The sequence below is a fragment of the Barnesiella sp. An22 genome, assembly GCF_002159975.1.
Lineage (GTDB): Bacteria > Bacteroidota > Bacteroidia > Bacteroidales > Barnesiellaceae > Barnesiella > Barnesiella merdigallinarum.
The window spans coordinates 1-48,558 of record NZ_NFJR01000017.1 but is presented as its reverse complement, the minus strand read 5'-3'; the positions used below and the strand labels follow the sequence as shown (position 1 = coordinate 48,558).

General features: G+C 46.8%; 42 protein-coding genes. 13 read left to right on the top strand and 29 right to left on the bottom strand.

The window, feature by feature from the left end:
- The 5 genes from B5F38_RS12625 to B5F38_RS12605 all read left to right on the top strand — a co-directional run.
- Positions 1-831 (top strand): DUF3575 domain-containing protein (locus tag B5F38_RS12625; protein ID WP_087409550.1); only part of this gene is annotated, 831 nt, incomplete at its 5' end.
- A 17-nt stretch (positions 832-848) separates the two neighbouring features.
- Entirely contained in the window at positions 849-1,736 is an 888-nt protein-coding gene (locus tag B5F38_RS12620; protein ID WP_087409551.1) for a FimB/Mfa2 family fimbrial subunit, read from the top strand.
- A 20-nt stretch (positions 1,737-1,756) separates the two neighbouring features.
- Positions 1,757-2,647 (top strand): fimbrillin family protein, encoded by an 891-nt coding sequence (locus tag B5F38_RS12615; RefSeq protein WP_087409549.1) that lies wholly within the window; start codon positions 1,757-1,759, stop codon positions 2,645-2,647.
- A gap of 27 nt (positions 2,648-2,674) precedes the next feature.
- Complete coding sequence (locus B5F38_RS12610; RefSeq protein ID WP_087409546.1) at positions 2,675-4,276, top strand: fimbrillin family protein; 1,602 nt, start codon at positions 2,675-2,677, stop codon at positions 4,274-4,276.
- A gap of 22 nt (positions 4,277-4,298) precedes the next feature.
- Entirely contained in the window at positions 4,299-6,116 is a 1,818-nt protein-coding gene (locus tag B5F38_RS12605; RefSeq protein ID WP_087409545.1) for a fimbrillin family protein, read from the top strand.
- Between the two features lie 646 nt (positions 6,117-6,762).
- Here B5F38_RS12605 and B5F38_RS12600 read toward each other — a convergent pair.
- Together B5F38_RS12600 and B5F38_RS12595 are read right to left on the bottom strand one after the other, a co-directional pair.
- Positions 6,763-7,413 (bottom strand): carbohydrate-binding family 9-like protein, encoded by a 651-nt coding sequence (locus tag B5F38_RS12600; RefSeq protein WP_087409544.1) that lies wholly within the window; start codon positions 7,411-7,413, stop codon positions 6,763-6,765.
- A 10-nt stretch (positions 7,414-7,423) separates the two neighbouring features.
- Complete coding sequence (locus B5F38_RS12595) at positions 7,424-8,068, bottom strand: LysE family transporter (RefSeq protein ID WP_087409543.1); 645 nt, start codon at positions 8,066-8,068, stop codon at positions 7,424-7,426.
- 302 nt (positions 8,069-8,370) lie between these two features.
- On the opposite strand from B5F38_RS12595, the gene B5F38_RS12590 reads away from it, so the two are divergent.
- Entirely contained in the window at positions 8,371-8,577 is a 207-nt protein-coding gene (locus B5F38_RS12590) for a hypothetical protein (protein ID WP_087409542.1), read from the top strand.
- A 233-nt stretch (positions 8,578-8,810) separates the two neighbouring features.
- Here B5F38_RS12590 and B5F38_RS12585 read toward each other — a convergent pair whose 3' ends face one another.
- Together B5F38_RS12585 and B5F38_RS12580 are read right to left on the bottom strand one after the other, a co-directional pair.
- Positions 8,811-10,013, bottom strand: coding sequence for an MFS transporter (locus B5F38_RS12585; RefSeq protein WP_087409548.1), 1,203 nt, complete (start codon positions 10,011-10,013; stop codon positions 8,811-8,813).
- Positions 10,014-10,028: 15 nt separating this feature from the next.
- Positions 10,029-10,355: a multidrug efflux SMR transporter gene (locus tag B5F38_RS12580; RefSeq protein WP_087409541.1), complete on the bottom strand. Its 327-nt coding sequence runs from the start codon at positions 10,353-10,355 to the stop codon at positions 10,029-10,031.
- A gap of 156 nt (positions 10,356-10,511) precedes the next feature.
- Here B5F38_RS12580 and B5F38_RS12575 point away from each other — a divergent pair, with 156 nt between their 5' ends.
- Positions 10,512-11,075 carry a Crp/Fnr family transcriptional regulator gene (locus B5F38_RS12575; protein ID WP_087409540.1) on the top strand — a complete coding sequence of 188 codons (564 nt, stop codon included), beginning with the start codon at positions 10,512-10,514 and terminating at the stop codon, positions 11,073-11,075.
- A gap of 74 nt (positions 11,076-11,149) precedes the next feature.
- On the opposite strand, the gene B5F38_RS12570 is transcribed toward B5F38_RS12575, so the two are convergent.
- Positions 11,150-11,731, bottom strand: a complete 582-nt coding sequence (locus B5F38_RS12570; protein WP_241147866.1) for a mobilization protein — start codon at positions 11,729-11,731, stop codon at positions 11,150-11,152.
- A gap of 490 nt (positions 11,732-12,221) precedes the next feature.
- Between B5F38_RS12570 and purL the strand changes: the two genes are divergently transcribed.
- The 5 genes from purL to B5F38_RS12545 all read left to right on the top strand — a co-directional run bounded on the left by purL (position 12,222) and on the right by B5F38_RS12545 (position 21,332).
- On the top strand, positions 12,222-15,914 hold the full coding sequence (gene purL, locus B5F38_RS12565) for a phosphoribosylformylglycinamidine synthase (protein ID WP_087409538.1): 3,693 nt from the start codon (positions 12,222-12,224) through the stop codon (positions 15,912-15,914).
- An 87-nt stretch (positions 15,915-16,001) separates the two neighbouring features.
- Positions 16,002-17,405, top strand: coding sequence for an amidophosphoribosyltransferase (locus B5F38_RS12560; protein ID WP_087409537.1), 1,404 nt, complete (start codon positions 16,002-16,004; stop codon positions 17,403-17,405).
- A 193-nt stretch (positions 17,406-17,598) separates the two neighbouring features.
- Complete coding sequence (locus tag B5F38_RS12555; protein WP_087409536.1) at positions 17,599-18,471, top strand: electron transfer flavoprotein subunit beta/FixA family protein; 873 nt, start codon at positions 17,599-17,601, stop codon at positions 18,469-18,471.
- A 34-nt stretch (positions 18,472-18,505) separates the two neighbouring features.
- The gene (locus B5F38_RS12550) at positions 18,506-19,525 is read left to right on the top strand and encodes an electron transfer flavoprotein subunit alpha/FixB family protein (RefSeq protein WP_087409535.1); all 1,020 of its coding nucleotides are present in this window, start codon (positions 18,506-18,508) and stop codon (positions 19,523-19,525) included.
- Between the two features lie 103 nt (positions 19,526-19,628).
- Positions 19,629-21,332: an acyl-CoA dehydrogenase family protein gene (locus B5F38_RS12545; RefSeq protein ID WP_087409534.1), complete on the top strand. Its 1,704-nt coding sequence runs from the start codon at positions 19,629-19,631 to the stop codon at positions 21,330-21,332.
- A gap of 165 nt (positions 21,333-21,497) precedes the next feature.
- On the opposite strand, the gene B5F38_RS12540 is transcribed toward B5F38_RS12545, so the two are convergent.
- From B5F38_RS12540 to B5F38_RS12430, 23 genes are all read right to left on the bottom strand, one after another.
- Positions 21,498-22,568 carry a DUF1972 domain-containing protein gene (locus tag B5F38_RS12540; protein WP_087409533.1) on the bottom strand — a complete coding sequence of 357 codons (1,071 nt, stop codon included), beginning with the start codon at positions 22,566-22,568 and terminating at the stop codon, positions 21,498-21,500.
- A 79-nt stretch (positions 22,569-22,647) separates the two neighbouring features.
- On the bottom strand, positions 22,648-23,736 hold the full coding sequence (locus tag B5F38_RS12535) for a glycosyltransferase family 4 protein (RefSeq protein WP_087409532.1): 1,089 nt from the start codon (positions 23,734-23,736) through the stop codon (positions 22,648-22,650).
- Positions 23,733-24,998, bottom strand: a complete 1,266-nt coding sequence (locus B5F38_RS12530) for a glycosyltransferase family 4 protein (protein ID WP_158096881.1) — start codon at positions 24,996-24,998, stop codon at positions 23,733-23,735. Before B5F38_RS12530 ends, B5F38_RS12535 begins: the two co-directional genes overlap by 4 nt.
- An 8-nt stretch (positions 24,999-25,006) precedes the next feature.
- Positions 25,007-26,224, bottom strand: coding sequence for a hypothetical protein (locus B5F38_RS12525; protein WP_087409530.1), 1,218 nt, complete (start codon positions 26,222-26,224; stop codon positions 25,007-25,009).
- Complete coding sequence (locus B5F38_RS12520; RefSeq protein WP_087409529.1) at positions 26,211-27,221, bottom strand: glycosyltransferase family 4 protein; 1,011 nt, start codon at positions 27,219-27,221, stop codon at positions 26,211-26,213. The genes B5F38_RS12525 and B5F38_RS12520 overlap by 14 nt, the downstream gene beginning before the upstream one ends.
- Positions 27,218-27,904, bottom strand: coding sequence for a hypothetical protein (locus B5F38_RS12515; RefSeq protein ID WP_087409528.1), 687 nt, complete (start codon positions 27,902-27,904; stop codon positions 27,218-27,220). Before B5F38_RS12515 ends, B5F38_RS12520 begins: the two co-directional genes overlap by 4 nt.
- Before the next feature lie 9 nt (positions 27,905-27,913).
- The gene (locus B5F38_RS12510; protein ID WP_087409527.1) at positions 27,914-28,906 is read right to left on the bottom strand and encodes an acyltransferase; all 993 of its coding nucleotides are present in this window, start codon (positions 28,904-28,906) and stop codon (positions 27,914-27,916) included.
- 25 nt (positions 28,907-28,931) lie between these two features.
- Positions 28,932-29,858: a glycosyltransferase family 2 protein gene (locus B5F38_RS12505; RefSeq protein WP_087409526.1), complete on the bottom strand. Its 927-nt coding sequence runs from the start codon at positions 29,856-29,858 to the stop codon at positions 28,932-28,934.
- Positions 29,858-30,985, bottom strand: a complete 1,128-nt coding sequence (locus B5F38_RS12500) for a Coenzyme F420 hydrogenase/dehydrogenase, beta subunit C-terminal domain (protein ID WP_087409525.1) — start codon at positions 30,983-30,985, stop codon at positions 29,858-29,860. The genes B5F38_RS12505 and B5F38_RS12500 overlap by 1 nt, the downstream gene beginning before the upstream one ends.
- Complete coding sequence (locus B5F38_RS12495; protein ID WP_087409524.1) at positions 30,986-32,092, bottom strand: polysaccharide pyruvyl transferase family protein; 1,107 nt, start codon at positions 32,090-32,092, stop codon at positions 30,986-30,988.
- Positions 32,089-33,198, bottom strand: a complete 1,110-nt coding sequence (locus B5F38_RS12490) for a glycosyltransferase family 1 protein (RefSeq protein WP_087409523.1) — start codon at positions 33,196-33,198, stop codon at positions 32,089-32,091. The genes B5F38_RS12495 and B5F38_RS12490 overlap by 4 nt, the downstream gene beginning before the upstream one ends.
- Positions 33,198-34,706: an oligosaccharide flippase family protein gene (locus B5F38_RS12485; protein WP_087409522.1), complete on the bottom strand. Its 1,509-nt coding sequence runs from the start codon at positions 34,704-34,706 to the stop codon at positions 33,198-33,200. The genes B5F38_RS12490 and B5F38_RS12485 overlap by 1 nt, the downstream gene beginning before the upstream one ends.
- Before the next feature lies 1 nt (position 34,707).
- Positions 34,708-35,853: a dTDP-glucose 4,6-dehydratase gene (locus tag B5F38_RS12480; RefSeq protein WP_087409521.1), complete on the bottom strand. Its 1,146-nt coding sequence runs from the start codon at positions 35,851-35,853 to the stop codon at positions 34,708-34,710.
- Entirely contained in the window at positions 35,850-36,722 is an 873-nt protein-coding gene (gene rfbD, locus B5F38_RS12475) for a dTDP-4-dehydrorhamnose reductase (RefSeq protein WP_087409520.1), read from the bottom strand. Before rfbD ends, B5F38_RS12480 begins: the two co-directional genes overlap by 4 nt.
- Before the next feature lies 1 nt (position 36,723).
- Complete coding sequence (rfbC, locus tag B5F38_RS12470) at positions 36,724-37,296, bottom strand: dTDP-4-dehydrorhamnose 3,5-epimerase (RefSeq protein ID WP_087409519.1); 573 nt, start codon at positions 37,294-37,296, stop codon at positions 36,724-36,726.
- Between the two features lie 3 nt (positions 37,297-37,299).
- Positions 37,300-38,205, bottom strand: a complete 906-nt coding sequence (gene rfbA, locus B5F38_RS12465) for a glucose-1-phosphate thymidylyltransferase RfbA (protein ID WP_087409518.1) — start codon at positions 38,203-38,205, stop codon at positions 37,300-37,302.
- 18 nt (positions 38,206-38,223) lie between these two features.
- Positions 38,224-38,880 carry a CpsB/CapC family capsule biosynthesis tyrosine phosphatase gene (locus B5F38_RS12460; RefSeq protein WP_087409517.1) on the bottom strand — a complete coding sequence of 219 codons (657 nt, stop codon included), beginning with the start codon at positions 38,878-38,880 and terminating at the stop codon, positions 38,224-38,226.
- Between the two features lie 66 nt (positions 38,881-38,946).
- Complete coding sequence (locus tag B5F38_RS12455) at positions 38,947-41,352, bottom strand: polysaccharide biosynthesis tyrosine autokinase (protein ID WP_087409516.1); 2,406 nt, start codon at positions 41,350-41,352, stop codon at positions 38,947-38,949.
- Between the two features lie 9 nt (positions 41,353-41,361).
- Complete coding sequence (locus tag B5F38_RS12450) at positions 41,362-42,153, bottom strand: polysaccharide biosynthesis/export family protein (protein WP_087409515.1); 792 nt, start codon at positions 42,151-42,153, stop codon at positions 41,362-41,364.
- Positions 42,154-42,157: 4 nt separating this feature from the next.
- Positions 42,158-43,288, bottom strand: coding sequence for an MraY family glycosyltransferase (locus B5F38_RS12445; protein WP_087409514.1), 1,131 nt, complete (start codon positions 43,286-43,288; stop codon positions 42,158-42,160).
- 50 nt (positions 43,289-43,338) lie between these two features.
- The gene (locus tag B5F38_RS12440) at positions 43,339-43,725 is read right to left on the bottom strand and encodes a hypothetical protein (protein WP_087409513.1); all 387 of its coding nucleotides are present in this window, start codon (positions 43,723-43,725) and stop codon (positions 43,339-43,341) included.
- Between the two features lie 39 nt (positions 43,726-43,764).
- On the bottom strand, positions 43,765-44,367 hold the full coding sequence (locus B5F38_RS12435; RefSeq protein WP_143240981.1) for a UpxY family transcription antiterminator: 603 nt from the start codon (positions 44,365-44,367) through the stop codon (positions 43,765-43,767).
- Between the two features lie 505 nt (positions 44,368-44,872).
- A complete protein-coding gene (locus tag B5F38_RS12430; protein WP_087409512.1) occupies positions 44,873-46,081 on the bottom strand; it encodes a site-specific integrase in 1,209 nt (402 codons plus the stop codon).
- 301 nt (positions 46,082-46,382) lie between these two features.
- On the opposite strand from B5F38_RS12430, the gene B5F38_RS12425 reads away from it, so the two are divergent.
- Positions 46,383-47,759 (top strand): aldehyde dehydrogenase, encoded by a 1,377-nt coding sequence (locus tag B5F38_RS12425; RefSeq protein ID WP_087409511.1) that lies wholly within the window; start codon positions 46,383-46,385, stop codon positions 47,757-47,759.
- A gap of 244 nt (positions 47,760-48,003) precedes the next feature.
- On the opposite strand, the gene B5F38_RS14300 is transcribed toward B5F38_RS12425, so the two are convergent.
- Positions 48,004-48,375, bottom strand: coding sequence for a hypothetical protein (locus B5F38_RS14300; RefSeq protein ID WP_143240980.1), 372 nt, complete (start codon positions 48,373-48,375; stop codon positions 48,004-48,006).
- Positions 48,376-48,558: the final 183 nt, after the last annotated feature.

The window sequence follows — 48,558 nt, the reverse complement described above, 5'->3', positions numbered from 1 at the left end:
CGGGTGAAGAGCGAACTCATCACTCGCGAGGGGCTCTCCGAAGCCTGCTTCACCACAAGCAACCACACCTCCGGCGGCGACTATGTAACGGTGCGAATCGCCATCCCCGCCCAGACATCCGAGGCCGGGCCGGAGCAACAGGCCGAGGCCGAGAAGCGTGCCGAACAGGCCCGGCTGGAGGCTGAACAACAACGGCTGGAGGCCGAGCAACAACGGGCCGAAGCTGAAGCACAGCGAGCCGAAGCCGAGCAGGCCCGACAAGCCGCCGAGCAGGCCCGCCAAGAAGCCGAACGGCAACGGGCCGAAGCCGAAGCACAGCGGGCCGAGGCCGGGCACCCGGAGCACGACCCCTACCACCTCGCCCTGCGGGCCAACCTGCTGCGCTGGGCTACCCTCACCCCCGACCTGGGTATCGAATGGCGCATCGCTCCCGCCTGGGGCCTGATGGTCAACGGCTCGTGGACCTCGTGGACCTGGGACAACAACGCCCGCCGCTATGCCCTCTGGGAGGTCTCGCCCGAGCTCCGCTGGTATCTGGGCAAGCAGAAGCGCGGCTACCTGGGCCTCCTCTACAAAGTCGGGCAGTTCAACTACAAGCTCTGCGGCACCGGCCGCCAGGGCGACCTCATGGGTGGCGGCATCACCGGCGGCTACCAGCTGCGGCTCAACCGGGCCCTGTCGCTCGACTTCAACCTCGGCTTGGGCTACCTCAATGCCGACTATGAGAAATACATCACCATCGACGGCGTACGGGTGCGTCGCGGCAACGAGACAAAGGAGTGGTGGGGCCCCATCAATGCCGGTGTCACGCTGGTTTGGAAAATCTTTTAACCGTGGAGGAATCGAATATGAAAGCAAGACACTATATAAATATGATGGGAATGGCAGCCGCCGTGCTGCTCTCTTCCTGCGTGAAGGACACGCTTTATGACACGCCGCATCCCGACTACGGGAAGATTGCGGTGACAGCCGACTGGTCGGCCCGCGGTGAGGGCATCGACATACCTGCCACATGGACGGTCAACATGGGCGACTATACGGGTACGGAGACTTCCGCCACCCATGCCCCCGACCATCTGTTTGCTCCGGGCAGCTACACCCTTGCGGTGTGGAACCCGGCTGAAGGAATCACGGTAAGCGGCACCACCGCCACCGTTGCCGCAGCCACGGGAAACCGGGCAGGCACGGATGCCTTTGTGAACAATGCTCCGGGATGGTTCTTCACCTATACGGAACAGGTGAGCATCGAGAAAGACAAGGACTATCCGCTGACCGCCGCGATGAAGCAGCAGGTGCGCGAGCTGACGCTTGTCGTCGAGCCGACGGGTGATGCCGCCGGACGCATCACGGAGATTATTGCCCATCTGACGGGTGCAGCCGGAACACTCGACTTCGCAACCGATACCTACGGAGCCGCTTCGAGCGTCGTACTGCCCTTCACCAAGATAACCGAAGGTGATGATGCCGGCAAGTGGAAAGCCACGGTGCGGCTGCTGGGTGTGACCGGCACGGAACAGTTGCTGACGGGCGAAATCCGCTATGCTGACGGCAACCCGACCCCCACCACGTTGAAAAGCGACCTTACGGAAGCTCTCAAGGAGTTCAACACCGGAAAGGGCGAATCGCTGACCCTCGGCGGAACGCTGGTTGAGACTCCCGAAGGCATGGAAGTGGACGGAGCCGGAATTACCGGCTGGGAAGAAGTGAAAGGTGATGATGTAAATGCCGATTTGTAACTAATAAAATGACAGATATAATGAAGACAAGATTTTTTGCACTTGCGGCGCTCGCCCTCGCACTGGCAGCCTGCAATAACGACAACGAGATTCTGAACAATGACGGTCCCGTGGCCGCCCGGTTTATCGCCGACATCGCCCCTGCCACCCGTGCCAGCGGAACCACATGGACTGGCGGAGACCGCATCGGCGTCACCGACATCGGTAACGATACCCGGTACGGCAACGTGCCTTTCATCCTGAAGAACGGGAAATTTGAGGCAGAAGAAAAGGTCATCTATATCGAAGATGTAAAGACCCATACTTTCCGCGCCTACTATCCGTACAACGCAGCGGGAGGCACCCTCGCAGCCACGACCGATGCCACGGCGCAGCAGAACCAGCCTGCCATCGACTTCCTCTTTGCCTCGGGAGCCACGGGAGACAAAAACAGCCCGGTGGTGAGCTTCACCGACAAAACCGACAAAGGCGGTGCAGACAACTCCTTCCACCACCGCATGAGCCGGATAACCCTTACCTTCGAGGCGGGCGACGGCGTGGATTTCAGTATGATCAAGCCTGAACGTTACACGCTGGACGGATTGATACTCACCGGTACGTTCAACACAGCCGACGGTATTGCCACCGCAGACGACGGGGCACAGACCGGAGAACTGACCATGAATCTGGCCGACGGCAACCTCACGTCATCGGTCATCCTCTTCCCGCAGACAGCTGCATCCCTGCCGTTGACTGTGAATTACAGAAGTCAGAATTATCATGCCACGCTCACCGTGCCCGAAGGCGCACTGCAGGCGGGAAACAACTATACCTATACCGTCAAGGTACGCAACAAAGGCCTTGAAGTCAGCGAAGCCACCATTGCAAAGTGGAACGATGTAGATGGCGGAGAAGTGGGTGCTGACCTGTAAGACATTACTAATTAAGAATGAAGAATTATGAGACATAGATTATTTATCCCCGCAGCCACCGCGCTGCTGCTCGGCCTTGCCGCCTGCACACAGGACGAACTGGCGGAAGGCATGCTGCCCGAAGGCGAATATCCCGTAGTCATCCGTGCCACCGGATTGTCCGTAGAGGCAACGCCGCAGGCAGCCCCATCCACCCGTGCCACCGTGGACGGCGACTGGCAGGGCGTACAGACCGTAGCCCTCAGCGTGGGCGGCACGGTGAAGGAATACGATGTGACGGCATCCGATGCAGACGACTACCGCTCCGCCACCCTGAGCAGCGACACCGACCCCTTCTGGTGGACAAGCCGTGAGGACATCACCGTATCGGCATGGTGGCCTATCGACAAGGCTGACATCACACGGATGCCTGCCGTGAAGGTGGCCGAAGACCAAAGCAAGTTGGCAGACTTCCAGAACAGCGACTTCATCTCTGCTGAAAACCAGACGGTAAAATTTGACGACCCGAAACTCACCTTTACCCACCGCACGGCACGCGTGGCAATCGAACTGAAGCCCGGCACAGGATTCACGAGCGTGGACGGTGCCACAGTGAGCCTCGTGAGCCTGTCCACCGATAACGGCAACCCGACCGCCATCCAGACCTACCACGCAAGCGGCAACAGCTACGAGGCACTGACCGCCCCGCAGACCGTTGCGAAAGGCGAGCCGTTCATCCGCGTGGAACTTGGCGGCGGCAACTTCTACTTCCGCCCGCAGAACGACGTCGTGCTGGAGGCGGGCAACCGCTATACCTACACCGTCAAGGTGAACGCCACCGGCCTGACGCTGGAGGGCTGCACCATCGGCGGCTGGGAACCCGGCCAAGGCGAGAGCGGCGCAGCCGAGGATTTGGGCTACATCTACGACAACACCACCAAGACCTACACGGTCTATAACGCAGACGGCCTGCTGGCATGGAACGAAGCCGCGCAGAGCGACCTCAGCATCAACTGCACCCTCACAGCCGACATCGACCTGACTGACGAGACATGGACACCGATAGGCAGTGGGTTCGGTCCTGATAACGGTTATCAAGGCACCTTCGACGGGCAGGGACACAGCATCACAGGACTGACCATCACCACAAACACAACAGACGGCGAGCATGCCGCATTGTTTGACGGTATCGGGAGTGACGGAACGGTGAAGAACCTGCAAGTAGAGGTGAACTACACTGTGCAGCAAAACGGTGCGGCCGGCGGCATAGCATATGCCAACTACGGTACCATTACCGCCTGCTCCGTAAAGGGAGATATTACTGCAAATAGCGGTGCTGTCGGTGGCATTGCTGTTAGTAACCTCGACACCGGCATCATCACTGCCTGTTGGTATAACGGACAGTTGAAGGAGCGCAATATAGGAGGCATAGTCAGTAACAATAATAACACCGTCACCGCTTGCTACTGGGGCGGCAATGCCGGACAAGGAGTAAATAATAATATGGGAGGAACGGTAGATGCCACGAAGGTGGAGGGTACGACCACTTGGCAGGAAGCTGTCGAGGGCATGAACCCCGCCCTCACCGGCAACGACTACCAGTGGGTACTCGGTACCGACGACCTGCCCGTACTGCAAAAGAAACAATAACGAACCCTAAACAACACGCATCATGAAACGAACAACCATCCATATATCCGCAGCCCTCGCCCTGCTGCTCGGCCTTGCCGCCTGCACGCAGGACGAAGCGGGCTTCCTGCCGGAAGGGGCGGAAGGCACACCCATCGTCTTCACCGCCACGGGGCTGAACCCCGCGGCGACAGCCACCGCCGGTACCCGTGCCCCGGTGGACGGCGACTGGGAGGGCGTGCAGAGCGTGGCAGTCAGGATGGACGGCACGGTGAAGGCGTACGACGTGACGCCCACCACCGCCGACAACACCGGCGCCACGCTGACCTCCACCGACCCGCACTACTGGACTAACCACGATGACATCACCGTCACGGCGTGGTGGCCCTACACCGAGGGCGAGACCACCCCGCCTGCCGTGGTGGTAAGAGCCGACCAAAGTTCGCCGACTGACTTCGAGGGAAGCGACTTTATTTCCGCCGAGAACCAGCCGGTGAGCTACGGCAACCCCACGCTCCGCTTCACCCACCGCACGGCGCGGGTGACCGTCGTCCTGACGGACTACACCGAGGGGCTGGCGTCCGTCAAGCTGACCGGCCTCTCCACCGAGAACGGCAACCCGGCCGTAATCGCCCCATATGACAAGGGCGGCGACACCTACACCGCCCTCGTCGCCCCGCAAAGTGTGGCAACGGGCACGGCCTTCATCACCTGCGCCTTCACCAACGGCAAGGTCTTCGTCTATAAGATGAAGGAGGCTACCGACTGGCAGGCGGGCGAGGAATATACCTACACCGTCTCCCTCGCTGCGGCAAAAGACCCGGGATACACCGTATCTGAGGACGGTAAGACCTACGAGGTCTACAACGCCGAGGGACTGAAGAACATCGCCAAGCTGGTGAACGACGGAAATACCGGCATCGACATCACCCTGACCGGCAACATCGACCTGAAGGGCATCGACTGGACACCGATAGGCAAAGATGATAACAAAGCATACACCGGCACTTTCGACGGCAATGGCAAGACCATCACGGGGCTGACCGTTACGGGAAGTTATAAATATGCAGGCCTGTTCGGAGATATCGACGAGAACGGCACGGTGAAGAACGTGGTGCTGGAGGGCGTACAGATAACAAGCGACAACAGTTCGGGCTATGCCGGCGGCGTGGCAGGAGATAGCTGGGGTACCATTGAAAACTGCTCGGTGTCGGGCAGCGTCAGCGGCACAACGTTCGCAGGTGGCGTGGTGGGCTCTCAATGGGGCGGTTCCATCACCGGGTGCAACTCCTCGGCCACAGTGAAGGGCGTGATCTTTGCCGGCGGCATAGCGGGAGAAACGAATAGTGGGGCCTCCCTGACCGGCTGCTACGCCACGGATGACGTGACCGTTGAAAACGACGGTACGAACAACTCCCATGCCGGCGGCGTGGTGGGATACAACGGAGGTGGCACCCTGACCGCCTGCTATGCCACGGGCAACGTGATCGGCACAGGCACCGGAACCGACCCTATCTATGTAGGCGGCGTAACGGGAACCAACGTTTTTGGCACCCTGACCGCCTGCTACCATGCCAAAAGGAATATCAACGGTCCGAACGGAACCACAGGCGGCGTAACTGGACGGAACTACAAGGACTCCATGCTTGGTGGCGGTATCATCTCCGCCTGCTACTGGGGAAGCAATCCCGACACAGGCATCGGCTACAATGAGGGAGGCAGCACCACCATCGAAACCACCAAAGTGACGGACGATGACTGGTCAGACGCCGTTGCACAGATGAACACCGCCTTGCAGAGTGCAGGTTCAGAGTGGCGTTACGAACTCACCGGAGCATTGCCTACCTTAAAGAAACAGTGAACCGTCGGGCGTCGTGTCACCCCGCACCCGATGCGGGGTCCAGTGGCGTGAGTCACCCCGCACCACGATGCGGGGTCCAGTGGCGTGAGTCACCCCGCACAGCGATGCGGGGTCCAGAGAGGAAAGGCGAGGCATTCATTTGCCGGTATTCCTGGATTCCGCATCAAGTGCGGAATGACCGAGAGGGTATTTCTGGATTCCGCGTCACACCGGGTCACCCCGCACTCGATGCGGGGTCCAGTGGCGTGAGTCACCCCGCACAGCGATGCGGGGTCCAGAGAGGAAAGGCGAGGCATTCATTTGCCGGTATTCCTGGATACCGCATCAAGTGCGGTATGACGAGGTGACGGGGTCCAGTGTGTGAGTCACCCCGCACCCGATGCGGGGTCCAGTGGCGGGTATTTCCTGGATACCGCGTCGTAGCGCGGTATGACGTGAAGCACCGCGTCGTAGCGCGGTATGACGTGAAGCACCGCGTCGTAGCACGGTATGACGTGGAGCACCGCATCAAGTGCGGTATGACGTGAAGCACCGCAGTATGACGAGGGAGTGCGGAATGACGGGACGGCGGTATTCAACCGATAAAAAAAGGTATCCCCTCACGACAGAGAGAATACCTTATATCTATCTTAGAAAAAACTCTATTTTACTTGAACCGCAGTTCGCCGAAGTATTCGGGGCGATGGAAATCGGGTTTCTCGACCGGAATGGGCGACCAACTGAGGTAGTGCGGCAGCGACGAGCCGTCGGCACATTTGTAGAAGTTGGCAGCCACGGCCTCGGGCAGATGTTCGCCGTCGAGACCCACGAGGTCGAAAGGAATAGCCACGAGCAGCTCCCACGAGAAGAGCCCCTCCATCTCGCGGAAAGGCTTGTTACCTGCCGACGCGTAGCGTTTGATACGGGCCATCTTCTCGGGCGAGAAGTGCTCGGCGTCGGAGCGGCTGGTGCGACGGGCGGCCAGAGCCGTGCCGATGCAGTTGAATTCGAAGTTGTAATAGTATTTTTCGCCGGGAATCTGCACGAAAAACTCTACGCAGCTATCTTGCCACACCGGCGAGTTGTCGGTGCTGTTGACAGCCAGCAGGTAGTTGCCCCGCACGAAATAGTCGATATAGAGATACTCCTTGTCGCGGGCAATCGTAAACGATACAATAGGTTTATAGGGAAATTCATTGGGCCAATCGACACAGTCGATAGCCTGCCGCACACCCTGAGTCTCGAGCACCTCGGAGACTTGTGCCAACGGTTTGTCGCTCAACCCGGCGACAAAAGGTACTTCAATAACTTTTTTCATGATGTTTATCTTAATGCAATATATAATCTTTTATCCCCCACACAAATCCGAAAACAGACATGACGATGATGATGATACCGATAGCGCGGTTGATAAACCAGATGCTGCGCACATTGAACCGCGAACGCACTTTGTTGATGATATACGTGATGAAAAACCACCAGCCCACCGCCCCGACGAGTATCGAAAGATACCCTACAACGTGATGCCACAGTTGCGACTCGGGCAGGAAAAAGTTGAAACGGGCAAACAGACCTATATACAGGAACAGAATAAGCGGATTGGAGAAGGTGAGCAGGAAGGCGGTAATGAAATCTTGCGTATAGGAATTGATCGACGAGTTGGCTTTGCGGATATTCTTCGCCGGGTTCTGCCGGTAGAGATAGAGGCCGAAGCCCACCAGCACCAGGCTGCCCAGAATCTGCAATACATTCTGATTGGCTTCGATAAAATCGATAACAATCGACATACCCAACCCTGTGAGCAGGGCATATATCAGGTCGGACAACGCGGCTCCCAGCCCCGTAACGAATCCCGACCAACGCCCCTTGTTGAGCGTGCGCTGGATACACAATATCCCTATCGGCCCCATAGGTGCCGATACCAATATGCCGATGGCCAATCCTCGAATAATCGTATAGAGCGCTAAATTCATACAGTCTAAAAAAACTATCCTATCCCGCCGGGAAAAATCCGGCAAGGGAATGCAAAGATAGTACAAGCCGGGGGGAGAAACAAATTTATTTTACCCTTACACAACAGGAACTACCGTTGCTTCTCGGACAAATATACAAGATTATGTTAGAAAATTACCATTTGTTTTATCGATTTTTATCTGAGAAGTGCAGGATTTCCTCTACCTTTGACTTTCGAAAGCAACATTATCATTTTTTAATGGCTTCGCAGCATGAACAACCTGCTTGTGATACTCGAAAACCTGCTTACCGATTAGAGCTTATGAACGACAAAAAAGAGAAACGTCCACGCCTCGCCCGCTACATCGCCATAGGTATGCTGCTGGGCCTTTCCCTCGGGGCGGTCATGAAGAATATCCCGGCCGGCATGGGCATAGGCCTTGCCCTGGGCATGATGTTTTACCAACTCTCCTCCAAGCCCGACCAGGGGAAGGAGGACAAAAGGAAAAATAACGACTTGACCGATTAAAGTCATTCCCCTCTTTTTGCGAGGATATTCCAGAGATTTTATGTAAATCTGTATAAAGGAATATACCTCTTTGAAATCAAGAGAGTTAGAAGAATTACCTCGTTTTCGGGTAATGAGTTGGCAACCGTCCTAATTGCCGTGGTCTGCATCGCTTTGCTTGTTTGGGAAACTCTTACGGTACAAAGGTATGAAAAATATTCAGACTGAAAGGATCATTCCAAAAATTATTTTAGTCAGAATATTGAGCATTCATCCTTATGCAGTCTTGGTTGGAAGCAATTAACGAACAAGGAAGCCACGGTAAAGGCAACTCCTACTCCTACCACGCCTGCCCATCCGTAATGTTGCCAAAACAGACCTGAAACGAACGTACCAGCAGAACCGCCCAGAAAGTAGATGGTCATATAAACGGTATTGACACGGTTGATGGCGGATGCGTCAAGGGAGACCACGCTGGTCTGATTGGACAGATGGATGCATTGCATTCCTGCATCAATCAACAGGATAGCGACTATCATCCACACATAGCTGGCATTCCCCCAAAATGCCAAGAACCATGCAGCCAATACCACACATCCTCCGACAATAGAGAAGAACCTTGCGCCATACTTTTGGATATAGCCGCTGATGAAAACCACCGTGGATGCACCTGCCAATCCGCACAAACCGAGCGCGCCGATAATATCGTCACTCGCAAAGAAAGGCTCTTGCTTCATCCGGAAAGCAAGGCAACTCCACAACGCAAAGAACGAGCCATAAGCCAATGCCGCCCTCAACGAAGCGATACGCAAGTACGGGTATTTGGCAAGCAGACGCAACAAGGATTTCATCAGACCCGCATAATTTTCACGTGAACGAGCAGGCAGAACGGGAAGCATCTTGTAAATCATAAGAAAGCATCCGAGCATAAACACACAAGCCACAAAATAGACGGAACGCCATCCCCACATATCAGCCAGGAAACCACTTAACACCCGTGAGCCAAGAATGCCTATGAGCAGACAGGACTGTATAATCCCCACGTTGCGTACCTTGTGTGCTGGTGCTGAATGGAAAGACACCAACGGGATGAAGAACTGCGGCATAACCGAAGATGCTCCGGCAAGCAAGGATGCGCCCCACACCCAATAGATGTTAGGGGCAAGTGCTATGGCAAGCAATGCGCACGATGAAATGATATAATTGGTCAATATCAGCTGCTTTCGTGAAACCAGATCGCCAAGCGGAATGACAAACACAAGTCCGACTACATAACCTATCTGGGTCAATGTCGCAACCATGCTGGCAGAAAAGTCGCTTACCCCAAAATCCTTTGCCATGCTGCCCAACAAAGGCTGGTTGTAGTAGCAGTTGGCAACGGAAAGCCCGGTAGCGACTGCCATCAGAGCCAGCAGAGGTGCCGGAATGCCGTGGTTTTCTCTCAATTCATATTTCATCATTTATTCCTCCTTTCAGTATGACACAACTTTCAATCCAATCAAGGAGGCAATGAGCGTGAACAGGAAGAAAAGCCGTATGGGAGTGGCCGGCTCTTTGAAAACGAATATCCCAATCAAGACCGTGCCGACCGCTCCGATACCCGTCCAAATGGCGTATGCCGTGCCCAAAGGCAAAGTCTGCACAGCTTTGGCAAGCAAAGCCATACTCAACACGGTAGATGCCAAGAAACCGCTCCCCCACAAATAAAATTCAAGTCCTGATGCCGCTTTCGTTTTTCCCAAGCAGAATGTAAGGCTTACCTCAAACAATCCTGCCAAAAATAAAATTATCCAATTCATACCTATGATTTATTAAATTCGGGTGCAAAAGTAAGCAAGTAATTTCTAACCGTTTTTTACATTTGGTAAAAACGGATTTTGCATTTGACAAAAAACAGCCGTTAGCAGCTGTTTCTGTGCGCTATTTTATAATTTTGCACCATAACAAAATGACTTATGGATATAAAGGAAATCATCAACCTGAGATATGCCATGCCGGATGTGTCTTTGGACAAGTTACGGCAATGCCTGACGGAAGTCTCATACCCCAAAGGATTCCAAGTGTTGGAATATGGCAAGGTGGAAAAGGACATCTTTTTCATCAAAAAAGGCATTGTCCGCGCTTATACTCTGGTGGAGGGGAAAGAAATTACTTTTTGGGTCGGCAGGGAAGGGGCGACCATTGTTTCCATGAAAGGATATGTGAATGACGAGCCGGGGTATGAAACAATGGAGCTGATGGAAGATTCTGTCTTATATGTATTGGAAAGGAAAAAACTGAAAGAGTTATTCTTGGAGGATTTGCACATAGCCAATTGGGGGCGGCGTTATGCGGAAATGGAACTGCTTGCCGCCGAGGAACGGCTGATTTCCATGCTGTCTGCCGTCGCCTCGGAACGGTATCACGAGTTGTTGGAGAAAGATCCTGATTTGTTACAGCGGTTGCCGTTGGGAAGTATCGCCACTTATTTAGGCATCACGCAGGCAAGTTTGAGTAGGATTCGGGCACAAATAAAGTGACATTTCAATTAGCGGTTAGCAAGCGGTTTTGGTCTGCCCGAAACACAAACTTGCTACCCTCCCGTTGGTATTGTTTATAATCCCATGCCCTTGCCTCTCCTAAGCGGTTCAACCGTCCTTTTAACGGATGAGAACAGCCTGCCAAACTGCTCCTTGAACCACTCTCCAATCACTTGCCCGTTGATGGCAAGTGCAAGCTTGGACTTGTCTTTCGGGTCTTTCACCACTTGGAAGCCTGCTTCCTCGGTCGTGAACTTCCGCCTGTGCTCTTCCGAATAGAGCTCGCCCTCGTAGAACAGCGGTTTGCCGCTGATGAGCGTGGCAGTCTGCCTTTCGTTGAAGCCGACTTTAAGGCAGAGCTTCTCCATATACACCAACTCTTGGAACAGCGGAAACCACTTCTTGGCTTTTTGGATAATGGATTTCAGGAATGACACTTCCCTTTGGTGTGCCGCTTCCTTGTCCGCCATTTCCCTGCGGTACTTGGCTTGCAGTTCCACCAATTGGCGGCTGTGTTCCTCCTGCTGCCGCTCCATCTGCTTTTGCAATAATTCGATACTCTCGTCACGGGCGGCAACCTCGCCTTGCAAGGTTCGGTTGTCGGCTTCCAACTCTTTCAGTCTGCCGCTACCCAAAAGAGAACCTACTTTTGCCACGAGTGCCGCTTTCGCCTCGGTCTTGGCGGCTTCCAGCTTCTCCGACTTGATTTCTTTTTTGACTTCGTCAAGTTCCTGCTTTGCCTGTTGGCGTTCGCATAGAACAGCACGCGAAATGTGCTCCTTGTCATACTCGTTCTTTTTTTGGTTGCAAAACTATAAATCAACGAGTTAAACCTTGACAAGCAAACCTACGCAGAGCGGCGCAAACGGAACGGTGACTGTTAAATCTGCATTTCTGACGGGTAACGATTAGGAAACCGTTCTCTTTCTCCAATCCGCTTTGAAACGCTATTCAGCCCTCTATCCAACTTCCGCGATTTTCCCCTAACTACTTAATTCACAGATTACATTGCGTTAATCTGCCGAATTTTGGAGGTTTTTCCATAGATTTTTGATAATTTTGCTGCCGAAACCCATAGATCTTTTTCCCTGCCTCCTTTCAAGAGAGGAGCGGGAATACAACCATACCACTAAAAAACAAGACATAATGGTCATTCTTTTCAAAACCCCCGTTCAAAACATTATCGCGGTCGAGGCCGACCATGCCTTTTCGGCCGAAGAGACCCAAAAGTTATCCTGGCTTTTCGGAGAGGCCGAGCAACTCGCACAGCCCACGCTGTCGGGTTGGTTCGTAGGACCGCGCAAAGAGATGATTACCCCGTGGAGTACCAATGCGGTAGAGATTACGCAAAACATGGGACTCACCGGCATTACCCGCATCGAGGAGTTCTTCCCGGTCGAGAACGACCAGGCCGAGTTTGACAAGATGCTGCAACGACTCTACCACGGCATCGACGGCCAGATTTTCGAAATCGACAAACGTCCCGACCCCATCGTCTACATTGACGACCTGGCTGCCTACAACGAGCAGGAGGGGCTGGCCTTGAGCTCCGACGAAATCAACTACCTCAACGAGCTGAGCCGTAAAATCGGCCGCAAGCTCACCGACAGCGAGGTGTTCGGTTTCTCGCAGGTAAACTCGGAGCACTGCCGCCACAAAATCTTCAACGGAGTGTTTATCATCGACGGAGAGGAGAAAGAGAGCTCGCTCTTCAAGCTCATCAAGAAGACATCGGAGTACAACCCCAACCGCCTGGTATCGGCCTACAAGGACAATGTGGCTTTCAATGCCGGCCCGGTGGTCGAGCAGTTTGCCCCGGTGAATCCGCAACAACCCGACTTTTTTGAAATCAAAGATATAAAGACCGTCATCTCGCTCAAAGCCGAGACGCACAACTTCCCCACCACGGTCGAGCCCTTCAACGGTGCCGCTACCGGTACGGGTGGTGAGATTCGCGACCGTCTGGGCGGTGGCCGTGCCAGCTTGCCTATTGCCGGTACTGCCGTATATATGACGGCCTATCCCCGCACCGAAGAGGGTCGCGAGTGGGAAGAGGGGGCCATGGCTCCCCGTCCCTGGCTCTACCAGACGCCCGAGCAGATATTGATCAAGGCGTCGAACGGTGCTTCGGACTTCGGTAACAAATTCGGACAGCCCCTCATCTGCGGCTCGCTGCTCACCTTCGAGCATGCCGAGAACGGCAAGAAGTTCGCCTTCGACAAGGTAATCATGCTGGCCGGCGGTGTGGGTTTCGCCAACATGCGCGACGCCCTGAAAGGTACCCCCGTTCCCGGCGAGAAGGTGGTGGTGATGGGTGGCGACAACTACCGCATCGGTATGGGAGGCGGCGCCGTTTCGTCGGTAGAGACGGGACAGTATGCCAATGCCATCGAGCTGAATGCCGTACAACGGGCCAACCCCGAAATGCAGAAACGTGTATCGAACGTGATACGTGCCATGTCGGAAGCCGACGAGAACCCCATCGTCTCCATCCACGACCACGGTGCCGGCGGTCACCTCAACGCCCTCTCGGAACTTGTGGAGGAGACGGGTGGTGTCATCGACATGGACAAGCTCCCGGTGGGCGACCCCACCCTCTCGGCCAAGGAAATCGTAGGTAACGAGAGTCAGGAGCGCATGGGTATCGTCATCCACGAAGAAGATATTGACCGCATCCGCCAGATAGCCGACCGCGAGCGCGCCCCCTTCTACGTAGTGGGCGAGACGACCGGTGACCACCGCTTCGTATTCCGTCAGGCCGACGGGGTGAAACCCATCGACCTGGCCATGGACGACATGTTCGGCAAGGCACCCCGCACGGTGATGACCGACCACACGGTTACCGAGACGTACGAAGATGTAACTTACAACCAGGCTCAGCTCGACGAGTATGTAGAGCGTGTGCTCCAGCTCGAGGCCGTAGCCTGCAAAGACTGGCTCACCAACAAGGTAGACCGCTCGGTAACGGGTAAGATTGCCCGCCAGCAATGCCAGGGCGAGATTCAGCTGCCGTTGAGCGACTGCGGTGTGGTTGCACTCGACTACCGCGGCCGCGCCGGTATCGCCACCTCGATAGGCCATGCCCCGCAAGCTGCCCTGGTAGACCCGGCCGCCGGTTCGGTACTCTCGATTGCCGAAGCGCTCACCAACATCGTGTGGGCTCCGCTGGCCGAGGGTCTCGACAGCGTATCGCTGAGCGCCAACTGGATGTGGCCCTGCAAAAACGAGGGCGAAGATGCCCGCCTCTACCGCGCCGTCGAGGCTTGCAGCGACTTTGCCTGCTCACTGGGCATCAACATCCCCACCGGCAAGGACAGCCTCTCGATGACTCAGAAATATGGCAACGACAAGGTATATTCGCCGGGCACGGTCATCATCTCGGCCGGGGCCGAAGTGTCGGACATCCGCAAAGTGGTTTCGCCCGTGCTGCGTACCGGCATCGAAAGCACCGTTTACTATATCGACTTCTCGTTCGACCGGCTGAAGCTGGGCGGTTCGGCCTTTGCCCAATCGCTCAACAAGGTAGGTAAAGAGGTTCCCACTGTACAAGACAGCGAGTATTTTGCCGCCGCCTTCAACGCCGTACAGGAGCTGGTGAAGAAAGAGCTGATTCTGGCCGGTCACGACATCTCGGCCGGCGGTATGATTACCACACTGCTCGAAATGAACTTTGCCAATACCGAGGGCGGTCTGGAAGTATCGCTCGACGAAATACCCGAAAAGGATCTGGTGAAGATTCTCTTCAGCGAAAACCCGGGCATCCTCATCCAGGTAGAGAAGTGCGAAGAGGTAGAGAAGATTCTCAAACACGCCGGTGTCGCCTTCATCAAGCTGGCCCGTCCCTGCGAAGAGCGTCACCTGCTCATCCATAAGGATGGTGCCGACTACCAGTTCTTCATCGACCACCTGCGCGACGTATGGTTCGAATCGTCTTACCTGCTCGACCGCAAACAGAGCGGCGAAGAGGCTGCCAAGGCCCGTTTCCTCAACTACAAGGAGCAACCCCTGCAATACAGTTTCGCCCCGTCGTTCACCGGCACGCTGGCCCAGTATGGCATCTCGGCCGACCGCCGCACCCGCAGTGGCGTGAAAGCCGCCATCATCCGCGAGAAGGGTGTGAACGGCGACCGCGAAATGGCCTACTCGCTCTACCTGGCCGGCTTCGACGTGAAAGACGTGCACATGACCGACCTCATCAGCGGCCGCGAAACCCTCGACGACGTGAACATGATTGTATACTGCGGCGGTTTCTCGAACAGCGACGTGCTGGGCTCGGCCAAAGGTTGGGCCGGCGGTTTTCTCTGGAACGAGAAGGCCAAGGCTGCACTCGACCGCTTCTACAGCCGCCCCGACACGTTGAGTCTGGGTATCTGCAACGGCTGCCAGCTCATGGTCGAACTGGGCCTGCTCACCCCCGACCACGCCGAGAAACCCAAGATGCGCCACAACGATTCGCACAAGTTCGAATCGGAGTTCATCGGACTCACCATCCCGCAGAACAACTCGGTGATGTTCGGCTCGCTCTCGGGCTCGAAGCTGGGCATCTGGGTAGCTCACGGCGAAGGCAAATTCGAATTGCCGTACGACAAAGAGCGCTACCACATTGTGGCACAGTATACCTACGACGCTTACCCGGCCAACCCCAACGGTTCGCCCTACGCTATTGCCGGTATCGCTTCGGCCGACGGCCGTCACCTGGCCATGATGCCCCACCTCGAACGGGCTATCTTCCCCTGGCAGTGCGGCTACTATCCCGCCGACCGCCGGAACGACGAAGTAACCCCGTGGATCGAGGCCTTTGTCAACGCCCGCAAATGGGTTGAACAACACACCAAATAACACCGTATATTCCGCAGAGCGGGAGGGCATCGTCGCCCTCTCGCTCTGTTCATTTCAACACTACAAATAACCATTACCAACAACACTATGGGAGGATTTTTTGGTACTATAAAGAGAGAATCGTGCGTAACCGACCTCTTCTACGGGGTAGATTACAATTCGCACCTGGGCACCAAACGCGCCGGTATCGTGACCTACGGCAACGGCGTATTCAAACGGGCGATACACAATATCGAGAACTCGTATTTCCGCTCGAAGTTCGAGGCCGAGCTGCCCGAATTTTCAGGCAACTCGGGTATCGGCGTCATCAGCGACACCGACGCTCAACCCATCATCATCAGTTGTCACCTGGGCAAATTTGCCATCGTCACCGTGGCCAAAATCAACAACGTCGAAGAGCTCGAAAAAGAGCTGTTGGCCAGCGGCAACCACTTCAGCGAACACAGCAACAACATCATCAACCAGTCGGAACTGGTGTCGATGATTATCAGCCAGGGCAAAGACTACGTCGAGGGCATCCGCCTGGTACAGGAGAAAATCAAAGGCTCCTGCTCCATGCTGCTGCTCACCGAACAGGGCATCATCGCCGCCCGCGACAAGTACGGCCGTACCCCCATCCTGATAGGCCGCGGAGAGAACGGATACGCCGTGTCGTCGGAGACCTGCAGTTTCCCCAACCTGGGGTATGAACTCTGCTACAACATAGGCCCCGGCGAAATCGTGCGCCTCACGGCCGACGGTTACGAAACCCTGGCCCAGCCCGGCAAGAAGATGCAGATATGCTCGTTCCTGTGGGTATACTACGGCTATCCGGCCTGTGAATACGAGGGGAAGAACGTCGAGGAGATGCGCTTCCACACCGGTTTCGAGATGGGCAAAAGCGACGATATCGAAGCCGACTTCGTGTCGGGTATCCCCGACTCGGGTGTAGGCATGGCCCTGGGCTATGCCGTAGGCAAACAGATTCCCTACCAACGGGGCATTGTCAAGTACACCCCCACCTGGCCTCGCAGCTTCACCCCCTCGAACCAAGCCATGCGCGAACTCGTGGCCAAGATGAAACTGATTCCCAACAAGACCATGCTCAACGGTAAAAAGGTAGTATTCTGCGACGACTCGATCGTGCGGGGCACCCAGTTGCGCGACAACGTATCGGACCTCTACCGCTACGGCGCCCGGGAGGTGCACATGCGCATCAGTTGCCCGCCCCTGCTCTACCCCTGCAAGTTCCTCAACTTCACCGCCTCGAAGAGCGAAATGGAGCTCATCACCCGGCGTACCATCGCCGAGCTCGAAGGCGACCCCGACAAGAACATCGAGGCATACGCCCGCACCCATTCGCCCCAATACAACTGCATGGTCAACTGCATCTGCAAGAAGTTGAAGATTACATCGCTCAAATTCAACCCGCTGGAGACCCTGGTCGAATCGATAGGTCTGCCCAAGGAGTGCATCTGCACACACTGTTTCGACGGCAGCAGCTACGAATAGGCACCGTCCCCCCTACGGGAATAAAGGCCTAAACCTCTATACCACCGCCCGATACAGCCCTGTCGCGTGGAGGTATGGAGGTTTTTTCCGCTAAAAGATTGATAATAACAATCATTTTTGTAATTTTGCAAGTCAGCAATAATACGACACAAAACATAAGAATATTTATAAATCATAAATCTCACATTAAATTATGAGTCTTAAAATCGTAGTATTGGCCAAACAAGTGCCCGATACCAGAAATGTGGGGAAAGATGCCATGAAAGAGGACGGAACCATCAACCGTGCCGCCCTGCCCGCTATCTTCAACCCCGAAGATTTGAATGCCTTGGAACAGGCTCTGCAACTGAAAGAACAGAATCCGGGTTCAACGATTACCCTGCTCACGATGGGTCCTCCCCGTGCGGCCGAGATTATCCGCGAAGGTCTCTTCCGCGGTGCCGACGGTGGTATCGTGCTTACCGACCGCGCTTTTGCCGGTGCCGATACGCTGGCTACCTCATACGCCCTCTCATGTGCCGTACGTAAAATCAAAGACTACGACATCATTCTGGGCGGTCGTCAGGCTATCGACGGCGACACGGCTCAAGTAGGTCCTCAGGTGGCCGAGAAGCTGGGTATCCCCCAAGTGACTTATGCCGAGCAAATACTCAAAATCGAGAACGGCAAAGCAACCGTTAAACGTCGTCTCGAGCGTGGTGTCGAGACCGTAACGGTACCCCTGCCCGCCGTCATCACCGTAAACGGTTCGGCCGACGAATGCCGTCCCCGCAACGCCAAACTCGTGCAACGCTACAAATATGCCAAGACGCCCAGCGAAAAACAGGGCCTCAGCGAAGAGTGCCTCAAGCTTTACGAGGAGCGTCCGGCCCTGAACCTCTACGAATGGAGTGTAAACGATGTCGATGCCGACCTCACGCAGGTAGGTCTCGCCGGTTCGCCCACCAAGGTGAAAGCCGTACAAAACGTAGTATTCCAAGCCAAAGAAAGCAAGCAGCTCACGGCAGCCGACAACGAAATCGAAGACCTCGTAAAAGAGTTGATCGCCAATCACACCATTGGTTAATGCCCGTGTACTATGAACTAAAAAACTAACGATTATGAACAATCTGATTGTATATTGCGAAATAGAAGACGGCATTATCGCCGATGTGAGCCTCGAACTGCTCACCAAAGGTCGTTCGTTGGCCAATCAACTCAACTGTAAACTCGAAGCCCTCGTCATCGGCAGCAACCTCGACGGCGTAGAGAAACAGATATTCCCCTACGGGGCCGACACGGTTTATACCGTAGACGATCCCCGCCTCTATCCCTACACCTCGATTCCCCACACTTCGGTACTGGTTCACCTCTTCAAGGAACAGAAACCCCAAGTGTGCCTGATGGGTGCCACCAGCATCGGCCGCGACCTGGGTCCGCGCGTATCGTCGTCGCTCCATAGCGGTCTGACGGCCGACTGTACGGCTCTCGAAATCGGCCCGCACGAGGACAAGAAAAACAACAAGACCTACGAAAACCTGTTGTACCAGATTCGTCCCGCCTTCGGTGGTAACATCGTGGCCACCATCGTCAACCCCGAGTGCCGCCCGCAAATGGCAACCGTGCGCGAGGGTGTGATGAAGAAAGAGATTTACGACCCCAACTACAAAGGCGAGGTAGTGAAACTCGACCCGAAAAAATATGTATCCGATACCGACTTCGTAGTCGAGGTTATCGACCGCCAGATGGAGAAATCGAAAGCCAACATCAAGGGCGCTTCGATTATCGTAGCCGGTGGTTACGGCATGGGCTCGAAAGAGAACTTCGACATGCTCTTCGACCTGGCTGCTACGCTGGGTGCCGAGGTAGGTGCTTCGCGTGCCGCCGTCGACGCCGGCTTCGTAGAACACGACCGTCAAATCGGCCAAACGGGTGTAACGGTACGTCCCAAACTCTATATCGCTTGCGGTATCTCGGGACAAATCCAGCACATCGCCGGTATGCAGGACAGCTCGATCATTATCTCGATCAACAGCGACCCCAACGCTCCTATCAACACGATTGCCGACTATGTAATCACCGGTACGGTCGAAGAGGTAGTTCCCAAACTGATCAAATACTACAAGAAGAACTCCAAATAATCGCACACGCTGCCACCATAGCCGTGCTGCGAGAAGACCTCCGGCCGAAGAAAGCCGCGTGAAAAGGAGTTTTCATTCATATATGAAAAAGTAAAAACAAAATATGGCTAATTTCTTTTTAGACAACAGTGATCTGAAACATCACTTGCACCACCCGCTCATGGAGAAGCTGGTGGCCTTACGGGAACGGAACTACTCCGATGCCGAAAAATACGACTATGCGCCCTTCAACTTCGAAGACGCCATGGACAGTTATGAAAAGGTGCTCGAAATCGCCGGTGAAATCAGCGGCGAAATCGTAGCTGCCAACGCCGAAGACGTAGACCACGAGGGTCCCCACGTAGTCGACGGCCACGTAGTATATGCCAAAGGTACGCAGAAGAACCTCGACGCCCTGGTAAAAGCCGGCCTGATGGGTATCTCGATGCCCCGCCGCTACAACGGCCTCAACTTCTCGCTCGTGCCCTACATCATGGCAGCCGATATGGTGAGCCGCGCCGATGCCGGTTTCGTAAACATCTGGGGTCTGCAAGACTGCGCCGAGACCATCTACGAATTTGCCAGCGAAGAGCAGAAACAGAAATACCTGCCCCGCGTATGCGCCGGTGAAACCATGGCCATGGACCTGACCGAGCCCGATGCCGGTTCGGACCTCCAGGCCGTGATGCTCAAAGCCACTTACAGCGAAGCCGACGGCTGCTGGTATCTGAACGGAGTGAAACGATTCATCACCAACGGCGACGGCCACATTGCCCTCGTGTTGGCCCGTTCGGAAGAAGGCACCAAAGACGGCCGCGGATTGTCGATGTTCATCTACGACCGTAACGATGGCGGCGTAACGGTTCGCCGCATCGAAAACAAGATGGGTATCAAAGGCTCTCCTACCTGCGAACTCGTGTTCAAGAACGCCAAAGCCGAACTCTGCGGTAGCCGCAAGCTGGGTCTTATCAAATACGTAATGGCCCTGATGAACGGAGCCCGTCTGGGTATCGTCGCCCAATCGGTAGGCGTATCCGAAGCCGCCTATCGCGAAGCCATCGCCTACGCCCGCGACCGCAAACAATTCGGCAAACCCATCATCGAGTTCCCCGCCGTATACGAAATGATTTCGTTGATGAAAGCCAAACTCGACGCATCGCGTTCGCTCCTCTACGAAACGACCCGCTTCGTCGACATGTACAAAACCTACGATGATATTTCCAAAGAGCGCTCGCTCGAGCCCGAAGAACGTGCCGAGATGAAAGCCTACCAGAAACTGGCCGACGCCTTCACCCCGCTGGCCAAAGGCATGTCGAGCGAATTCTGCAACCAGAACGCCTACGACTGCGTGCAGGTACACGGCGGTTCGGGCTTCATGAAAGACTACGCCTGCGAGCGTATCTACCGCGATGCCCGCATCACCTCGATCTACGAAGGTACTACCCAGTTGCAAGTAGTAGCCGCAATCCGCCACGTGACCACCGGCACCTACCTCCACCAGATCGAAGCCTACGAGGCTGCCACCATCGCTCCCGAACTGGAGCCCCTGCGCGACCGCCTCAAAGCCATGAAAGAGGCCTATGTAAAAGCTGTCGAGTCGGTTACCGAAACCAAAGACAACGAATACATCGACTTCCAGGCTCGCCGCATGGTCGAAATGGCCGGACACATCATCATGGGTCACCTGCTGCTCGCCGATACCACACGCAACGAATCGTTCCGCCACTCGGCCGAGGTATACATCAACTTCGGTGAGGCCGAGGTAACCAAACACGCTGCCTTCATCGCCCACTCCAAACCCGAAATGATGGCCGACTACCGCAAGTAACGAGAACGATATACCCCCTATCAGAGAAAGAGTTCGATACAATATCGAGCTCTTTCTTTTTTATCTATGTGACTGAAAATAGAAATGGGGCTTAAGAGTCTGAATCGACTCTCAAGCCCCACTCCAATAAACTGTTCTAACAGCTTCAGCGTCAAAGCCGGGACATCAGTACAGCGAACAATATTGCTGAGAAATAGTTTTCCAGGTATATACCGACTCGGCCAGCTGTTTCATCTTATCGCCACACAAGTCCTGCCGTGCGATAAGAGTCTTCAGACTCTCTACATCAGTAAAATAATATGCTTCATTTCGTGTCGTTTCGCGATTATAAACCACATCATAGGCTATGATGGGACGACCGAAAAACATGGCCTCGACCAACGACGGATTGGTACCTCCGGCACTATGACCATGAATATACATCTCGGCATTGGCCCGCAAAGCATACAATATATCAAGATTATAGATGCCGTTAAGCAGAACGATATTCGGATATTTGCAATACGTATCACGCAGATTCCGGGCATACTCGCTATGCTTCCAGTTACCGATGAACACCAGCTTTTTACCACTCTGTGCAAAAGCTTCCAACGTGACATGGCAGTTATTCTCCGGCTCTATCCGACAAACGGTAATCGCATATTTTCCACGCTGCAAGCCATACCCGGTGAGGCACTTGTCTTGAAACTCCTCACTGACCTCTCGTCGCACATGATCGCCTCCATAAGCAATAAGGACCGATTCTCGATGGTAGGTTTCGGTCACATAATCCTGTATCCCTTTATTATCCGAGATAATCACATCGGCCCAACGAATTGCCATAGTCGTCGAGAAACGAAGAATCCACCGGGCTACTCGTCCCCACTTGGCACGACGGAACTCCAACCCATCGATATTAACTACCAAACGCTTATGACAAAACAACCGGAAGACTGGCAGAAAACTACAACCCGAGGTGCCCAATACCAATACACAGTCATAGCCCCTCATCGACTTGCACAACGACCAAATATCGTACGGGATACTCTGCATACCATTGGCATGCAAGGGTATGTATTTCAAGATGCAACCCTTATAGAACGCCCCCGGCTCCCGAGGAATATCCTTACTGCTGCAAAAAATCGTATATTGAATATCCGATGGACAGTTATCGCCAATGATATTCTCTACCAGCGTTTCAAAACCGCCATAACTCGCGGGAACACCTTGCGTGCCCACGATTGCTACTTTTTTCATAAAATCAGAGTAAAAAAAGAATCGCTACTAACCTGGCCCGGTAGTAGTTTTCAAATATGGTTAAAATAGTGTTCTTCGATTATTTCTCTATACACGCGACGATATGCTCTATCATCGAACGGACATCATAGCGTTTCGAACAGTTCAACGCATTGCCCGACAAACATACATACAGCGCTTTGTCGCTGAGTATTTTCCTTATGCAATCGGCTATACGATCCAACTCTTGGACATCGATCTTATAACCATTATACCCATCATCCACCAACTCGGCAATGCCGCCTACCGTAGGAACAATGACTGGCAACCCGGCCGACAGGGCCTCCAACGCCGTCAGACCAAAAGTCTCGATAGCCTGGGTCTTGTCGGTCAAATTCAGCACGACAGAAGCCCGATTGTAAAACGGCACCACATCGTTTCGGCGAGGATACACCTCCAGATTTTTCAAATTCTCAATCTTGTTATCCTGCCAAAATGCGGCAATATTTTCGGGAGTCTCATTCAACACCAATTCAAACGAAAAGTCGTTCAGTCGTCGAGCCAACTCGATAAACTCCAATGTACCTTTGTATCGTTTCAACGAACCGAGCATCAGTACACGCTTCCGCTCAAATGCGGCCTCCGGATTGGGACATAACCGCTCGACAAAGCCACGAGGAACTGCATTCGGAACCACAAACACATTCTTCTCCCGCTTCAAAAACGAACGCTGATAAGCCGACACACAAACAATCTCCGAAGCCAAAGCCTGCATGGCTCGAGCCAGTAGCTTATAAAAAGCCCCTTTCACAAAGGCATTTTCGTGATAGTGATATACCACTCGCTTCCCCATCAACCGACCGGCAAGCGCAGGCCCGACCGGTAAGATTGTATTTATATAGAATACAGTATCTCTACCGAACAAATAGCGCCAAGCAAGACAAAAGGTATAGACCTGCACCCACAAATAACGTCCCATCGTAATCAACGGATTATCAGAGAAACGATAGGCATAGCTGCTTATCTGCACATTCGGCCATTGCGACAGGTCACTCAGTGCCCCGTCACCGCGCGAAGTAACCAAATCGATATTTACTCCTCTTTCAGCCAACTCACCCAACACCAGTCTCAACACCTTTGGGCTACCGCTGTAATCGTTAAAGAGATGGAAACAGACAAGTTTGTTCATCGGTTATGAAAGTTCTTTATGGCTTCATCATAGCAGCTCAACAAAATTTTTTCACGAGTATTCCAAGTGAATTTTTGAGCACATTCTATTACACCATTTGCAAGTTGCTCAAATCGGTCTGGATGCTCCAAGAGACCATCTATTTTATCGGCTAAATCATTGACACATTGCTCATAGCTATGAATTGGGATAAGAATGCCGCATCGATCACATATTGTATCGTGCATGCCACAATGATCAAAACTCATAGTCGGCACACCATAGCTCATTGCCTCCCATATAGTAGTAGGATTACCTTCACTTGTACTAGTTATAACATGCATATGAGTATTTTCAAAAAGTTCAACCGCCTTATCACGAGACAATTGCCCATGCCATTTAATTATTGATTGAAGCTGATGCTTTTGGGCAAAAACTTCCAAGGTATGACGCTCCGGCCCATCGCCTACAATATCCACAACTATTTTTTCTTTATTTTTTATTAAAGTTAAAGCTTCCAACAAAATATTAACCGCCTTACGAGGAATTAAACTTCCAACAAAAATGAAATGGTACTCTCCTTTTCTAATAAACTTTTGCCTATTCAATTTGATTTCTGAAGTAATGGCATTTTCAGGCAAATAATAACTATCCTTATGTAATACGGACTTAAAAATCTGCTGATTCTCACTAGTAGATGTCAATAATAAATCTGTCTTTTTTAGTGCTCGTCGAAGACGTTTTTGATACTTCAATTGAAAATCATTTACCCAATTACGAAATACAAATTTCAATTGGCTCATTTTTGAAATATGTTTCGCTAATATTATACTACTACTATTGGTTCCACCAATGGGTCCCCACATATACGGTAAATCTATTCTCCACAAATACCCTGGTTCTCGATATCCTATGGGCCCTACAAAATGTATTAGATCAAACTTCTCGATTTGAATCAAGCTTTTTGCTGCTTTATACACCTGTTTTTGCCATGCTCTATAAGCAATATAAAATGTATAATTAAGAAAATTACGACGATTACACCAATTTAATGCGTTAGTCCATTTATTAGGCTTTATACAAACAAATGTAACGTTGGGCAAAACATTTGTTTGAGCAAATTCTTCCATTTCACTGCAATCTCCTAAATGCTCACCTGATACACCGTAAATAACTGTTAAACGATTATATCTCGACATATGTGTCACATAGTTCCATGCTACTGAATATTCAGATCCCTTGGTCGGAGATAGTTGATATGCTAAAACTAAAATATTTTTCATATATAACATTATACTTTCAAGGCATTAAATGAATTTATTCTTACTATTTCTTTATTACAGAATAAAAGAATTATTGTACTCCAAGCAAGCTGAGTGTTAATTCCGTTTAATAACACAGAAAAAGCCCAAAATAATACAGATACTATCTTATGCTCTTTATTGAAGCAAGCATAAAAAGAGAAGCAACTATATATACAGAAATTAAGAAATCCATAGTCTAGAGCATATTGAAATGCCCCCCCACCTACATAACCTTTATTCACACCAGGCAAATATTGATATATAAAACTTTGTACATAATCTATACCATGCCCAAACCATCCATCAACAGTAGACAGATCAATACGCTCAATACAAATCATTGATGGAATAAAGCGCAAAGCACCACTTTGGTCTGTTCTATAAATTTCATTTATATCAAACGAAAATATAGAAACTACCAAATTATAAGTTCTCATGAATGGTTGAATCTCAAGTAATGTCGCTATATAGACTAGGCTTATTAGTATACACACAAGTGGAACCAACTTTCGCCTATTCAAAAATTTGAGTATAACTAAAACTAGAAACAAATATGCTCCAGCACTAAACATCGTCAACATTGACCACAGAAATGCAATCCAGACCAATTTATCATATTTCCACGATTCCAAAAATGTCAGTCTCCTCCCATAGATATTATCTTGCATTATTAAATAAGAAAACATTAACAGTCCTACCATTCGACCACTGTGCTCTGGTTCGGACATCAATGAATTCAATTTCCAAGGTTCTAAGTGATTATAATTACTTACATTAAAAATTGGGAGTCCAGTTAACACACAAAATTGCTGAATCAACAGCACTAAAGAATAAGACAAGATTAAGATTTTTAATAATTTAGCATACTTATCAATAGAAATATCTGAGAAATGTAATAAACGAAATACAACCATAAAATATAGAAAGAACATACATGTATATAATACAGTAGAATAACGCATTGTTTCAGGATGGTTCAATAGAGGAACAACAATCGTGGCCATCAATAGCATTATAACTATATTGTCGAGTTTTCCCCAAACTGGATATATTACAAAAATTATAGGAGATATACCCATCAAGGCTATTAACAACAAATTACGAGCCCCTTCTCCCAATGCAAATGCAGGAGAAATACACAATGATGTTAAACAAATATATAACAATATTGTACCTAGTGCTGGCGAGAGATTATTGATTCTCATTTACTGTTTCTTCAATTGTTTGAACAAGAATTTGAGAAACTTTGCTCAAAGAATATTTGTAAAGAATATATTGACTAAGTTCTGGTTGATAAGTTTTCCCTTCGAGCATTACTTTAATAGCTCTACCTATTTCATCGGTATCATAAGGGTCTACTTCAATTGCTTGACCTTGATAATATTCTTTGGGCCCTCCTAATTTTGTAATAACAATATCACACCCCATTGCCGCTGCATCCAATGCCACAATTCCCACTCCTTCATAAATACTGGGTAATGCAAAAACTTTTGCACTCCTATACAATTCTATCATCTCATCTTTTGAAACATATCCTTTATATATAACATTTTTTTTCCCATCCATCCACGATGCTAAAAGTTTTTCTTCAGTATCACTCCGAAGCATTCCACATAAGACTAATTTAAAATCATACTTTTCCGATGCTTCAATTAATCTTTTTACATTCTTTCTTTCATCACAGAGTAGACTAATGTGCAAACAAAAAGGGTCTCTTGTCTCATTTAATTTATTTTGGGGATTATAATAATTATACGAAAGAGGGACTATCGCACACTTCTCTTGAGAAATACCAAAAGCACCAGAAACAAACCGTCGTTCAAACTCAGAACGCACCAAGAACAATTTAATTTTATTTTTAATAGCACGTAAAGAGTGATAAGAATTTGATAGACGAAGTTTATTACTTCCCCATAAAGAATAGAGTTTCAATATCTGTAAACTATGATTAGGATCTAATATCGGAGCAACAATAAGATTCGAATTTATTGGATACAACCAAGTAACAATATCTTTCAAATAGTCATTGAATCCAAACAAAACTATTGCCGTAAATTCTTTCCAATCATTTTTTTCCCACATATTTACCAAAGTAACAGAGTGACCAAGACTCTCAATACCCGATTTCCAAGTTTTTGCCTGACTCACAACACCGTCAGTAGGAACGATACAAGGAGCCGTCAATATAAAAGCAATCTTCATGGTTTTATCTCAATTTTATCGTCATTCAAATCTCTCCAAATTCCATTCTTTATAAAATGCGCAGGAGTTCCTGCAATAAAACTATAGGCAGGAATATTATAACGCTTATTCGTAATGCTTCTAGCTCCTACAATGGTATAATCAGGTAAGTCGGTATTTTGCATGATGAAACATTGAGATGCAATCCAACTATTTTTACCAATCAATATTTCTCCATAGCCCAAACTTGTAAAATTACCCTCTAAATCCTTTGTCCTATGCATAGCACTGTCTGCAACAGATACATCCCACCCCATAAGTACATTCTCTCTAAAAACAATTCTATAATCACAATTAATTCGAAGAGTCGTAACATTTCCAAAATTTTCCCCAAATTCAAGATAACTCGATGGGCGCAAAACTGTAATTGCCGAATTAGCCCCAATACAAGCTTTGCCTTTAAAAACTATTGTTCCCTTATTATACCATCGTATTCCCGCATTCGGATATTGGTTGGTTATAAATAATCCAAGACGAATCATTCCAAAATAAATCTTATCAGAATCAATGATAACTCTTCCTCCAAACTTAAAGATACGAGGGCAATATACAATTATAGGAATCTTTATAGCTTGTTTAAACGGTAAATACCAAAAACAAAATATAACAGAAGGTATAAGAGCAAAAAGGGTTCTTAATTTCATAATTAAATATTATACTTTACACATAATTTTATTTATTTGCAATAGATAGTTAGAAATAAATTGAAGTATACATGCTATAACTATCGAAACCACAACAAAGATAATCCACGGTATTTCCCATTCAAATTGTTTAATCATACACAAGAATGTCCAATGTACCAAATAAATTTCTAAACTGTATTTTCCAAGTTTATTACAAATTCTATTTACCAATATTCCCCATTTATATTTATCAATAAACTCAAATAAATTTGCTAAGAATAGAACGATTCCAGGAGCAATAGCAATAAAAAGAATAAAATGCAATCCGACTTCTGATAACAACAACCCTCCATATCGCCAGGCTACTAACGCCATTAAACAATAACTAAGCAATCCTATAAATATAAACGGAAATGATTTGAAAGAAACATTTACCCATCGACTAGCATACATTCCTATAAAATATATAGGTACTCTACCTAGAAAGAAATCAATCTTTCCAAAGAATAACTTATATAAAACTAACCCTAGAATAGAAATTAAAATAGTTGATAATAATGGCCTTCTACAAAATAATGCATGATATGGATAAGATATCAAATAGAATGCAAATGCAGCACTTATATACCAAAATGTATTTTTTGAATGTTCTCCCAATAATGGCAACCAATAACTTAATGTCGACACATCTAACAAATAAGATATCGTTTTTGTATTATTCATCACATGCTCAATTGTTACTATTAAAAAAAATGGGAACCATATGCGATTGAATCTTTTAGATAGATATGTTGAGAATTTCGGTTGTTTAGATAATGATAATCCTATTCCTAATCCTGATAAAAAAAAGAAAATATCAACTCCACCCCATCCAAAAGCAATTAATGGTTTCAGTTTTAATAAAAAGCTCCATTGTTCTGCTCCGACTATACTAATACTATGGCTACATAATATCCACAATGCCGCAAAAAACATAATATGTGATCGATAGTACAAAACACTTTTGATTGGATATTTCATATTTAATATATTTACTATTATTTTTTCATAGATTATACGCTTTATTTACTAACCTTTTTATGGTTTGATATCTTTCTTCATCGATCTTCCTACCCAACAAATGATAAAAGAAAATTCTAAGATTCACGCCAATCAAAAGCAAATTATTAGCAAATAAGTAATATCGCATTCCCCGAGTTTTTATATAATACTTTTTTCGACCATCCAATTCCATTAACTTTCTTTTCTCAATAATTTGAGAACTTTTCCCTTCCAAGTGAACAATCTTTGCCTGAGGGACATTCACATTATAATAACCAGCCTTTCGGATACGCCAAGAGAGTTCTGCCTCTTCACAATACATAAAAAAAATCGGATCAAAAAGGCCAACTTCTTTAAGGATATCATGTCGAATCATCATATTAGCTCCAGAAACATTTCCAACTCGAATAGGCTTTTCCGTAGTATTGTAAAACGGATGCTTCACCAATAAACGACTTAATCCTAAGGTTACTACCGAAATTTCATATGACCAAATTCCATAAGGAATTCGGTGGTATGAATATGTAGGAGCTAAATCGGCAGAAAAGAGAGAACCACCACAAGAACCAACTTTAGGGTGAGCATCAATATAATCGGCTAATATTTTGATAGCATTATTCAACAAATATGTATCGGTATTCAACAGAAATATATTCCTCCCTCTCGAAATCTTTATGCCTTCATTATTCGCTCTGCCAAAACCAATATTCTCCGATAATGGTAAAAAGATAATTTTATCATTAAAATTATCTTTTAAGGCTTTTTGAGGATTTTCCCTTGAATTATTATCAACAACAATAATCTCAAAAGAAAATCCCAAGCTGTATTGATACACAGATTTTATAGCTTGAACTAACAAATCTGTAGTATTATAATTGACTAAAATTATTGAAACGTCAATACCATATTGATTATCCATCTTCTCATTCATTATATTCTTTTTATCTTATTCCGTAAAATACTTTTCCATAAAGCCCTATGTATTGCCTTATCCCATCCGTAGAGTTTATAATCTTTCAAAAACTTGTCTCTTTTTACATTTTTTACTGCTGGTCTTTGAAAACTTTGTCCTCCAGTAACAGCTTCTGAAAACAATCGTTCTTCTTGCATTATCGAAGGATCTGAATTTTGCACTTGCTCCCAAAGGGAACAAGCCCTTTTCGTATTAATAGTTACAACTGATACATTTTTAGGTTGTAGTCCCATAATATTAAGGTTCCCTAAGCCTATAAAATCCCCTATAGAAATATCACCAACACGTTTATCTGTAGCGAACTTACAAGAATAGCACCCTTCACTTAACGTAATAGATGTCAAAAAACCATAGAGAAAATATGATTGACTTCCCCTCCTATCATATACCAATTTTTCTCCATCCCATAATGTCAAATGATAATTATATTCATCATTTCCCCTAAAGCGACACCCAGTAACTTGAATTCTCTTATGTCTCTTAATTCTATCAATCTCTCTATGAAAATATTCATATGGAGGGACCCCATGACAAACTAAATCACAAGTAAACAATCGGTCGTAATCCTGTTTTAGATAGTTTTTCAGTCCCGCAACTTGACATGGTGTTCCAATAAATAAAACAAATCGATTACTTCTCAGATCTCTCTTAACTTGCCTATATATATCCTCAACAAAGGCTTGTACATACTTAGATCCCTTAAATTGCACTGCCACATTTAAGTTCTCAGTTCTACAAAAGATTGGACGAAGATGACTATCCCAAGTCACTCCATAAACCACTCCTTTCAATTTTTGAATAAAAAATAAATATAGAGAAGCTGCAACTCCTCCTGAAGCACATTTCTTTCTGAAGCCATAATCTCTATGCCACACAGCATAACACTTATGTGGATCAAACAACTCTACGGGAACATTTATAGGGCAGGTTTTACTACATAATCCACAATCGACACAAAGATGCTCATTGATTGTTGGATGTAATACTCCAAAACTATCGGGTTCCATTGTGATGCAATCATGAGGGCATATATTTTGGCATGCAGAACAACCCGTACATAATTCGTATTGACAAATGTCTTTCATCTAAATTTTCTTCAAAATATTCTCTATATAGCTAATCGATTTTTCTCTATCATTATCTAGAACTCTCATCGGCTCAGAGTAATCAATTTTTTTTAAGGGAGAAGTTAACGGACCTTTCAACAAACGATCTTCTAATTTATAACGTTGTAATAAATCATAAATTCGTGAATTTTGAGATGCATACTCTAAATATTTAAACCGCAATAGAGTTATGAACTCTTTTCTCAAATTAATACTAATAGCTGTTGCATGAAAAGAGTCAGTACAAACTAATGAAGAATCAGCAATAAGTCGAACAAAGTCATGTATTCCTGCAGTCTCAAGAATCTCATATTGATATTTAAAATGACTTGGTTTCATCGGCAAGACAATAACACGATTAATCCCGGTATTCTTTCTCAAATCTGCTACACACTCCCAATAAAAATCATTTTCTGCGATAAAGTAACACAGAACATATGGCTGATTGGTTATGCTCTGTTGTAGTGTGCTATGAGAAGCAAACTGAATCCAATCTTCTGTTTTTAATAAAAATGTAGGATCAACAACTTTTATAATAGGCTTATTTGTTAGCTGTTTCAATGGTTCGATAGCAGTTGTCTCTCGCACAGAAATAGCCTCAAAATCTGATAAAGCATCTCTATACATAGGGCGTACAACTTCTGGGATTTCAGAGACCCCTATACTAGAAGCATACGAATACTTTTTTTTCACTTTCAAATTTTTAAGTAATAAAAAGGGTTCTGTATAAAAAGGATTCCATAACTGATCGCTTCCTGAAATAATACAATCCAAATTATTTATCTGTAACGTATATATCATTCGCCCAATGTATCCAAAACATACAGGAAACTGATTGAATTCTTTTCTTTTAAAATCCCTTATTTTTCTTCGTTTAATAGCTGAAAAACCCTCTTGAGAATTTGGGCGATTAACACCTTTAATATATCGCACAAAAATACCTGCAACATTTCTCCAACTTAAACATTTCTGTAATAAATATGGCTTTACACCGTACTGTTCTAATTTATAACATAAAGCATATGCCTGTAAGGATGTGCCATAATTACTTCCACCAAACCAAGTTACAATTCCTACTTTTTTCATACTATCGTATTAAATAATGCTATAAACTGGCCCGCCTGATTTTTTGTCGAATACGAGTTAATATATTCAAGTGAAATGGATGAAAGCACAGCCTTATCTATAGGGTTATTAATCAATTGCAGAATTGTTTCGGCCAACTTCTTTTCATCTGTTGCAGGCTCATAATAATTTAATAAACCTTTTGTCGTTTCGACTAATGCTGATTCTTTGCTACAAATGACAGGAATCTCATAAAGAGCCGCTTCTATAGGTGTGAAACCGAAACCTTCCATCAACGAAGGAGATACAAACAAATCTGCATTACTATAAAGTGAAGCCATTTCTTCTTCACTAAATTTCATTTCTATTAGTTTAATCCGATTTTCAAGACCATACTTAATCATGTATGGAAAAATTATGTTGTCCCAATATGGGAGTCGCTGTGCTTTTACAAAAAGCATATGAGGTATCTTATCTTTCAAAAGATTGAATGCTTTGACAAGAGTTATTAAATTTTTATATGGCTCTAAAGTATTGACATTCAATATATATGGATCCGATTTAGGGAGAGAATTAAAAGGCCTTGATACAGGTAATATGCTATTATATATAACTTCAATTCGCTCCTTTAATTGAGGCTCCCTATTCACAATATCATTTTTAGAGAAATTCGAAATTGTTACTATTTTGGTTGTCTTGCTTAAAATACGTTTTGTGAATATATTATATAACAATTGCTTTATGGGAGACTCCATCAATTTAAATCCTTGAGCGTCATGAAAAACACCAACAAAGGGAATCTTACTCGTATACAGTCCATGATATACAATATAAGGAGAAAAAAATAAATCAATCTTATTATTTTCTATAATTTTATCTAGCTGTCTTTTATTTAATAAGCCATTAAAATATGGTACTCTTCTTATCGTTTTTAATTCAATAACAATTTGTTCGTAATCTCCTGTATTTTGTTCGACTATAACTGCATTCTCCGAAGTAACTAATAAGACTACATTTTTATTAAAATTACATTTTATAAAGCCATCTAATAATCTATAAGCATAATTTGTAACTCCAGTAATACTATATGAATCTATGTATGTCAAATCCAAAAGAATCTTCATCATTATCTTTTTATTTTTGATCTAATAAATTTTTGCTCTTGTTTATCCAAGCCTAAAAAATAAATTATCAGACAAGAATAAGGTATTGTAAATAAGAATGTACCCATCAATCGAAGTATGCTATATATAAATTCAGAATGAATATAATAAGAAGATATATATATAATTATAAATATTATAATGCACCGAAATATCATACAGACATAAGACCTTGCATTAATCGGAACTAATCTTTTTACAATTAATAGTCTACAAAATAATGCAGCGACCTCTGCTATAATAGCTGTATAATAGACAACTTCGGGAGAATATCCAGCCCGTAAAAAGAAATAAGAAATTGGAATATTTGAAATAAATATGATACTTGTTACTAATTGAAAGATTTTAATTTTTCCAGAAGCTGAAGCCGAAGTAATTAATGGAGCAGAAAATGTATTTAATAAAGTATTTATAATGACAAGACTGCAAAAAGAAGAAGTATGTGCTGGAACTTCCTTTAACCACAAATACAATATCGGATCGATCTCTAGCAAAATAGGAATTGCGATAATAGAAAATAAGAAAAAAGAGCCTTTCGCCGAAGTTTTAACTAATTTTTGAAAATAAGTAATATTATCTGCCGCATAAGATTTCACTATTTGAGGATTTATTGAAGTTTGAAAACCATTAATCAAAGAATACATTGCTTGTATTACTTGTACTGAAATTCCACGAGCCGCGTTTATTATAGGCCCCGTAAATATGTTTAAGAGAATATTTTGACCTTGAGTATTCAATACATTAGCAACACCTCCAAAAACAGTCCAACTTGTAAATCCAAGTATTTTCTTATATGCTTGTTTATTCTTTTCTACTTTAACTTTTCCTAATATAATATTTTTCTTTACATATGTAATATACAATAAGAACGAAACAGAGTAAGTAAAAAACACAAGAATTCCATATACAACCAATTTTGACGTAAAATATAGAGAAAGAATAATTGCACATACCAATTTCAGAGAAGCTTCAACAATACCTATATAAGCATATACATTCATCTTCTCATACGCTATAATGGCCGCAAGAAATGGGGCTTGTATAAGAGATAGTAAAGCTGTCAATATTGAAAATTGATAAACAATATTTGCTCCAAATATTTTTGTCTGAGGAATATTTATTTGAGTATTCAAGAACCAAAGTCCTACTGTTTCAGCAAGGAAAAGAATAAATACAGCAATACTAATATGAATAATTATTGATGTATTAAATATCTCACTAAGTTTATCTATATCATTCTGTCCTAAATAAAAATTAATAAATCTCTGAGTACTAGACGCCATTGCTGTATTCAAAAAACTAAACAAAGCAACAACACCTCCTACAACATTATAAATACCATAATCCTCAGCACCGAGTGCATTTAGAATTAGTCTTGAGGTATACAAAGCGACTAACATAGTAAAAAACAATCTAACATATAGGATTAGAGTGTTCTTTGCAATCTTAGCACTTCTATTTTCTTCCCCCATCTCACCTATTCTTATACATCTCCTCGTAATACTTTTCGTATTCGCCAGAGGTGATGTGGTCCATCCATTCCTGGTTGTCGAGATACCAGCGTACAGTCTTCTCGATACCCTCTTCGAACTGGAGAGAGGGTTCCCAGCCTAGTTCTTTCTGAAGCTTGGTAGAGTCGATGGCGTAGCGTTTGTCGTGTCCGGCACGGTCGGTTACGTAGGTGATGAGGTTCATATCCTCCCCTTCGGGGCGGCCTAGCAGGCGATCGACGGTCTTGATGACGACTTTGATGATGTCGATGTTTTTCCATTCGTTGAAGCCTCCGATATTATAGGTTTCGGCTATCTTGCCCTGGTGGAAAATAAGGTCGATGGCTCGGGCGTGATCCTCCACATAGAGCCAGTCGCGCACATTCTCGCCCTTGCCATAGACGGGCAACGGCTTGCGATGGCGGATGTTGTTGATGAAAAGCGGTATCAGCTTCTCGGGGAACTGATACGGGCCGTAATTGTTCGAACAGTTGGTCACGATAGTAGGCATCCCGTAGGTGTCGTGAAAGGCTCGCACAAAGTGGTCGCTCGAGGCTTTCGAAGCCGAATAGGGACTATGGGGATTGTATTTGGTATCTTCGTAGAAGAAATCTGTACCGTAGGCCAGATGGTGCTCGCTGGACGAGGCGGTAGTGGTAAATGGCGGTTTGATACCCTCGGGATGGGTCATCTCCAGCGCACCGTAGACTTCGTCGGTCGAGATGTGGTAGAAACGCTTGCCTTCGTATTTCTCGGGAAGCGATTCCCAATAGAGTTTGGCCGCCTGAAGCATGCTCAACGTACCCATCACATTGGTGCGGGCAAAAGTGAAGGGGTCTTTGATAGATCGGTCGACGTGACTCTCGGCGGCCAGATGGATAATGCCGTCGACCTGGTATTGCTGCATCAGCGACAAGATGGTATCGAAATCGCAAATATCGGCTTTGACAAACGTATAGTTGGGTTTGTCTTCGATGTCTTTCAGGTTGGCCAGGTTGCCGGCATAGGTCAACTTATCGAGATTTATAATGTGATAATCGGGATACTTGTTGACAAAAAGGCGCACTACATGCGAGCCAATGAAACCGGCACCGCCGGTAATGATGATATTTCTTTTAAAGGCATTCATTTACTGATAGTTTTTAAGTTGGTCATACACACTCTCAGCGAATCGGTCCAATAGGGAACCGCCACGCCAAAAGTCTTTTTTATTTTGGTTTTATCGAGAACCGAATAGCTGGGACGTACGACCTTCGAAGGGAACTCGTCGCTGTGACAGGGTTGAATGTCGCAACCGGTGTGGCCGGCATATTCGGCTATCATTTTTGTGAAATCGAACCACGAGCATACCCCCTCGTTTGAATAGTGATAGATACCGTCGTTATCGACATATTTGCGATTCTCGACAATGTCGAAAATGGCAAGCGCCAAATCATAGGCGTAAGTGGGCGAACCAACCTGGTCGAAGACGACCTTCAGTTGAGGTTTGGTTGTCGTGAGATCGAGCATCGTTTTCAAAAAGTTCTTGCCAAACTCGCTATACAACCAAGCTGTGCGAATAATGATATGGTGACAGCCCGAGGCGATAATAGCCTGCTCGCCATGTAGTTTGGTTACGCCATAAACGCCTGTCGGGTTGGCCGGTTCGTCTTCTCTACAAGGAGTATTGTTTTTGGTACCTCCAAATACATAGTCGGTCGAGACATGCACAAGCAGTCCGTCGTTCCGGCGTATAGCCTGTGCCAGATTTTCAACGGCCCGAGCATTGAGCAACTCGGCAAACTCACGGTCGTCTTCCGCTTTATCTACATTGGTATAGGCAGCACAGTTGACGATTACTTTCACATCGTTGTCGGTGACCATCTTTTCTACGGCTGCGGCATCGGTAATATCGAGCTCGGCCACATCGGTAAAGATGTAGTTGTCTGCACTGTTCCGGGCCACCACGCGCATCTCGTTGCCAAGTTGTCCGTTGGCCCCGGTTACAAGTATATTCATCTTACTCATACAAATTTTCGTTTATATCAAACGGACTGTCGAAATCGCGCAACAAGGGGTGCTTCGTGTCCTTCTCACTTAAAATTGCTTTATCTGGAGCTATTTGCCAGTCGATTCCCAACGAGGTATCCAGAATACTGATTCCGCCATCGGCCTGCGGAGCATAAAAATTGTCACACTTATACTGGAACACAGCCGTTTCGCTCAATACGGCAAAACCATGAGCAAAGCCTCGCGGGATAAAAAACTGCCGATGATTCTCTTCGGTCAGCTCTACGGCCACATGCTTGCCGTATGTAGGAGAACCTTTGCGAATATCCACGGCAACATCGAGCACACGACCTTTGACACAACGCACCAACTTGCTTTGCGTGTAGGGAGGACTCTGAAAATGCAATCCTCGCATCACGCCATAAGACGACATGCTTTCGTTGTCTTGTACAAAAGAGATTGGACGCACCTTTTCATCGAACTCCTTTTGCGAGAACGATTCGAAGAAATAGCCTCTCGCATCCCTGAAAATCCGAGGCTCTATAATGACAACTCCCTCAATTTCGGTTTTGATTACATTCATAAGTCAATCCAAATTTTCTTTTCCGGTTTGTTCTATCTCGGCAATCACTTTCAGTAAATATTGTCCATATTGATTTTTCAACATCGGTCGGGCTACCTCTTCCATTTTCTCGCGTCCAATCCAGCCCTTCCGATAGGCGATACCTTCCAGACAGGCTACCTTCAACCCTTGTCGTTTCTCTATCACTTCGACAAAAATAGAGGCTTCGGCCAATGAATCGTGGGTACCGGTATCGAGCCAGGCAAAGCCTCGGCCCAAGGTCTGAACTTTCAATTTCTGTTCTTGCAAAAACACTTGATTGACTGTGGTGATTTCCAATTCGCCACGAGCCGACGGCTTTATATTCTTTGCCACATCGACCACCTGGTTGGGATAGAAATAGAGCCCCACAACGGCATAGTTCGATTTCGGATGCTCGGGTTTCTCCTCAATCGACAAGCAGTTGCCATTGGCATCAAACTCAGCTACGCCATAGCGCTCTGAATCGTCGACCCAATACCCGAAGACTGTGGCTTTACCTGCTTGTTCGGCATTCTCGACAGCCTCTTTCAGCAACTTGGAAAAACCGGTTCCATGAAAGATATTATCGCCCAAAACCAAGCATACCGAGTCGTCGCCAATAAACTGCTCACCGATAATAAATGCCTGTGCCAGTCCATCGGGCGACGGCTGCTCGGCATATTCAAACCGTACACCATAATCCGATCCATCACCCAACAATCGCTTGAAGCCTGGGAGATCGTAAGGCGTAGAGATAATGAGTATTTCTCTGATTCCCGCCAACATCAACACCGATATGGGATAATAAATCATCGGTTTGTCGTAGATAGGCAACAACTGTTTGCTAACCCCTTTCGTAATGGGATAAAGTCGCGTGCCGCTTCCACCGGCCAATACAATTCCTTTCATAGTTTTCTTATATATTCATTATTTAATATGCAACAACCATTTTATGGTATGAATATCAGTTCCCTTATAATTATAAAATCCCCTCTTTTCGAGCTGTTCGGCTGTTGCTTGAACCTGTTTTCCATACAATCCCGTCAAAGATGGCAAATTGAGTTGAAACTCCACCCCCATCTCTTTCAGCCGTCGATAATCTCGATTGCCCATATACACATATCGCTCGGGATGTGCCAATACCGGATAATACCCCTTGGACTTGATACGCTCCAAGGTCTCATACAGATTCATCGGCGGATTGAAATATGAGGTCTCTACCAGTAACCTGTTACCGGCATCTCCAATGGGCAGCAAATCATTGCTTTCCAATCGTTCTTCAAAAAGATGGTCGAGCATGTTCTCGGCAGCCAGATGAAGAGCAACCGGTCCTGGATAGGCCTGCTGCAATTCGGCAAAGCGCTCCTTCAAACGCATGGTTGTGTTGGGTATGTCCTCCATGATATGTGGGGTAAGCCATACGGCTTTCACTCCCAGCACTTCGTACTGCTGCAATATTGCCAACGACTCTTCCATGGTCTGTACACCATCGTCCACCCCCGGCAGAATATGACTATGCCAATCGGTAAGTCCGGCAAATATGCCACTTGCCTTTAATGAAATCCGTTTCTTAAAGGGCCACATTGTTCGTTCTATTCATCCACTCCTTCCGAATGGAATCTAACCATACAGTCTTCCCCAGACTTCGTGTTATTCTTCGTCCGATCCATAGTGGTAACCATAGCCATAACCGTAGTGATAGCCATATCGATAACCATATCGATAACCATACTTATTGGTATTCGACTCGGTACCATTGAGAATCAAAGCCATGTTTTTGAGCTTCTGTTCGTCATAGAGGGTCTCCAACTCGGCAAGCATACTGCGCTCGAGCAGTCCGGCCCGTACGACAAAAATGGTTCTATCGGCCAGTTTCTCTATAATCTGCGTATCGGCTACCAGCTCGATAGGCGGGCAGTCGATAAATACATAATCATACTGAGACCGCACGCTATCGATTACTTGTTTAAGTCTTTCGTTAAACAACAGCTCGGTCGGGTTGGGAGGAATCGTACCCACCGGCAGAATATCCAGATTCTTATACTTTGTATCGTTCACGATGATAGCGGACAACTGTGATACCCGACCACCCAGATAGTCACTTAATCCCAGTTTAGGAGAATTGACATAAGCCGAAGTAGACCCATGGCGCAAGTCTCCGTCAATAACCAGTACACGCTTGTCCTTGATAGCCAGACTCACCGCGATATTCATCGTCAGGAACGATTTGCCACTACCGGGATTGAACGAGGTCAGGATAATCACATTTCGATTCTTATCGCTACCGGTCATAAACTCGAGGTTGGTACGCAACACCCGAAATGCCTCGTTGATAATATCGCGGCTCCCCTCTTTGACAACAACCGATTTCGGTCTGGACACAGTCCTTTTGAACCAGCCTTTTTTCTTGTGCACACACAATGGTATCTCCCCAATAAACGGGATGCTCAACGACTCCAAATCTTTTCTTCCTCGTACCCGCGTGTTCATCGTTTCCCGCATGAAGACAATAATAATCGGTATCAGCAACCCCACGGCAAAAGCGACCAACAGAATATTCTTTTTTATTGGCGCCGTCGGATTCAGACTACCATGAGGGGGTGTAACGATACGGGTATTGTATGCCGTAAAGGCCTGAGACAATTCATTCTCCTCTCGCTTTTGCAACAAGAAGAGATACAAGGCCTCTTTCACTTTCTGCTGACGCTCTACCGAGAGCAGATATTTGGCCTGAGTCGGGTTAGCTGCAATACGTGAGGTGGTTTGCTGCTCGGAATATTGCAGACTCTTTATCTGTGCATTCAAGGTCTCAATCTGGTTGTCTATCGATCCTATTATAGCTTTGCGCATGGATTTCAGAGCCTGGTCCATGTCTACGACCAACGGGTTATCGGTGCTACTGTTGGCGACCAGATTGTTGCGTTGCAGCAACTGCCGGTTATACTCCGATATTTGAGACTCGATATTGCCATTATCTATTCCCGAATTGGCCGGCAACAACTGGCTTTTGTTCGCGTCGTTGGCCAGATAGTTCCGTATATAACGGGCCATATATAATTGATTGTTCAAAGCAAGAATCTGAGAGTTGGTCTCACTGCTTTGCATCATATACATGTTCGATGCAGCCTGAACATCGGGCAACAGATGCTCCGACTTGTACGACGATATGTCCTCATCGACATTCCCCAATTCCTGTTCGATTACCCCCAATCGCTCATTGATAAACATAGAGGTACTGACAGCAACCTGATTCTTGTCCTTGACCCAATTCTCGTTATATACCGAGATTAACGTATTCAGTACATCCTCGGCACGTTGTGTCGACAAGTCCTTAAACGACAAGTCTATGACCGATGCCTTTTCATTATTCAACGATACCGACAAATTGGCCGAATAGGCATTCACGGCACTGTATAAGGTCGATCTATCTACATAGAGGGTGCACGGGGCATCGACATAATTTGCCGTAGCATTCACCACCATACGCCCCAGCGGAGTGGCAATGGTATCGGCCAAGGTTCCCGTAATCTTATCGCTCTTCATATCGTCGCCGTTTCGAGTGAAATCGGACAGACCAAACGATCTTCCCGGACGTATCTCCACCGTAAAGCTACCCGTCTCGTCCTCGGGGAGGTCGCAAAGCGTAACCGTCACTGGCAGATTTTTTCCATAAGCGACCACCCGATGAAATTTACCCGGCAAATAATAGGTCGTCCCCAACTGCAGGCGCTTGACCACCTCGGTCATTACTGCCGGAGACTGGAATGCCAGCAACTCGTTGTTTACATTCGTACTCGACTGAAAAAGGCCAAACTCCGAAAAGGTCTCCATACCCGACGAGATGGAATTGCCTTTGGAATCCTCCTTAATCAATACCGATGCCGTGCGCGTATAAACCGAAGGGGTACGCAACAGATACAACACCGCTATACCACAGGTCACCACGAGCGATATAACGAACCATTTCCATTTGGCCAGACACAGGTAAAACAGGTCTTGAATGCGCAAAAAATCATCTGTCTGCTTATTCTTGGTAGTATCTTTATTGATTGCCATATCAAAATTTTATTTTACGATTAACACGGTAATAGTAGTCAACAGCGAAGCCAACGATATCCAGAAAGAGGTAGAACGAACATTATTACCGTTGACTGTCGATTGTCTCGCTCTCACCGAATTAGGCTCAACATATACGACATCGTTTTGCTGCAAATAGTATACGGGCGATGTGTAGAGGTCCTCTCCCGTATTTATATTCACTCTATAAAATACCTTCGTACCATTCTCTTCACGCTGAACCAAAATGTTGTCGCGCTTCCCATAAATAGTCAAGTCTCCGGCCAAGCTTAGGGCCTCCAACAGCGTCAATCGGTCTTTGTCGATGCTGAAACGTCCCGGATGGGCCACTTCACCCAATACCGATACCGTCAGGTTCATAAACTCGACCGTCACAACAGGATCTTTCACCAGATTCTTCTCCATCAACTCTTTCTTTATGTATGCAGCAATCTCGGCTCGGGTCATCCCCTCTACGTGTACATTGCCCAATACCGGGAAGTCGATATTTCCCTCGTCATTGACAGTATAGCCCGAAATGCCTTGACTTGTATTGTTGTTACTCGTCATCCCAATCTGACGGGTAATGACCGGGAGATTGAACAGATTGACCAGTAACTGATCTTTGCTATTCACCAGAATGGAAATCTTGTCACCTGGTCGGATTCGAATCTCCATCGGTTCCGATACCGTCTCCGCAGCCCCGGGTTGCACGTTTTGAAAATAGGCGACCTTAGGCGTTGCGCAAGAGATCAACATCAATGCGGTCACAATCGAAAAGACGACGTTTTTCTTTTTCATACTATTATGCGTTTGATTGTAGCTTTTTGATTCGACGAGACAATCCGATATTTACCAAAGTCCATATTGCAATATCTATGACCAGTAAAAGATTGATTTCTATATACTTCGACAACAAAATATTACCTAAGGTAAAAAGAAGAGAGACCGCAATAATCAATATCATCACGGTTCGTTGCTTCATACCGATAGCTATCAGTTTGTGATGAATGTGGTTTTTGTCGGGAAGGAAAGGATTTTTCCCATTTCTCACCCGATGCAGATATACCCGCACCACATCGAAACAAGGAATTATCAACGGCGAAAATGCCAATATCATTGGATTCAATATCTTTCCACCCTCATCGGCTCCACACTGAACCAACCGGATACTCAGGAAACAGAGCATCATCCCAATAGTCAGACTACCGGTATCGCCCATAAATATCTTTTTATGATGTTCTACCTTGCCGAATACGTTATAGTAAAAGAAAGGCATCAACACTCCCAATGTAGCGAAAGCCAACATCGAGTAGATATATTTTTCAAACAAGAAAAAGATAACGCCATAGAAGAGACAAGCTATGCTACACAGACCCGAAGCCAATCCATCGATACCATCAATCAAGTTGATTGCATTGATAATAAAAACAGTAGCCAGTACCGTCAACAGATACCCGATCCATGTCGGGAGTTCATGTACCCCCAATACACCGGTCAAATCGTCGAGATAGACCCCGCCGGCAATGAGCATGACTCCACACAAAACTTGTACAAAAAATTTAGCTCGATACTTCACCCCGATAAGATCGTCGGCAATGCCAACCAAATAAAGTACGATAATCGAGCAAAATCCAAAGAAAAGAGGTTGAGCATCTTTACCAATCTCCGATAAGACTTCGGTATGCCCCACCATCATGTCTATTCCCAACAGAAGAAAGACCGAGAAAAAGATCACCGGTTTAAATGCAATCCCTCCTAAACGGGGTACAGCTCCCTGATGTATCTTTCGTTCATCAGGAACATCGAACAACTTTCGGCGAAAAGCAATTAACAAAATTTGCGGAATAACAATCCCTGCCAGAAAAACGCACAGCACAAAAACCAAGCTCACGTTTATAATCCATAAATCTGTGTTTTGTGTAAAATCGGCCATAACCAACTTATAAAGTTTTTGATAATCCCCTATGAAAATTTATGTCCCAATTAACTATCCTCTATCTCCATGCGATACCATGTCCAGTATTGCTCGGCAACAATCTTCGTCCCCACTATGACTTTATGGTCCTGATAATCGCGACAAAATATATGTTTCTCTCCATATTTTTGCAATTCATCGTCCGATATGCAAACCATGATTACCGGGAAAGGATATTCTGCAACTCGCAATATGGAGGTCTGGGTATTCTTAAATAACCGGCAAAGCAGAAACGCCGATTCGTCGAATGCCCCCCAATAGTCGCGCATTTTATACAAATAGATGTATTGCCGGTTGTTTCGTTCCCGATGTATAATTCCAGGGATATAACCGGCCAACTGCTGCATAAATTCGAGATTGGAAATATTGTCAGTTGCAGAACCATTCATAGCCATAACCCGGACCTTTCTGAAAAATACTTATTGAATCGCAACTTATTCACACAGCTCAATATACTCCGAACTAATTTCAACCCCCACCGAAAAGAAATTAGGCAATTCGACCAACAGACGTTTGGTTTTAGAGCCTCGTACGGTCAGCAAGGTGCCTTTATAGCCATCCAAACCTCCTCCTATAATCTGTATCGTGTGCCCATACATAGCCGGTGTAATCTCCTCGGGTAAGTAATACTTGGGATTATCCGAAGACTTCACAGCATATATGAATCGCTCCATATCCCTGTCGCGTACAACCATGGGACGACGGAATCCCCCTTTTTGATAGCGGAATTGCAGGGTAGGAATCTTTTGGACGATTGCCTCTATCTCACACGCTTTACCGTGGACAAAAAGAAGATCCTGTATAAAAGGGACCTCTTCCCGCACTCGACGACCATGCGAAATTTTCAAAATCCGCTTCAGTGGCGTAAAGACTTCACACGGTTCATCGGCAAGTTGTTTATAGGCCGGTATCTTGGCATTAGGACGTTTAAGGTCACGCATAACAAACCAATACTTCTGCTCATTATTCTCAGATAAAGAGCGTCCCTCCTCTGGCCTCTTCGACCCATTTAACGACTCGGTCAATTCTTTTCCCATATTGAGTTCAGAGCAAATCTTCTAATCCTGCATGATACATTTTATCGTTGTATTTCATGCAGTTACAGACACATAGACCATAAGTTCGGGGTGAATCCCCTTTTTTGCCCAATCTTTCCATCTACTGTTCAAAAGATGTTGTACACCTTTATTGTAGATTATTACAAATTAACATATCACCCACTCTATATTTCTCTGTTCAAGAGAATGATAGAGATAAGTAAGGTGCTAAGGAATAGTTATATAGAAAAAAGGGAGTGACTTTTTATATAACATCTTAATGCAAGAGTCTGGTAAATATACTTTCGGAAATATAATTTTATATGCTTCTTTTTGTGTATTTATCAAAGTTTTTTGTAATTTTGTGCCAAATATCATTCTCTTGAACAGAGAAGTTTTTTCTATTTAACACGTCCCCTTTTACCTATACAATCTCTGGTTTTTATAATATTACTGATACTCAGACAGAACTTTCAAATAACGAGTACCTTTTTCACAAGTTTTTTTATAGAGATTTAAGGATTATATTGTTTGCCTTATCTACAACAGAGGTATCTAACGAAGCCAAATAAATACGAGTCGTGCTCTCTGAGTCGTGCCCCATAGCCTCACTGATAACCGATATGGAAATATTTTTACTTCGTGCAATACTGGCCCATGCGTGGCGAGCCACATAGCTGGTCAAGGGTATGGACAAACCTATCTGCCGGCCCAACTGCTTCAATTTGTTATTCACCAGATGTGCGGCATTCCTATACTGTTTTCGCTCATCTATATATACACTGCGAATGATAGGCAATAAATAAGGGGAGTCCAATGTATCATATTTTTCTATAATCTCTTGCATAGGTTTCTCCCATTTGATAAAAAGCCGCTGGTTTGTTTTTTGCCGACGATACGACAATATTCCATTCTGTATATCCTTCTTTCTCAAAAAGGCCATATCTACAAACGACATTCCTCGGGTATAAAACGAAAACATAAATATGTCGCGAGCATAATCCAACGACGGATTCATCCGTAAATCCAAATCTCGTATCTGGCGAATTATCTTCAACGGCACTGCTCGTTTCACCGTTTTGTCAATGCCTGTATATACATGCCTAAACGGATACCTCTGCATTGTAAATCCCTGCTCTACGGCTCTGTTGTATATGGCTCGGAGATTACGCATATAAAAAGAGGTGGTATTCGGGCAAAGACCGGAAGCCTTCAAATAGATTTCATACGCGACCATTACGTTTGAGTCTATCTGGTCGATACCAATCTCCTGCCCGTCTCTAAATCGTACAAAACTATTCAGAGTTGTAGCGTACGTCTCGGCCGTACGTCTCTTCCCGATTTGGTTTAATTGCTCGATAAGCCTCCTTGTAAATTCCAAAAACTCCCTATTTTCTATCGGGGTAGAAAAAGCTTGGACAATCTGGTCTGCAGTATAAACCACCCCCGATTGCTCAAAGGTGTCGACAATATCCTCCAGCCGGGCTAAATCGGCACTCACCTTTTCTTTCAACGAAATCAGATAATGTTGCCGATTATTATTCCTACTGTTAGAAAAATCAAATGCCATATCTTCTTCATTCCACTCATCGGGATGCAACTTGAATCTTGTACGAATCTGTCGCGTTACTCGATTATGAATGATCTGATAATACAAAACGCCCTCTTTCGAAGGGATGGAAGAGGGGCGGAATTTTACTTTTATTGTTGCCATATTACTTATATAAGTTAAACTACTCTCTATTCTCTCTCAACAAAAACAATAAATCGTCCAACGACAAAACCCGTTTGTCAAAGGTGATAAAAAGTAATACATTCTCGATTCTGACCATAACCGGCGCCCTCTTTTTATTATATTTTCACCCTACTTATGGCCTTTTCAAAAGTTCGATTTCTTTGCCATGTAAATTCTCTATAATGCTTTCATAACGGCTCAAACAAGAATTTAGAATAATTTTAAACTGTATCTGCCGGCGAATTGTTATCTTTATCACCCAATTACAAACGACGACGATATGACAACGCACGACTATCATCACTTGGTCAATTTGCAAAAAGCATTCTTCAACGAACATATTACCCGCGAGATCCCCTACCGTTTGTGTGCCCTCGACCGCCTGGCCGAAGGAATTGCCGACCGGGAAAAACAACTGGCCGAGGCTTTGCGGGCCGACTTGGGCAAGTCGCCTTTCGAAAGTTATGTAACCGAAATCGGTATCCTGCTGCACGAGATACGCATCGTCAAAAACAACCTGCAGAGTTGGGCTCGCGACCGCCGGCGCCCCACGCCTCTCTTCCTCTTCGGCTCTCACAGCCGCATTCATTACGAGCCTTACGGGTGTGTGCTCATCGTTGCCCCGTGGAACTACCCGCTGCAACTGGCGCTGTCGCCTCTGGTAGGTGCCATCGCGGCCGGCAACTGTGCCATCATCAAGCCCTCGGGCGAAGCGCCCCACACGACTCGGGCCCTGCAAGAACTCATTGGCGAATGTTTCGAAGAGGAGTATATCGCCGTGGCCGACGGTAGGCGTGAAACGACCGAGGAGCTGCTGCAAGAACGGTTCGACTACATCTTCTACACCGGCGGTGTAGAGTATGGCCGCCACATCATGCAGGCGGCTGCCCGATACCTCACGCCGGTCACGCTCGAGCTGGGTGGCAAGAGCCCCTGTATTGTCGACGACGACGCTCACTTGCCTACGGCTGCCCGCCGCATCGTGTGGGGCAAATTCATCAACTGCGGGCAGACCTGCGTAGCTCCCGATTATCTGCTGGTGCACAGCCGGGTAGAGTCGCACCTCGTCGAGCTGATGCGCCGGGAAATCGTGCGGCAGTTCGGCGAGGACCCGCAACACAACCCCGACTATTCGCGCATTGTCAACGCGCGGCATTTCGAACGTCTGGCGGCTCTGCTCTCGCACGGCACTCCCCTCTGCGGCGGCACCTGCGACCCTACCGACCGCTACATAGCCCCTACGCTACTTACCGACATCGACCCGCAATCGCCCCTGCTCACCGACGAGATTTTCGGTCCCATACTCCCCGTGATACCGTTCGACGACATCGACGACTGTGTCGAATACATCAACCAGCGCGAGAAACCGCTGGCCCTCTACTACTTTACCCGCAGCCGCAAGCGGGCCCGCTACATGATACAGCACACCTCGTCGGGAGGTGCCTGCATCAACGATACCGTCATGCAGATTGCCAACGGCCACCTTCCCTTCGGAGGTATCGGCAACAGCGGCATGGGGGCCTATCACGGCCGCACCAGTTTCGAGACCTTCAGCCACCAGCGCAGCGTCGTCACCTCGAACCAGCGGCTCTACTCCGAATTCCGGTTCCCGCCCTATGGCAACAAACTGAAGTGGCTTAAACGGGTTTTGAAATAAAAAATGTTACTCTTGTTATCTAAGAATTTGGATACCACATTGCAGCGCGATATGATACGCCTCGTCACCCCGCAGTCCCATGCGGAGCCCAAGGGGCCTATTTTCTCTCTAATATCTCATCCCAACATTTCATAGACAAAAGACAATCATTTTGAACTGCACCCCAAAAGTTTCGTATCTAACTTTTGGGATGCAGTTCATTTTAAGACAGTCTTTCTTGTGTATGACAAGGATAAGTAAACACTTATCTCACAACGACTTTAAACGAAGACTCTTTTGTACAAATCACATAGACGCCAGAATCGGACAACCGTACAACCCGATCACTCCCCGTATAAACGATCTGCCCTATAAGATTATACACCCGATAAATATCTTCTCTATTCTCCACATGCAGAGTATGACCAACAACATAGATGCGATGTTTTTCATTAACAATCGCTTCAATGGCACTTTCATCAGCAGACTCTACAATATATTCAAAGTTCTTCCAATACTCGGAAACCCGATAAGCATCACTGCAGTTAATTGGCACATACAGTGTTTTATTATAGTCGCTAAATGTCTCAGCATCAATTATCGGGGGTATACTAGCTTGAACATGTACTTCCTTCAATTCATTACAATATGTTGTATTTACAACCGATTATTACTCAATATTTTATAGGTAATAAGTCAGAAATATGGTCGTTGTCTTTAATTGTACATTCTAAAGGGTGAAGATTTAACGCTTTTATTGATTATTAACTCAATTAGGATAACAATATAGGCGGTATCTTCTATTTTTCTATGCAATTCG

What these genes read in the sequence shown, in the direction of transcription:
- B5F38_RS12425 (WP_087409511.1), top strand. Translation starts at nt 46,383, where the DNA reads ATGACAACGCACGACTATCATCACTTGGTCAATTTGCAAAAAGCATTC.
- B5F38_RS12430 (WP_087409512.1), bottom strand. Translation starts at nt 46,081, where the DNA reads ATGGCAACAATAAAAGTAAAATTCCGCCCCTCTTCCATCCCTTCGAAA.
- rfbD (WP_087409520.1), bottom strand. Translation starts at nt 36,722, where the DNA reads ATGAATATACTTGTAACCGGGGCCAACGGACAACTTGGCAACGAGATG.
- B5F38_RS12525 (WP_087409530.1), bottom strand. Translation starts at nt 26,224, where the DNA reads ATGAGAATCAATAATCTCTCGCCAGCACTAGGTACAATATTGTTATAT.
- B5F38_RS12580 (WP_087409541.1), bottom strand. Translation starts at nt 10,355, where the DNA reads ATGAATTGGATAATTTTATTTTTGGCAGGATTGTTTGAGGTAAGCCTT.
- B5F38_RS12610 (WP_087409546.1), top strand. Translation starts at nt 2,675, where the DNA reads ATGAGACATAGATTATTTATCCCCGCAGCCACCGCGCTGCTGCTCGGC.
- B5F38_RS12440 (WP_087409513.1), bottom strand. Translation starts at nt 43,725, where the DNA reads ATGGCTATGAATGGTTCTGCAACTGACAATATTTCCAATCTCGAATTT.
- rfbC (WP_087409519.1), bottom strand. Translation starts at nt 37,296, where the DNA reads ATGAATGTAATCAAAACCGAAATTGAGGGAGTTGTCATTATAGAGCCT.
- B5F38_RS12450 (WP_087409515.1), bottom strand. Translation starts at nt 42,153, where the DNA reads ATGAAAAAGAAAAACGTCGTCTTTTCGATTGTGACCGCATTGATGTTG.
- B5F38_RS12515 (WP_087409528.1), bottom strand. Translation starts at nt 27,904, where the DNA reads ATGAAATTAAGAACCCTTTTTGCTCTTATACCTTCTGTTATATTTTGT.
- B5F38_RS12480 (WP_087409521.1), bottom strand. Translation starts at nt 35,853, where the DNA reads ATGAATGCCTTTAAAAGAAATATCATCATTACCGGCGGTGCCGGTTTC.
- B5F38_RS12555 (WP_087409536.1), top strand. Translation starts at nt 17,599, where the DNA reads ATGAGTCTTAAAATCGTAGTATTGGCCAAACAAGTGCCCGATACCAGA.
- B5F38_RS12490 (WP_087409523.1), bottom strand. Translation starts at nt 33,198, where the DNA reads ATGATGAAGATTCTTTTGGATTTGACATACATAGATTCATATAGTATT.
- rfbA (WP_087409518.1), bottom strand. Translation starts at nt 38,205, where the DNA reads ATGAAAGGAATTGTATTGGCCGGTGGAAGCGGCACGCGACTTTATCCC.
- B5F38_RS12615 (WP_087409549.1), top strand. Translation starts at nt 1,757, where the DNA reads ATGAAGACAAGATTTTTTGCACTTGCGGCGCTCGCCCTCGCACTGGCA.
- B5F38_RS12620 (WP_087409551.1), top strand. Translation starts at nt 849, where the DNA reads ATGAAAGCAAGACACTATATAAATATGATGGGAATGGCAGCCGCCGTG.
- B5F38_RS12590 (WP_087409542.1), top strand. Translation starts at nt 8,371, where the DNA reads ATGAACGACAAAAAAGAGAAACGTCCACGCCTCGCCCGCTACATCGCC.
- B5F38_RS12605 (WP_087409545.1), top strand. Translation starts at nt 4,299, where the DNA reads ATGAAACGAACAACCATCCATATATCCGCAGCCCTCGCCCTGCTGCTC.
- B5F38_RS12455 (WP_087409516.1), bottom strand. Translation starts at nt 41,352, where the DNA reads ATGGCAATCAATAAAGATACTACCAAGAATAAGCAGACAGATGATTTT.
- B5F38_RS12550 (WP_087409535.1), top strand. Translation starts at nt 18,506, where the DNA reads ATGAACAATCTGATTGTATATTGCGAAATAGAAGACGGCATTATCGCC.
- B5F38_RS12520 (WP_087409529.1), bottom strand. Translation starts at nt 27,221, where the DNA reads ATGAAGATTGCTTTTATATTGACGGCTCCTTGTATCGTTCCTACTGAC.
- B5F38_RS12600 (WP_087409544.1), bottom strand. Translation starts at nt 7,413, where the DNA reads ATGAAAAAAGTTATTGAAGTACCTTTTGTCGCCGGGTTGAGCGACAAA.
- B5F38_RS12500 (WP_087409525.1), bottom strand. Translation starts at nt 30,985, where the DNA reads ATGAAAGACATTTGTCAATACGAATTATGTACGGGTTGTTCTGCATGC.
- B5F38_RS12530 (WP_158096881.1), bottom strand. Translation starts at nt 24,998, where the DNA reads ATGAAAAATATTTTAGTTTTAGCATATCAACTATCTCCGACCAAGGGA.
- purL (WP_087409538.1), top strand. Translation starts at nt 12,222, where the DNA reads ATGGTCATTCTTTTCAAAACCCCCGTTCAAAACATTATCGCGGTCGAG.
- B5F38_RS12505 (WP_087409526.1), bottom strand. Translation starts at nt 29,858, where the DNA reads ATGAATGAGAAGATGGATAATCAATATGGTATTGACGTTTCAATAATT.
- B5F38_RS12595 (WP_087409543.1), bottom strand. Translation starts at nt 8,068, where the DNA reads ATGAATTTAGCGCTCTATACGATTATTCGAGGATTGGCCATCGGCATA.
- B5F38_RS12545 (WP_087409534.1), top strand. Translation starts at nt 19,629, where the DNA reads ATGGCTAATTTCTTTTTAGACAACAGTGATCTGAAACATCACTTGCAC.
- B5F38_RS12560 (WP_087409537.1), top strand. Translation starts at nt 16,002, where the DNA reads ATGGGAGGATTTTTTGGTACTATAAAGAGAGAATCGTGCGTAACCGAC.
- B5F38_RS12445 (WP_087409514.1), bottom strand. Translation starts at nt 43,288, where the DNA reads ATGGCCGATTTTACACAAAACACAGATTTATGGATTATAAACGTGAGC.
- B5F38_RS12575 (WP_087409540.1), top strand. Translation starts at nt 10,512, where the DNA reads ATGGATATAAAGGAAATCATCAACCTGAGATATGCCATGCCGGATGTG.
- B5F38_RS12435 (WP_143240981.1), bottom strand. Translation starts at nt 44,367, where the DNA reads ATGGGAAAAGAATTGACCGAGTCGTTAAATGGGTCGAAGAGGCCAGAG.
- B5F38_RS12535 (WP_087409532.1), bottom strand. Translation starts at nt 23,736, where the DNA reads ATGAACAAACTTGTCTGTTTCCATCTCTTTAACGATTACAGCGGTAGC.
- B5F38_RS12585 (WP_087409548.1), bottom strand. Translation starts at nt 10,013, where the DNA reads ATGAAATATGAATTGAGAGAAAACCACGGCATTCCGGCACCTCTGCTG.
- B5F38_RS12495 (WP_087409524.1), bottom strand. Translation starts at nt 32,092, where the DNA reads ATGAAAAAAGTAGGAATTGTAACTTGGTTTGGTGGAAGTAATTATGGC.
- B5F38_RS12485 (WP_087409522.1), bottom strand. Translation starts at nt 34,706, where the DNA reads ATGGGGGAAGAAAATAGAAGTGCTAAGATTGCAAAGAACACTCTAATC.
- B5F38_RS12460 (WP_087409517.1), bottom strand. Translation starts at nt 38,880, where the DNA reads ATGTGGCCCTTTAAGAAACGGATTTCATTAAAGGCAAGTGGCATATTT.
- B5F38_RS12540 (WP_087409533.1), bottom strand. Translation starts at nt 22,568, where the DNA reads ATGAAAAAAGTAGCAATCGTGGGCACGCAAGGTGTTCCCGCGAGTTAT.
- B5F38_RS12510 (WP_087409527.1), bottom strand. Translation starts at nt 28,906, where the DNA reads ATGAAATATCCAATCAAAAGTGTTTTGTACTATCGATCACATATTATG.